The organism is Pseudomonas frederiksbergensis (assembly GCF_003732665.1).
Lineage (GTDB): Bacteria > Pseudomonadota > Gammaproteobacteria > Pseudomonadales > Pseudomonadaceae > Aquipseudomonas > Aquipseudomonas frederiksbergensis_G.
On record NZ_MOBP01000001.1, the window covers coordinates 1 to 43,236 of the forward strand.

37 protein-coding genes, 1 rRNA gene and 1 pseudogene are annotated in these 43,236 nt (G+C 61.2%); 24 read left to right on the forward strand and 15 right to left on the reverse strand.

Translation table 11 applies throughout. The annotated features are described in order from the left end of the window. The 3 genes from BK665_RS00005 to aptA form a co-directional block, all read right to left on the reverse strand. Positions 1-174, reverse strand: a 16S ribosomal RNA gene (locus BK665_RS00005); the annotation flags it as partial. 569 nt (positions 175-743) lie between these two features. Continuing rightward, positions 744-2,237, reverse strand: coding sequence for a CoA-acylating methylmalonate-semialdehyde dehydrogenase (locus BK665_RS00015; RefSeq protein WP_123402282.1), 1,494 nt, complete (start codon positions 2,235-2,237; stop codon positions 744-746). Between the two features lie 64 nt (positions 2,238-2,301). Then, positions 2,302-3,651 (reverse strand): omega-aminotransferase AptA, encoded by a 1,350-nt coding sequence (gene aptA, locus BK665_RS00020; protein WP_123402283.1) that lies wholly within the window; start codon positions 3,649-3,651, stop codon positions 2,302-2,304. Between the two features lie 125 nt (positions 3,652-3,776). Between aptA and BK665_RS00025 the strand changes: the two genes are divergently transcribed. The 3 genes from BK665_RS00025 (at position 3,777) to BK665_RS00035 (ending at position 6,134) form a co-directional block, all read left to right on the forward strand. After that, entirely contained in the window at positions 3,777-4,697 is a 921-nt protein-coding gene (locus tag BK665_RS00025; protein WP_054043958.1) for a LysR family transcriptional regulator, read from the forward strand. 197 nt (positions 4,698-4,894) lie between these two features. After that, positions 4,895-5,545 (forward strand): TetR/AcrR family transcriptional regulator, encoded by a 651-nt coding sequence (locus BK665_RS00030; RefSeq protein WP_123402284.1) that lies wholly within the window; start codon positions 4,895-4,897, stop codon positions 5,543-5,545. A gap of 7 nt (positions 5,546-5,552) precedes the next feature. Continuing rightward, positions 5,553-6,134: an IMPACT family protein gene (locus BK665_RS00035; protein WP_123402285.1), complete on the forward strand. Its 582-nt coding sequence runs from the start codon at positions 5,553-5,555 to the stop codon at positions 6,132-6,134. A gap of 346 nt (positions 6,135-6,480) precedes the next feature. Here the strand turns inward: BK665_RS00035 and BK665_RS34395 are convergent, their stop codons facing one another. Further along, entirely contained in the window at positions 6,481-6,639 is a 159-nt protein-coding gene (locus BK665_RS34395) for a hypothetical protein (RefSeq protein ID WP_185076394.1), read from the reverse strand. 29 nt (positions 6,640-6,668) lie between these two features. Here BK665_RS34395 and BK665_RS00040 point away from each other — a divergent pair, with 29 nt between their 5' ends. Genes BK665_RS00040 through BK665_RS00050 form a run of 3 tightly spaced genes read left to right on the forward strand, consistent with a single transcriptional unit; the run spans position 6,669 to position 10,266 of the window. Continuing rightward, on the forward strand, positions 6,669-8,222 hold the full coding sequence (locus BK665_RS00040; RefSeq protein WP_123402286.1) for an ABC transporter ATP-binding protein: 1,554 nt from the start codon (positions 6,669-6,671) through the stop codon (positions 8,220-8,222). 11 nt (positions 8,223-8,233) lie between these two features. Further along, positions 8,234-9,340, forward strand: a complete 1,107-nt coding sequence (locus BK665_RS00045) for an ABC transporter permease (protein ID WP_123402287.1) — start codon at positions 8,234-8,236, stop codon at positions 9,338-9,340. Then, complete coding sequence (locus tag BK665_RS00050; protein WP_123402288.1) at positions 9,340-10,266, forward strand: ABC transporter permease; 927 nt, start codon at positions 9,340-9,342, stop codon at positions 10,264-10,266. Before BK665_RS00045 ends, BK665_RS00050 begins: the two co-directional genes overlap by 1 nt. 54 nt (positions 10,267-10,320) lie before the next feature. Here BK665_RS00050 and BK665_RS00055 read toward each other — a convergent pair whose 3' ends face one another. Continuing rightward, complete coding sequence (locus BK665_RS00055; RefSeq protein WP_123402289.1) at positions 10,321-10,752, reverse strand: hypothetical protein; 432 nt, start codon at positions 10,750-10,752, stop codon at positions 10,321-10,323. An 82-nt stretch (positions 10,753-10,834) separates the two neighbouring features. Here BK665_RS00055 and BK665_RS00060 point away from each other — a divergent pair, with 82 nt between their 5' ends. The 3 genes from BK665_RS00060 (at position 10,835) to BK665_RS00070 (ending at position 13,497) form a co-directional block, all read left to right on the forward strand. Beyond that, on the forward strand, positions 10,835-11,185 hold the full coding sequence (locus tag BK665_RS00060) for a MerR family transcriptional regulator (protein ID WP_123402752.1): 351 nt from the start codon (positions 10,835-10,837) through the stop codon (positions 11,183-11,185). Positions 11,186-11,210: 25 nt separating this feature from the next. Then, positions 11,211-11,897, forward strand: coding sequence for an SDR family oxidoreductase (locus tag BK665_RS00065; protein WP_123402290.1), 687 nt, complete (start codon positions 11,211-11,213; stop codon positions 11,895-11,897). A gap of 241 nt (positions 11,898-12,138) precedes the next feature. Beyond that, positions 12,139-13,497, forward strand: a complete 1,359-nt coding sequence (locus BK665_RS00070; protein WP_123402291.1) for an 8-oxoguanine deaminase — start codon at positions 12,139-12,141, stop codon at positions 13,495-13,497. 144 nt (positions 13,498-13,641) lie between these two features. Here BK665_RS00070 and BK665_RS00075 read toward each other — a convergent pair whose 3' ends face one another. Beyond that, positions 13,642-14,730 carry a calcium:cation antiporter gene (locus BK665_RS00075; RefSeq protein ID WP_123402292.1) on the reverse strand — a complete coding sequence of 363 codons (1,089 nt, stop codon included), beginning with the start codon at positions 14,728-14,730 and terminating at the stop codon, positions 13,642-13,644. A gap of 315 nt (positions 14,731-15,045) precedes the next feature. Here BK665_RS00075 and BK665_RS00080 point away from each other — a divergent pair, with 315 nt between their 5' ends. The 3 genes from BK665_RS00080 to BK665_RS00090 all read left to right on the forward strand — a co-directional run bounded on the left by BK665_RS00080 (position 15,046) and on the right by BK665_RS00090 (position 18,273). Beyond that, positions 15,046-16,128 (forward strand): BMP family ABC transporter substrate-binding protein, encoded by a 1,083-nt coding sequence (locus tag BK665_RS00080; protein WP_123402293.1) that lies wholly within the window; start codon positions 15,046-15,048, stop codon positions 16,126-16,128. Between the two features lie 144 nt (positions 16,129-16,272). Next, positions 16,273-17,238 (forward strand): 2-oxoglutarate and iron-dependent oxygenase domain-containing protein, encoded by a 966-nt coding sequence (locus BK665_RS00085; protein ID WP_123402294.1) that lies wholly within the window; start codon positions 16,273-16,275, stop codon positions 17,236-17,238. Positions 17,239-17,319: 81 nt separating this feature from the next. Further along, entirely contained in the window at positions 17,320-18,273 is a 954-nt protein-coding gene (locus BK665_RS00090) for an adenosine deaminase (RefSeq protein WP_123402295.1), read from the forward strand. Between the two features lie 111 nt (positions 18,274-18,384). Here the strand turns inward: BK665_RS00090 and BK665_RS00095 are convergent, their stop codons facing one another. The 3 genes from BK665_RS00095 to vimR all read right to left on the reverse strand — a co-directional run bounded on the left by BK665_RS00095 (position 18,385) and on the right by vimR (position 21,850). Then, a complete protein-coding gene (locus BK665_RS00095) occupies positions 18,385-19,764 on the reverse strand; it encodes an MFS transporter (RefSeq protein ID WP_123402296.1) in 1,380 nt (459 codons plus the stop codon). A gap of 127 nt (positions 19,765-19,891) precedes the next feature. Beyond that, complete coding sequence (locus BK665_RS00100; protein WP_123402297.1) at positions 19,892-20,626, reverse strand: ArsR/SmtB family transcription factor; 735 nt, start codon at positions 20,624-20,626, stop codon at positions 19,892-19,894. 294 nt (positions 20,627-20,920) lie between these two features. Further along, the gene (gene vimR / locus BK665_RS00105; protein ID WP_123402298.1) at positions 20,921-21,850 is read right to left on the reverse strand and encodes a transcription regulator VimR; all 930 of its coding nucleotides are present in this window, start codon (positions 21,848-21,850) and stop codon (positions 20,921-20,923) included. A gap of 119 nt (positions 21,851-21,969) precedes the next feature. On the opposite strand from vimR, the gene BK665_RS00110 reads away from it, so the two are divergent. The 3 genes from BK665_RS00110 (at position 21,970) to BK665_RS34400 (ending at position 23,665) form a co-directional block, all read left to right on the forward strand. After that, positions 21,970-22,263 (forward strand): putative quinol monooxygenase, encoded by a 294-nt coding sequence (locus tag BK665_RS00110; protein WP_123402299.1) that lies wholly within the window; start codon positions 21,970-21,972, stop codon positions 22,261-22,263. Positions 22,264-22,293: 30 nt separating this feature from the next. Continuing rightward, the gene (locus BK665_RS00115; protein ID WP_123402300.1) at positions 22,294-23,307 is read left to right on the forward strand and encodes a zinc-binding alcohol dehydrogenase family protein; all 1,014 of its coding nucleotides are present in this window, start codon (positions 22,294-22,296) and stop codon (positions 23,305-23,307) included. A gap of 187 nt (positions 23,308-23,494) precedes the next feature. Beyond that, positions 23,495-23,665, forward strand: a complete 171-nt coding sequence (locus tag BK665_RS34400) for a hypothetical protein (RefSeq protein ID WP_177332684.1) — start codon at positions 23,495-23,497, stop codon at positions 23,663-23,665. An 8-nt stretch (positions 23,666-23,673) separates the two neighbouring features. Here BK665_RS34400 and BK665_RS00120 read toward each other — a convergent pair whose 3' ends face one another. Beyond that, positions 23,674-24,870, reverse strand: coding sequence for a multidrug effflux MFS transporter (locus BK665_RS00120; protein ID WP_123402301.1), 1,197 nt, complete (start codon positions 24,868-24,870; stop codon positions 23,674-23,676). A gap of 225 nt (positions 24,871-25,095) precedes the next feature. Next, entirely contained in the window at positions 25,096-25,293 is a 198-nt protein-coding gene (locus tag BK665_RS00125) for a cation transporter (protein ID WP_123402302.1), read from the reverse strand. Between the two features lie 159 nt (positions 25,294-25,452). On the opposite strand from BK665_RS00125, the gene BK665_RS00130 reads away from it, so the two are divergent. The 3 genes from BK665_RS00130 to cueR all read left to right on the forward strand — a co-directional run bounded on the left by BK665_RS00130 (position 25,453) and on the right by cueR (position 28,829). Next, complete coding sequence (locus BK665_RS00130; protein ID WP_123402303.1) at positions 25,453-25,836, forward strand: hypothetical protein; 384 nt, start codon at positions 25,453-25,455, stop codon at positions 25,834-25,836. 192 nt (positions 25,837-26,028) lie between these two features. Next, positions 26,029-28,419 carry a heavy metal translocating P-type ATPase gene (locus BK665_RS00135; protein ID WP_123402304.1) on the forward strand — a complete coding sequence of 797 codons (2,391 nt, stop codon included), beginning with the start codon at positions 26,029-26,031 and terminating at the stop codon, positions 28,417-28,419. Further along, positions 28,416-28,829, forward strand: a complete 414-nt coding sequence (gene cueR / locus BK665_RS00140) for a Cu(I)-responsive transcriptional regulator (RefSeq protein WP_123402305.1) — start codon at positions 28,416-28,418, stop codon at positions 28,827-28,829. Before BK665_RS00135 ends, cueR begins: the two co-directional genes overlap by 4 nt. Here cueR and BK665_RS00145 read toward each other — a convergent pair. Both BK665_RS00145 and BK665_RS00160 read right to left on the reverse strand, forming a co-directional pair. After that, entirely contained in the window at positions 28,783-29,997 is a 1,215-nt protein-coding gene (locus tag BK665_RS00145; RefSeq protein ID WP_123402306.1) for an MFS transporter, read from the reverse strand. The genes cueR and BK665_RS00145 overlap by 47 nt on opposite strands. Before the next feature lie 877 nt (positions 29,998-30,874). Then, complete coding sequence (locus BK665_RS00160) at positions 30,875-31,768, reverse strand: PA4780 family RIO1-like protein kinase (protein WP_123402307.1); 894 nt, start codon at positions 31,766-31,768, stop codon at positions 30,875-30,877. A 603-nt stretch (positions 31,769-32,371) separates the two neighbouring features. Here BK665_RS00160 and BK665_RS35260 point away from each other — a divergent pair. Further along, positions 32,372-33,304: pseudogene (locus BK665_RS35260) on the forward strand (cache domain-containing protein); the annotation flags it as partial. Between the two features lie 129 nt (positions 33,305-33,433). Next, complete coding sequence (locus BK665_RS35265; protein ID WP_375538918.1) at positions 33,434-34,162, forward strand: methyl-accepting chemotaxis protein; 729 nt, start codon at positions 33,434-33,436, stop codon at positions 34,160-34,162. A gap of 126 nt (positions 34,163-34,288) precedes the next feature. Here the strand turns inward: BK665_RS35265 and BK665_RS00170 are convergent, their stop codons facing one another. Further along, the gene (locus BK665_RS00170; RefSeq protein WP_123402309.1) at positions 34,289-35,080 is read right to left on the reverse strand and encodes an AraC family transcriptional regulator; all 792 of its coding nucleotides are present in this window, start codon (positions 35,078-35,080) and stop codon (positions 34,289-34,291) included. Between the two features lie 257 nt (positions 35,081-35,337). Further along, positions 35,338-36,615, reverse strand: coding sequence for an acetyl-CoA C-acetyltransferase (locus BK665_RS00175; RefSeq protein ID WP_123402310.1), 1,278 nt, complete (start codon positions 36,613-36,615; stop codon positions 35,338-35,340). Positions 36,616-36,869: 254 nt separating this feature from the next. Between BK665_RS00175 and BK665_RS00180 the strand changes: the two genes are divergently transcribed. The 4 genes from BK665_RS00180 (at position 36,870) to BK665_RS00195 (ending at position 42,973) form a co-directional block, all read left to right on the forward strand. Further along, complete coding sequence (locus BK665_RS00180) at positions 36,870-38,222, forward strand: 3-oxoacyl-ACP reductase (RefSeq protein ID WP_123402311.1); 1,353 nt, start codon at positions 36,870-36,872, stop codon at positions 38,220-38,222. Between the two features lie 2 nt (positions 38,223-38,224). After that, the gene (locus tag BK665_RS00185; RefSeq protein ID WP_123402312.1) at positions 38,225-39,079 is read left to right on the forward strand and encodes a MaoC family dehydratase; all 855 of its coding nucleotides are present in this window, start codon (positions 38,225-38,227) and stop codon (positions 39,077-39,079) included. A gap of 420 nt (positions 39,080-39,499) precedes the next feature. Beyond that, complete coding sequence (locus BK665_RS00190) at positions 39,500-41,137, forward strand: collagen-like triple helix repeat-containing protein (RefSeq protein WP_123402313.1); 1,638 nt, start codon at positions 39,500-39,502, stop codon at positions 41,135-41,137. 168 nt (positions 41,138-41,305) lie between these two features. Next, complete coding sequence (locus tag BK665_RS00195; protein ID WP_123402314.1) at positions 41,306-42,973, forward strand: ShlB/FhaC/HecB family hemolysin secretion/activation protein; 1,668 nt, start codon at positions 41,306-41,308, stop codon at positions 42,971-42,973. Positions 42,974-43,236 lie beyond the last annotated feature (263 nt).

Genomic DNA, 43,236 nt, shown 5'->3' on the forward strand with positions numbered 1-43,236 from the left:
GCGGTATTAGCGTCCGTTTCCGAGCGTTATCCCCCACTACCAGGCAGATTCCTAGGCATTACTCACCCGTCCGCCGCTCGCCACCAGGTACAAGTACCCGTGCTGCCGCTCGACTTGCATGTGTTAGGCCTGCCGCCAGCGTTCAATCTGAGCCATGATCAAACTCTTCAGTTCAAACATCTTTGGGTTTTTAAGAAACCCTAAACTTGGCTCAGCAATCGTTGGTTACATCTTTGATTTCTCGCGGAGTAACTTGTGATGCTGATAATCTTGTTGACTATCAGTCTGACTCCACAAGCACCCACACGAATTGCTTGATTCAGTTGTTAAAGAGCGGTTGGTTAAGACCTTTCGTCTCAACCGAGGCGCGCATTCTACAGCAGCACCGGTTACTGTCAAGCGGTTATTTTCAGAAGTTTTCAAAGTTTCCTTTGCAACTTCAACCACTTGCGCTTTCGATCTCTCGTTAGCGGGAGGCGAATTCTACAGCGTTACTCGCTGCTGTCAACACCTCTTTTTCAACCCCTTTCGCGCTTCGATGACCTGAAGCAACTCACTGCCGAAACCTACATAACTCTTTGTTTACCAAGGAGTTTTCCGTTTCGACTGCGCCGGAAGTGGGGCGAATTATAGACTTCCAGAATCTGCCGTCAACACCTAATTTCACAATTCTGTCATATCAGTCAGAAAAGCCCCGAAAACGCGAAGGCCGGCCCCAAGGGGACGGCCTTCTCCCCTTCTATTTACAAGCTAGGGAACGCGAACTGCGAAGCCTCATGGCTTGCCCGCTGCGGCCAGCGCTGAGTAATAGCCTTGCGGCGGGTGTAGAAACGCACACCGTCCGGACCATAAGCATGCAAGTCACCGAACAGCGAACGCTTCCAGCCACCAAAGCTGTGATACGCCACCGGCACCGGCAGCGGCACGTTCACACCAACCATCCCGACTTCAATCTCATCACAGAACAACCGCGCCGCTTCGCCATCACGGGTGAAGATGCAGGTGCCGTTGCCATATTCGTGATCATTGATCAGTTGCATCGCCTCTTCCAGGCTATTGACCCGGACGACGCACAACACCGGCCCGAAAATTTCTTCTTTATAGATGCGCATCTGCGGCGTGACGTTATCGAACAGGCAACCACCCAGGAAGAACCCCTCTTCATGACCGGCCACGCTCAGGCCACGACCATCCACTACCAGAGTCGCCCCCGAAGAAACGCCGTCTACTATATAGCCACTGACCTTGTCCCGAGCCTGACCGGAAACCAGCGGCCCCATGTCCAGACCACACGATGTACCGGCACCGATTTTCAGCGCCTTGATCTGCGGCACCAATTTGGCCACCAACGCATCCGCCACCTGGTCACCGACGCAAACCGCCACCGAGATCGCCATGCAACGCTCGCCGCAGGAACCATAGGCCGCGCCCATCAGTGCGCTGACCGCATTATCCAGATCTGCATCCGGCATCAGCACCGCATGGTTCTTCGCCCCGCCCAGTGCCTGCACACGTTTGCCGCGCTTGGTGCCTTCGGCGTAAATGTATTCGGCAATCGGTGTCGAGCCGACAAAACTCAGCGCTTTGACTTCAGGCGCTTCGATCAACGCATCCACCGCGGCCTTGTCGCCGTGCACCACGCTCAGTACACCTTTAGGCAAACCGGCCTCGATCAACAATTGAGCGATCAGCAGCGTGGAACTTGGATCACGCTCGGACGGCTTGAGGATGAAGCAGTTGCCGCAGACGATCGCCAGTGGGTACATCCACAACGGCACCATCGCCGGGAAGTTGAACGGGGTGATGCCCGCCACCACGCCCAGCGGCTGGAAGTCCGACCACGCATCGATGTTCGGGCCGACGTTACGGCTGTACTCGCCCTTGAGGATTTCCGGCGCTGCGCACGCGAACTCAACGTTCTCGATACCGCGCTTCAATTCACCCGCCGCATCTTCCAACGTTTTGCCGTGTTCTTCGCTGATCAACTGCGCGATGCGCGCTTCATTCTGTTCCAGCAATTGCTTGAAGCGGAACATCACCTGGGCGCGCTTGGCCGGCGGTGTATTGCGCCAGGCCGGGAATGCAGCCTTGGCCGCGTCGATGGCTTTCTGAATGGTTTCGCGGCTGGCCAATGGCAGCTTATGAATGGCTTTGCCAGTCGACGGGTTGAACACGTCAGCCGTGCGGCCGTCTTCGGTCACCAGTTCGCCATTGATCAAATGCGGGATGAGGCTCATGCGGTACTCCTGAAATTTTGTGCACCGACGCCCATCGAGGGGCGCCGGTTTGGCTTTTGTCGAATCAGTCGATCTTGTTCAGCACTTCGCCAACCGCGTCGAACAGACGATCGAGGTCCTGCGGCTTGCTGTTGAAGGTTGGGCCGAACTGCAGGGTGTCGCCGCCGAAGCGCACATAGAACCCGGCTTTCCACAGCGCCATGCCAGCTTCGAACGGACGCACAATTGCGTCGCCATCGCGCGGGGCAATCTGGATCGCGCCGGCCAGGCCGTAGTTACGAATATCGATAACGTTCTTCGAGCCTTTCAGACCGTGCAGCGCATTTTCGAAATGCGGTGCGACCTCGGCCACGCTCTGCACCAGGTTTTCCTTTTGCAGCAGGTCGAGTGCCGCCAGGCCAGCGGCGCACGCCACCGGGTGGGCCGAGTAGGTGTAGCCGTGGGGGAATTCCACCGCGTACTCCGGCGTCGCCTGGTTCATGAAGGTGTGATAGATCTCGGAGCTGGCAATCACCGCGCCCATCGGGATCGCGCCGTTGGTGACTTGTTTGGCGATGCACATCAGGTCCGGAGTCACGCCGAAGCTGTCGGCGCCGAACATCGAACCGGTACGGCCGAAACCGGTGATCACTTCGTCGAACACCAGCAGGATGTTGTGCTGATCGCAGATGTCGCGCAGACGCTTGAGGTAGCCCTCAGGCGGCACCAGTACGCCAGCGGAGCCGGCCATTGGCTCGACAAACACCGCGGCTATGTTCGAAGCGTCGTGCAATTCGATCAGCTTGAGCAACTCATCCGCCAGGGCGATACCGCCCTCTTTCGGCATGCCACGGGAGTAAGCATTGCTTGCCAGCAGGGTGTGCGGCAGATGATCGACATCCATCATCGCCTGACCGAACATTTTGCGGTTGCCGTTCACGCCGCCAAGGCTGGTGCCGGCGATGTTCACGCCATGGTAACCACGGGCACGACCGATCATTTTGGTCTTGGTTGCCTGGCCTTTCAGGCGCCAGTAGGCACGGACCATTTTCACCGCGGTGTCCGCACACTCGGAACCCGAGTCCGTGAAGAACACATGATTCAGATTGCCCGGGGTCAGGTCGGTGATCTTCTCGGCCAGTTGGAACGACAACGGATGGCCGTACTGGAAGCCCGGCGAGTAATCGAGGGTGCCCAATTGCTTGGCGACTGCCTCCTGGATTTCCTTGCGGGTGTGCCCGGCGCCGCAGGTCCACAGGCCCGAAAGCGAATCGTAGACCTTGCGACCCTTGTCGTCTGTCAGCCAACTGCCTTCGGCGGCGACGATCAGTCGCGGATCGCGCTGGAAATTTCGGTTGGCGGTGTAGGGCATCCAGTGCGCATCAAGCTTGAGCTGGCTGGCCAGGGAAGACGGGGCGTTTTCGGGCAAGTTCATGATTAAAACCTCGCAGGGCAATAAGCGGCGTAGAGATCAAAAGCGTTCTTGCAGCTAAATTGCCACGGGGATAAAGTCGGTGAAATCCAACTCTTCTAACGTTCAGTCAGGCCTTCACTAAACTTATGAGCACTCGACGCCCCGATCCGCTGGCACAAGTCAGCGACTTTGATATCCGCCTGTTGCGGATCTTCCGCAGCGTCGTGGAGTGCGGCGGCTTCTCCGCGGCGGAATCGGTGCTGGGCATCGGCCGCTCGGCCATCAGCCAGCAAATGAGCGATCTGGAACAACGCCTCGGCCTGCGCCTGTGCCAACGCGGTCGCGCCGGTTTTTCCCTGACTGAAGAGGGCCGCGAGGTCTACCACTCGGCATTGCAGCTATTAAGTGCGCTGGAAAGCTTCCGTACCGAGGTCAACGGTCTGCATCAACACCTGCGCGGCGAGTTGACCATCGGCCTGACCGACAACCTGGTCACCCTGCCCCACATGCGCATCACCCATGCCTTGGCGCAATTAAAGGAACGCGGGCCGGATGTGCAAATCCAGATCCGCATGATCGCGCCTAATGAAGTCGAACAAGGCGTGCTCGACGGACGCCTGCACGTTGGCGTGGTGCCACAGGCCAGTGCGTTGTCGGGGCTGGAATACCAACCGCTCTACAGCGAACGCTCGCTGCTGTATTGCGCGGTGGGCCATCCGCTGTTTTATGTCGATGACAAGCAACTGGACGACGAACGCCTGAACAGCCAGGACGCCATCGCCCCGACCTTCCGCCTGCCCGCCGAGATCCAGGCCCATTACCAGGCGCTCAATTGCACCGCCAGCGCCTCGGACCGCGAAGGCATGGCGTTCCTGATCCTGACTGGCCGCTACATCGGTTACCTGCCGGATCACTACGCCAGCCTTTGGGTCCAGCAGGGCCGATTGCGCGCACTCAAACCCACCGTGCGTTTTTATGACTTGAGCCTCGCTTCGGTCACACGCAAGGGCCGTCGCCCGCATTTGGTGCTGGAAAGCTTCCTCGAAAGCCTGGCCGCCACCCGCTGAAAACACAAAACCTGTAGGAGCGAAGCTTGCTCGCGAAGGCGTCTTGACATTCAACATTGATGTTGGCTGACCTGACGCCTTCGCGAGCAAGCTTCGCTCCTACAAGGGCAAGGTTTTATCGTGTCGGCACTTGTCTGAAACCTGTGGGTGCGCTATCAACGCATTGGTTGCACCCACAGACTATTTCGGAAGTGCCTATGACCTTTGAAGTCCCCGCCCACGGCGGCAAACCTGCCAGCCGCATTCGTCAGAAGAACGAAGAGACGATCCTCAAAGCCGCCGAAGATGAATTCGCCCGACACGGGTTCAAAGGCACCAGTATGAACACCATCGCTTTGAATGCCGGGTTGCCCAAGGCGAACCTGCATTACTACTTCACCAACAAGCTTGGGTTGTACGTGGCGGTGCTGAGCAACATCATCGAATTGTGGGACAGCACCTTCAACACGCTGACCGCCGAAGACGATCCCGCCGAAGCGCTGACCCGTTACATCCGCGCCAAAATGGAATTCTCCCGGCGCCAGCCGCAAGCTTCGCGAATCTTCGCCATGGAAGTGATCAGCGGCGGCGAGTGCCTGACCGAGTATTTCAACCAGGACTATCGCGCCTGGTTCCAGGGTCGGGCTGCGGTGTTCCAGGCGTGGATCGACGCCGGCAAAATGGACCCGGTCGACCCGGTCAACCTGATCTTCCTGTTGTGGGGCAGCACCCAGCATTACGCCGACTTCGCCACACAGATCTGCCGGGTCAGCGGCCGCACCAAGTTGACCAAGCAAGACATGGAAGACGCCGGCGATAACCTGATCCGCATCATCCTCAAGGGCTGCGGCCTGACACCCACTATTTAAGAAGCCTATGCCTTTTACCCTCAGTGGCTTTTGCGAATACCGCGAAGAGATTCGCAAAAGCCGCTTCATCACCCTCGCCGGGCCGATCAGCAGCCCGGCCGAAGCCCAGGCGTTCATCGAGCAGCACAGCGACTTGAACGCCACGCACAACTGCTGGGCCTGGAAGCTCGGCGACCAGTACCGCAGCAACGACGATGGCGAACCTGGCGGCACGGCGGGTCGGCCGATCCTGGCGGCGATCGAAGCGCAGGATTGCGATCAGGTCGCGGTGCTGGTAATTCGCTGGTACGGCGGCATTCAACTTGGCACCGGTGGTTTGGCCCGAGCCTACGGCGGCGGCGCGAACAAATGCCTGCAAGGGGCGCCCAAGGTTGAGTTGATCAGCCGTGTGCCGGTGAGTTGTGCCTGTGGGTTTGGCGAGCTGGTGCTGGTGAAGTTACGGGTGGCAGAACTGGGCGGGTTGGTGGTGGAGGAATCCTTTACCGCTAACGGTGTGGATTTGAAATTGGCGATTGGCGAGGCGCAAATCGAGACGCTGCAATTGCAACTGGCGGATTTGAGTCGCGGGCGGATTTTGTTGGAGCGATAGAGCCGCAATCTTTTGGGGCATTCATCTTTTCCACACCGCTCGACACTTGCCCACATCTGCTGTGCACCCGGCTGTGGATAACCTGAGTACATTCGGCTGTAACCCTTCTGTCATGCGGCTTTGCGGGCTTTGTTCATTTTTCGTCCAAAGTGCCACCAAATTTTCTAATTTCACGAAAAAACAAATAGTTAGCGCGGTTTATGTCCTTTAGAAGATAGCCGCTCAGTGCTTATGCCCGAGCGTTACGCTTGCGCACAAATACTGTGGAGCAACCTGTGGATAACCCGTTCATGAGTGGCTCAGCCCCATATCCGGCATAGCTTGCGGCCGACTGCTCGTTTTTTGATCAAAACCCCGCGAGCAAAACCGGAGCCTGATCAACGGTTTTGCCCTCATCTGGTGCTTGATTCAACGACGCAACACTTCCTCGATGACGCGCAAAGCCCTTGATCAGCATGGCTTTACGAAATTCCTGACTCAATGGCCAGAAAATTGCTTTATCCACAGGCATAACTTCAAGCGACCGAGCCAGTCATGCCCAACCCCGATCCCACCCCACGCCTGCAACTGCGCAACATCAGCAAACGCTACCCCGGTTGCCTGGCCAACGATGCCATCGACCTGAGCATTGCTCCCGGTGAAATCCATGCCCTGCTCGGCGAAAACGGTGCGGGCAAAAGCACACTGATGAAGATCATCTACGGCGTCACTCACGCCGACTCAGGCGAAGTCATCTGGCAAGGGCAACGCATTGCCATGCGCAATCCGGCCCAGGCCCGGGGCTTGGGGATCGGCATGGTGTTCCAGCACTTTTCGCTGTTCGAAACCCTGAGCGTGGCGCAGAACATTGCCCTGGCCATGGGTGCGGCGGCCGGCACGCCGAAACAGCTTGAGCCAAAGATTCGCGAAGTGTCCCAACGCTACGGCATGGCGCTGGAGCCGGAGCGACTGGTCCACAGCCTGTCCATCGGCGAACGCCAACGCGTGGAAATCATTCGTTGCCTGATGCAGGACATTCGCCTGCTGATCCTCGATGAACCGACTTCGGTACTGACGCCCCAAGAGGCCGACGAATTGTTCGTCACCCTGCGCCGACTCGCCTCCGAGGGCTGCAGCATTCTGTTTATCAGCCACAAGCTCGGCGAAGTCCGCGCCTTGTGCCACAGCGCCACGGTGTTGCGTGGCGGGCGGGTAGCCGGGCATTGCGTGCCGGCCGAATGCTCGGATCAACAACTGGCGCGGTTGATGGTCGGTGAAGCGGCAGAGTTGATTGCTGACTATCCGAAGGTGGTCGGTGGTGAGGCATTTTTAAACGTGACTGGGTTGTCCTGGCATAACCCGGACCCGTTTGGTTGCTCGTTGAAGGACATCAATCTGCAAGTGTGCAGCGGCGAAATTGTCGGCATCGCCGGAGTTGCCGGCAACGGTCAGGATGAGTTGCTGGCGTTGCTCAGCGGTGAACAACGGCTGAACCGCAATGACGCAGCCACCCTCCATTTCAAAGGACAAGCCGTTGCCCATCTGCGCCCCGATGCCCGACGCAAAATCGGCCTGGCCTTCGTGCCCGCCGAACGCCTGGGCCATGGCGCGGTGCCGGAATTGAGCCTGGCCGACAACGCCCTGCTCACGGCATTTCAACAAGGGTTGGTGAGCAACGGTTTGATCCGGCGCAGTAAAGTCAAAGCCCTGGCCGAAGAGATCATCCGCCGCTTCGGGGTGAAGACGCCCGACACCCAGACCCCGGCCAGCAGCCTGTCCGGCGGCAATTTGCAGAAATTCATTCTTGGCCGGGAAATCCTCCAGCAGCCGAAATTGCTGGTGGCCGCGCACCCGACCTGGGGCGTGGACGTCGGCGCCGCCGCAACCATCCACCGGGCACTGATTACCTTGCGCGATGCCGGCGCGGCGATCCTGGTGATTTCCGAAGACCTCGATGAACTGTTCCAGATTTGCGACCGGCTCGGCGCCTTGTGCAGCGGTCGATTGTCGCCGCTAAAGGCCACCGTCGACACCCGGCTGACCGACGTCGGCGGCTGGATGGCCGGCCAGTTCGACGCCCCTCACTCACCTGCATCCGCCACGGTTTAACGGAGATTCACATGCTGCTTTCACTCGAACCCCGTGGCCAGCAATCGCGCCTGATGTTGTGGTGCTCGCCGTTGCTGGCGGCGGTGCTGACGTTGGGCTGCGGCTCATTGCTGTTTATCGCCTTGGGCCACGACCCGTTGCTGACGTTGCACACCTTGCTGATTGCGCCGATCAGCGATTTGTATGGCGTATCGGAATTGCTGGTCAAAGCCCTGCCGATTTTGCTCTGCGCTCTGGGCCTGGCGGTGGCGTATCAGGCGCGAATCTGGAACATCGGCGCCGAGGGCCAACTGTTGCTGGGCGCCCTGGCCGGCAGTGCGTTGGCGGTGAACATCATCGACATGCAAAGCCGCTGGGCGCTGGTGTTCATTTTGCTGGTCGGCACGCTGGCCGGCGCGGCGTGGGCCGGGCTTACGGCGTGGTTGCGTACCCGTTTCAATGCCAACGAAATCCTCACCAGCATCATGCTCAATTACATCGCCCTCAACCTGCTGCTGTTTTGTGTGCACGGACCGTTGAAAGACCCGGCCGGGTTCAACTTTCCCGAGTCGGCGATGTTCGGCGATGCCAGCCGTTTGCCGTTGTTGATGGAGGACGGTCGGGTGCATGCCGGGGTGTATTTCGCCCTGCTCGCGTTGGTTGCGGTGTGGGTGTTGCTGCAGAAAAGCTTCGTCGGCTTTCAGATCAAAGTGCTCGGCCTGGACAAGCGTGCGGCAGGGTTTGTCGGCTTTCGCGAGAAGCGTTTGATCTGGCTGGCGCTGTTGATCAGCGGCGGTCTGGCGGGGCTGGCCGGGGTCTGCGAAGTGACTGGGCCGATCGGCCAATTGGTGCCGCAAGTCTCGCCGGGTTACGGCTATGCGGCGATCACCGTGGCGTTTCTCGGGCGGCTCAACCCCATCGGCATTCTGTTTTCCAGCCTGCTGATGGCGCTGCTGTACATCGGTGGCGAGAGCGCGCAGATGAGCATGAATCTGCCCCAAGCCATCACCCAATTGTTCCAAGGGATGATGCTGTTCTTCCTGCTGGCCAGTGATGTGCTGATTCTCTACCGACCCCGTTTGAATGTGCGCTGGGCGCGCCGCGCACCCGCCACCGCCGTAACCGCAGGAGCGCTGTGATGGATATCGATCTGCTGAGCAATATTTTCTACGCCATGGTCCGTTGCGGCACGCCGTTGCTGCTGGTGGCGCTGGGCGAACTCATCTGCGAGAAAAGCGGCGTCCTCAACCTGGGCCAGGAAGGCATGATGCTGTTTGGCGCGGTGATCGGTTTTATCGTCGCCCTGAACAGCGACAACCTGTGGCTCGGCGTGTTGCTGGCGATGCTGGCCGGGATGCTGTTGTCGTCGCTGTTCGCGTTGGTGGCGCTGGTGTTCAACGCCAATCAGGTGGCCACCGGGTTGGCGCTGACGATTTTTGGTGTGGGCCTGTCGACCTTTGTCGGCGCGGCGTGGGTCGGTAAACCGCTGGCGGGTTTTGAGCCGCTGGCGATTCCGTATTTGAGTGAGATTCCGCTGATCGGGCGGATGCTGTTTGCCCAGGATTTGTTGGTGTACCTGTCGTTCGCGCTGTTTGCGCTGGTGGCCTGGGTGATCCTGAAAAGTCGTGTCGGGCTGATCATTCAAGCGGTCGGGGAAAACCCGGATGCGGCCAGTGCCATGGGGTTGCCGGTGCTCGGAGTGCGCACTTTGGCCGTGTTGTTTGGCGGGGCGATGGCCGGGTTGGCCGGGGCTTATTTGTCCCTGGCCTATACGCCGATGTGGGCCGAAAACATGAGCGCCGGGCGCGGCTGGATTGCCCTGGCGCTGGTGGTGTTCGCCAGTTGGCGGGTGTGGCGGTTGTTGCTTGGGGCGTACCTGTTCGGGCTCGCCAGCATCCTGCATCTGGTGGCGCAGGGGTTGGGGCTGGCGATTCCTTCCAGTTTGTTGGCGATGCTGCCGTATGTCGCGACCATTGTGGTGTTGGTGCTGTTGTCCCGGGATGCGGTGCGCACGCGGTTGTATGCGCCGGTGTCGTTGGGGCAGCCGTGGCAGGCGGGGCATTAGCAGCGACCGTGCGGGCCTCTTCGCGAGCAAGCCCGCTCCCACAATGGATCGGGTTTACACAGTTCCCTGTGGGAGCGGGCTTGCTCGCGAAGGCATCCGAACCGGCAACACCTGAACCACGCTCCACGCCAATTCAAAGATCAAAAAAACCACCAATAACGAACTCGCACCATGAAGCAAGGCGTACAACTGCCAGGTAGCAAACAGAAATCTCCCAACCGCGTCATACCGCCCAAACACCTGCTGCGGATCCCGAATCCGCAACACCGCCCACACACAAACAATCGACCCCAACAGATTCGCCATCAACATGTGCATCGGCTCGAACACCGGCAACTCACCCGGCAAATCCAACGCCTGGCTCAACCCCGACAGCGCGCCATGCAGCAAAGCAAAACTCCACGGCGTGGCAAACGCCGCCGTCACGATCAAGTCATACCAGGCGCTGCCTTTCACCACTCGGCGATATTGCGTTGACGTCCACATCGGCGTTGCTCCATAAATTCAGGGAGCAACCAGGCTAAAGCCTGGAGTATGCTCCAGGGTCAAGCCCTTCTGAGACGTCATGATGCGCATCGGTGAATTAGCCCAGGCCAGCGCCGTCAGCCGCGACACGTTGCGCTTCTACGAGCAGCGCGGATTGATCGCGGCGCAACGCAGCGCCAACGGTTATCGCGACTATCCGGCGGACATGGTGCAACTGGTGCTGTACATCAAGACCGCTCAACGGCTGGGCTTTACCCTCGGCGAGATCGGCAACAGCGTCGCCGCGTTGTGGCAGTCGCCTGACCCCGACAGCGCCGTCACGCAACTGCTGCAAGACAAGCTCAAGCTGATCGAAACCCGAATGGACGAACTCGGCGCATTGCGCAACGAGTTGCAGCAACGGCTCGGTCAACGTTGTCCATTAAATCCGTGATTCTCATTTATCAAGGAAGCCACTCATGTCCACGGCAAAAACCGCACTCATCATCGGCGCCTCCCGGGGCCTGGGCCTCGGCCTGGTAAAAACCCTGCTGGCCGACGGCTGGCAAGTCACCGCCACCGTGCGCAACCCGCAAAAGGCTGAGGCGCTGCAAGCGCTGGGCAAGGTACGGATTGAAAAACTCGACATGGATGATCAGCAGGCCGTCATCGCGCTGAGCCAGCAACTCAAGGGCGAAGTGTTTGATCTGTTGTTCGTGAATGCCGGGGTCAAAGGACCTGATGTTCAAACGCCGGGTGGCGCGACACTGGCCGAAGTCGGGCAACTGTTTTTCACCAACGCCGTGGCGCCGATCAACCTGGCCCAGCGTTTCGCCGGGCAGATTCGCGATGGCAGCGGCGTGCTGGCGTTCATGAGTTCGGTGCTCGGCAGCGTGACCATGCCCGACGCGCCGGAACTGGCGTTGTACAAGGCCAGCAAAGCAGCGCTGAATTCCATGACCAACAGCTTTGTGACGCAGTTGGGCGAGCAGAAACTCACCGTGCTGTCGTTGCATCCGGGTTGGGTGAAGACGGATATGGGCGGCGAAGGGGCTGACATCGACGTGGAAACCAGCACCCGTGGACTGGTGGACCAGGTGAACGCATACACCGGCAAGGGCGGTCATCACTTCGTGAACTACAAGGGTGAAACCATTCCCTGGTAACCCGCACAGCTTCAATGTGGGAGCGGGCTTGCTCGCGAAGGCGGTGTGTCATCAAACATTAATGGCGACTGACACACCGTATTCGCGAGCAAGCCCGCTCCCACAGGTCGGGCCGGGCTTGCCCATAACGCACTTTTGTTTGAAACTCCGCACCTCGTCCCCCGCGGCGACCCTGGATCAGCAGACAGGGTAATCACTGAGCTGGCTAACCTGAACCCAACTTTCAGAGGAGCCGGCCAACATGCCTGCGACCCGTACCTGGTTAAAAAATCCCCTCGCGATCTTCACTGCCAATGGCCTCGATGCCCGTGGCGGTCTGGTGCTGCAAGACGGTGTGATCGTTGAACTGCTCGCCGCCGGCCAGCAACCCTCCGCGCCCTGTGCACAGGTCTTCGATGCCCGCGAGCATGTGATCCTGCCCGGCCTGATCAACACCCATCACCATTTCTATCAGACCCTGACCCGAGCCTGGGCGCCGGTGGTTAACCAGCCGTTGTTCCCGTGGCTGAAAACCCTGTACCCGGTCTGGGCGCGCCTGACCCCGGAAAAACTCGCCCTCGCCAGCAAAGTCGCGTTGGCCGAGTTGCTGCTGTCCGGTTGCACCACGGCGGCCGATCACCATTACCTGTTTCCCGAAGGCCTGGAAAATGCGATCGACGTGCAAGTCGAAAGCGTTCGCGAATTGGGCATGCGCGCCATGCTGACTCGCGGTTCCATGAGCCTCGGCGAAAAGGACGGAGGCCTGCCGCCGCAGCAAACCGTGCAGGAAGGCGAAGTGATTCTCGCCGACAGTCAGCGCTTGATCGCTGAGTACCACGAGCGCGGTGACGGCGCTCAAATCCAGATCGCTCTGGCGCCATGCTCGCCGTTCTCGGTGACCCCGGAAATCATGTCCGCCAGCGCCGAGTTGGCGAACAAACTCGACGTGCGCCTGCACACGCACCTGGCGGAAACCCTCGACGAAGAAGATTTCTGCCTGCAGCGCTTCGGCCTGCGCACCGTGGATTACCTGGACAGCGTCGGCTGGCTCGGCCCGCGTACGTGGCTGGCCCACGGCATCCATTTCAACCCCGACGAAATCGCCCGCCTCGGCGCGGCGGGCACCGGGATTTGCCATTGCCCGAGCTCGAACATGCGCCTGGCGTCTGGCATCTGCCCTACCCTGGACCTGACCGCTGCCGGTGCGTTGCTGGGCCTGGGGGTGGACGGTTCGGCGTCCAACGATGCGTCGAACATGATGCTCGAAACCCGTCAGGCGCTGTACATCCAGCGCCTGCGCTATGGCGCCCAGAAGATCACCCCGGAATTGGTTCTGGGCTGGGCGACCAAGGGCTCGGCGAGTTTGCTCGGGCGTACCGATATTGGTGAACTGGCGGTGGGCAAGCAGGCGGACCTGGCGCTGTTCAAGCTCGATGAACTGCGCTTCTCCGGCAGCCATGATCCGGTGTCGGCGCTGCTGTTGTGCGGCGCGGATCGGGCGGATCGAGTGATGATCGGCGGCAAGTGGCGGGTGATTGATGGACAGGTTGAGGGGTTGGATCTGAAGGGGTTGATTGCGGATCACAGCCAGGCGGCTCGGCAACTGATCGCCGGCACCTAAGTCGATCGCGGTCCAATGTGGGAGCGGGCTTGCTCGCGAAGGCGGGGTGTCAGGCAATGATGATGATGTGACTGACACGCCCTCTTCGCGAGCAAGCCCGCTCCCACATTTTGATTCGGTTCCCACAGCGGTTTTGTGGTGATTTTAGAGACCGAGCAGCGACAACATGATGAACGTCGCAAACAACACAAAATGCGTCATACCCTCAATGGCATTGGTTTCCCCGTCATTGAGGTTGATCGCGCTGACGATCAGCGTCAGGAAAATCATTACCGTCTGCACCGGGGTCATCGCCATTTGAAACGGTTGGCCGGTGTAGAGCGCCATCGCTTCCATCACCGGCACGGTCAGGATCACCGTCGACAGCGACGCGCCCATGGCGATGTTGACCACTGACTGCATGCGGTTGGCCAACGCCGCGCGCAACGCGGTCAAGATCTCGGGTGCCGCAGAAATCGCCGCCACCAGGATCGCCGTGATCACCGGCGGCGCGCCCGTGCCTTCCAGGCCCAGGTCGAGGGTCTTGGACATCACCTCGGCCAAGGCGCCGATCACCACCACACCAAACACCAGCGTCGCGATACTCAGCGGCACATTGACCGGTTCAGATTCTTCCTCCGGGACTTTCTTGCGGCGTTTTTCCGGGTAGCTGTAGCTGAAGAAATAACTGTGCGGCCCGACCTGCATGCGCAGGAACAAGGTGTAGAGCACGATCATCGCGCCGATGGTGAACGCCGAATAAACCTTCCAATTGGCCTCGGGAATGAACTCCGGCACCACCATGGAAACGCCCATGGCGGTGAGGATCATCACGCTGTAGCTGCGCGCCGAGTCGTCGTTGTAGGACTGTTCGCCATGCTTGATCCCACCCATCAACGCGGCCAGACCGAGGATGCCGTTGATATCGAGCATCACCGCCGAGTAAATCGTGTCACGCACCAGGGTCGGCGAGGCTTCGTTGCTCATCATGATCGCTAGGATCACCACTTCCACCAGCACGGCGGCCAGGGTCAGGATCATCGTGCCGTAGGGGTCACCGACTTTTTCCGCCAGCAGCTCGGCGTGATGAGCCACGCGCATGGACGCCGCGACGATGAAGGCGATCAGCACCAGCCCGGCGGCCAGCGCAACGGGTTGGCCGTTGTGCAGCATCCACGGCTCCAGCGGGTACGCGACGACGGCGGCGATAACGGCCAGCAACAGAAATTTTTCTTGCTTGAGGAGTGTGAGCATTGCGGGCCTTTTGCACAGTGGAGCGAAACCAGGGTGATGAGCTACTGACTGCGGGGCGGCGCTAACGTTTCGTTACACCTTAGCGCACCAGTGGATGGCGTGGATTGGCAAGCGTGCACCGGGATAGTTCTGCGCTAGCCGTCAGGGCCTCTTCGCGGGCAAGCCTCGCTCCTACAGGAGCGGTGTTCGCGTCGCTTTTGTAGGAGCGAGGCTTGCCCGCGAAGGCCGTAACGCGGTTTCGAATGTTTTGTTGTCCTGTTGGTCAGCAATTTGCATTGACCTCGCCATCCTCAAAACAAAATGGAGTTCGAGTTCATGCATAAACGTCCGTTGAAGAAGCTGTTGTGCGCCGTTGCCGTGGCGATGGGGCTGAGCGCCAGCCTGACCGCCAGTGCCGCCGACCCGCTGAAAGTCGGCTTCGTCTATATCGGCCCGATCGGTGACCACGGCTGGACGTATCAGCATGAACAGGGGCGCAAGGCGCTGGCGGAGAAGTTCGGTTCGCAGATCACCACCAACTACGTGGAAAACGTCGCCGAAGGCGCCGACGCCGAGCGGGTGATCCGCAACATGGCCAAGGACAATTACGACCTGATCTTCACCACCTCTTTCGGCTACATGAACCCGACCCTGAAAGTCGCCAAGCAATTCCCCAAGGTGACCTTCGAACACGCCACCGGCTATAAGCAGGACAAGAACCTCGGCACTTACCTGGCGCGCACCTATGAGGGGCGCTATGTCGGCGGCTTCCTCGCGGCGAAGATGACCAAGACCAAGAAGATCGGCTACATCGCCTCGTTCCCGATCCCGGAAGTGATCCGCGACATCAACGCCATTCAACTGGCCCTGAACAAATACAACCCCGGCACCGAGATCAAAGTGGTGTGGGTCAACTCGTGGTTCGATCCGGGCAAAGAGGCCGATGCCGCCAACGCCCTGATCGACCAGGGCGTGGACGTGGTGTTCCAGCACACTGACAGCCCGGCGCCGATTCAGGCGGCCGAACGGCGTGGCGTGTATGCCGTGGGCTACGCTTCGGACATGCAGCACTTCGGGCCCAAAGCGGTTCTGACCTCCATCGTCAACGACTGGGGCCCGCACTATATTCAGGCGACCCAAAGCGTGCTCGACCACACCTGGAAATCCCAGGATTACTGGGGCGGTTTGAAGGAAGGCACGGTCGAATTGCCGATCAGCGATTTGGTGCCTGCACCGGTGAAAGCCGAAGCCGAGCAGATCATTGCCGACATCAAGAGCGGTGCGCTGCATCCGTTCACCGGGCCGATCAAGGATCAGGCCGGGGTCGAGAAAATCCCGGCGGGGGTGACGGCCACCAATGCGGAACTGGCGTCGATGAACTACTACGTTGAAGGCATGAAGGCCGAAATCCCGAAGTAGTCCTTCACTCCATACACAATCCCCCTGTGGGAGCGGGCTTGCTCGCGAAGGCGTCGTGTCAGTCAACATCAATACTGCTGATACACCGCTTTCGCGAGCAAGCCCGCTCCCACATTGGACTTTCAGCGTTTTTAAGGACTGCGCATGAATCAGCTCCCCATCATCGACATCGCACCGCTCTACACCGACGACGCACACGCCTGGCAATCCATCGCCACGCAAATCGACCGCGCCTGCCGCGACTGGGGTTTTTTCTATATCAAGGGCCACCCCATCAGCGCCGCCCGCATCGACACCGTGCTCGACCACGCCCACCGCTTCTTCGCCCTGCCCGCCGCTGAAAAGCTCAAGATCGACATCACCCAAACCACCCACCATCGCGGCTACGGCGCCATCGCCACCGAGCAACTGGACCCGAGCAAACCCAGCGACCTGAAAGAAACCTTCGACATGGGCCTGCACCTGCCGGCGGATCACCCTGACGTGCTGGCGAACAAGCCATTGCGCGGCCCCAATCGTCATCCGTTGCTGCCCGGTTGGGAAACGCTGATGGAGCAGCATTACCTCGACATGCAGGCCCTCGCCCAAACCCTGCTGCGGGCGATGACGATGGCGCTTGGCATCGAGCGCGACTTTTTCGACTCACGCTTCAACGAGCCGGTCAGCGTACTGCGGATGATTCACTACCCGCCGTGCCACACCGCCAGTTCCGCAGACCAGCAAGGCGCCGGCGCCCACACCGATTACGGTTGCATCACCCTGCTCTACCAGGACGCCGCCGGGGGCTTGCAAGTGCGCAACGTAAACGGCGAATGGATCGACGCGCCGCCTATCGAAGGCACGTTCGTGGTCAACCTCGGCGACATGATGGCGCGCTGGAGTAACGACCGTTACCTGTCGACCCCGCACCGGGTGATCAGCCCATTGGGCGTGGACCGTTACTCGATGCCGTTCTTCGCCGAGCCGCACCCGGACACGCTCATCGAATGCCTGCCCGGTTGCCAGGATGCCGTGGGCTCGGCGAAATATCCCACAACCACCTGCGCCGAATTCCTGCTGTCACGCTTCGCCGATACCTACGCCTATCGCCGTGAACCCCAAGCGGTTTGATCAACCGTCTGGTCAGGTTTTACCAATTATTGCAGCGAGCATCTGTAGAATGCCGTTATTGCACCTGATGAGAATTCGAACATGTACGACTGGCTGAACGCCCTGCCCAAGGCAGAACTGCACTTGCACCTGGAAGGCTCGCTGGAGCCTGAGTTGCTGTTCGCCCTGGCCGAACGCAACAAGATCGCCCTGCCGTGGGACGACGTCGAAACCCTGCGCAAGGCCTACGCCTTCAACAACCTGCAGGAATTTCTCGACCTGTACTACAAGGGCGCCGACGTGTTGCGCACCTCCCAGGATTTCTACGACCTGACCTGGGCCTATCTGTTGCGCTGCAAGGCGCAGAACGTGATTCACACCGAACCGTTCTTCGACCCGCAGACCCACACCGACCGTGGCGTGCCCTTCGAAGTGGTGCTCAACGGCATCGCGGCTGCGCTGAAGGATGGCGAGCAGCAACTGGGCATCACCAGCGGTTTGATCCTGAGCTTCCTGCGCCACTTGAGCGAAGACGAAGCGCAGAAAACCCTCGACCAGGCGCTGCCGTTCCGCGACGCGTTTGTGGCCGTGGGCCTGGACAGTTCGGAGATGGGTCACCCTCCGAGCAAGTTCCAGCGCGTGTTTGATCGTGCCCGCCACGAAGGCTTCCTGACCGTCGCCCACGCGGGCGAAGAAGGCCCGCCGGAGTACATCTGGGAAGCCCTCGACCTGCTGAAAATCCAGCGCATCGACCATGGCGTGCGCGCCATCGAAGACGAGCGCTTGATGCAACGGATCATAGACGAGCAAATCCCGCTGACCGTGTGCCCGCTGTCGAACACCAAGCTCTGCGTGTTCGACCACATGTCCCAGCACAACATCCTCGACATGCTGGAGCGTGGGGTGAACGTGACGGTGAACTCCGATGACCCGGCGTACTTCGGCGGTTATGTCACCGAGAACTTCCATGCGCTGTACACCGACCTGGGCATGACCCAGGATCAGGCCAAGCGCCTGGCGCAGAACAGCCTGGATGCGCGGTTGGTAAAACCATAAGCCTCACCGCATAAACCCATGTGGGAGCGGGCTTGCTCGCGAAGAGGGAGTGTCAGTCAACATTTATGTCGCTGACACACCGCCTTCGCGAGCAAGCCCGCTCCCACATGTTCAGATCGGTGTTGCTTCAGTTAACTCCTCCAACGTCTTGCCCCGCGTCTCCATCCCGAACACCCACACCACCCCCGCCGCAATCGCAAAGCACATCGCCCCCAAGGCAAAGACCCCGCCCTGCCCGGTAATCGGGAACACCAGCCCGGTCACCAATGGCCCGAGCAACGAACCCACGCGACCAATCGCCGAGGCAAATCCGGAGCCCGTGGCCCGTGCCGAGGTCGGGTACAACTCCGGCGTGTAGGTGTAGAGCACCGCCCACATGCCGAACAGGAAGAATTGCATCAGCAGGCCCGAGGTGATCAACAGCCCGACGTTGCCGCCAAACACCGCGCTCTGGCCATACAGAAACGCCATCACCCCGCCACCCAGCAGCGTCACGATGCACACCGGTTTGCGTCCCCAGCGTTCAACCAGCCACGCGGCCATGAGGAAACCGGGAATCCCGCCGAGGGAAATCAGCACCGTGTAATACACCGATTGGGTCACGGCAAAACCCGACTGCTGCAGCAAGGCGCTGAGCCACGAGGTCAAGCCGTAGAAGCCGAGCAACGCGAAGAACCACACACTCCAGATCATCATCGTGCGCTGGCGGTACAGCGGCGACCAGATTTGCTGCAACGCGGAAAAGAACGTGCCCGGCGTACTCGCCACCCGAGGCAAACGAATCGGCTCGGGAAGATCCGAACGGCCCAAGGATCGACGGACCCGCTCTTCAATGCCCAGCAACACCTTGTCCGCCGCCGCATGGCGCCCGGCCTGTTCCAGCCAGCGCGGTGATTCGGGAATGAAGAGACGAATCGCCAACACAAACACCGCCGGCACTGCCAACACCAGGAAGATGTCACGCCAGCCGATCACCGGCAGCAGGAAGTACGACAGCACGCCGGCTGCGACAAAACCCAAGGGCCAGAAGCCGTCCATCAACGCGATATAACGCCCGCGTTTTCTCGCCGGAATCAGTTCCGAAAGCATTGACTGCGCAATGGGAAACTCCATGCCCATGCCGATTCCCAGCAGCACCCGGAACAGCGTCAGGGTTTCCACGTTCTGCGCCGTGGAGCACAGGTAACTGGCGATGCCCCACAACACGATGCTCCACTGGAACACCGGTTTGCGCCCAAAGCGATCGGCCAACATCCCGGACAACGACGCCCCGACCACCATGCCGAAGAAGCTCGAACTGGCCAGCAACCCGGCCTGGGCGCTGCTCAGGCCGAACTCGGTTTTGATCGAACCGAGCAGGAACGTCATCATCGCCAGGTCCATGGAGTCGAAGAAAAACGCCAGGGCGATGATGATGAAAATGATGCGGTGATAGCCGCTGATGGGCAGCCGTTCCAAGCGTTCTGCCGCGCTGAAGCCTCGTGTTTCCATGCCCTGTTCCCCCGTCCGAAAGTCCCCGGATCGAGTGTGCGCGATAGCGGCTGGGGGTTATTGCTGGATGCGACCTGCCCGCAACCCTGAACGACGCCCGAGGCCTCAGACGTCGGTCTCGATGCGTCTACAACGCCATTTCCAGCTCGGTTTCCTTGGCGAAGCGGTGGACTTCACGCTGCCCGGTCGCGGTGATTTGAAGGGCACGGGAATCATTGGGCAGGGTCAACCAGCCAGACTGCATGAACAACTGCAGCAACGCCGCGCCCAACGAACCACCCAGGTGCGGACGGCGTTCACTCCAGTCGGGGCAGGCGCAGGCAATTTGCGCATTGCGGTGGGCCAGGGCCTGGATGAACACCCCGCGACTGGCCAGTTGCGTAGAGCCCTTGAGGGTGACGACGACCCGCTGATCGAACTGCTCAATCCAGCCGGCATCCAGCAAGCGCTGGTACAGGTCCGCCGCCAGGGTGCCGCCCAGATGGTCATCGCACAGCCGCGCTTGCAACAGCGACGATGGCGCCGACTGGCGTTTGACCATGGGGTTGCCGCGTTTGAGCGTCTCCGGAATCTCCCGTGGCTTGCTCGCCAGGGTGGCGCTGGCCAGCGCTTCCACGGCAGCGCCGATTTCGGGCGCGGCCAGGCGGAAGAACCTTTTGCGTCCACGCTCTTCGACTTTCAACAGACCTCCGGCGGACAAACGCCCCAGGTGTGCACTGGCCGAAGACGGCGACAGCCCGGCCGCCAGGGCCAGCTCTTCGGTATGCCGCGCCGAGCCATCCATCAAGGCCCACATCATTGCGCTGCGCTTGGGGTCAGCCAGCAGCGTGGCGATCTGGCTGATGCAAGGTGCATGTTCCATGTATTCACTCCCTGTTGAATCGTTTCGTCTACTGCTCACAGACATCTTGACCAGTAATGTGTCGTCGGCCAAGACGTGAAAACCGCCATAAACCGGGTCAGGCAAGCCACCCCCGTGGCGTGATCCGTCAAGCAACCCGGACCGACTCGCGGGCGAGCGTAAATGCGTCCGGGCCAGTGCGCCGGTGCAGGCATGGGGCGGGCGCTAGTATAAGCGGGTTGACCGTCGGTTCCTGCCCTTGAGAGGCCGTGGGTGGTGATAGTTCCTGACAGAAATTTCGCTATTTGCCTGCGACTATTGATCAGTGGCCGCCAACGACGGAAATTGACTACTCAACTTCGCGCATCGGCTGGCGAGCATTTCCCGCAAAAGGTTCACCGGCTTACTCAATTGTGCGCGATGGGCGCACAGCAAATTCAGCGGTGCGCGCTCGCACAGCAACTCCGGCAACAGCACTTTCAAGCGACCGGCCAGCACATCGGCGCCCACATCCAGCCAGGACTTGTAGGCGATCCCGGCGCCCGCTATTGCCCACAGGCGCACCACATCGGCGTCATCGCTGAAACGGTCACCGCTGACCGTCAAACTGACTTCGCGCTTGCCGTCGTGAAAACTCCAGTGATCGTGAACCCGGCTGCCGAGCATAAACAGCAGGCAATTGTGCTGCGCCAGTTGTTCCAGTTGCCGGGGTTCGCCGTGTCGGGCCAGATACGCCGGCGATGCGCAGAGCACGCGACGGTTTTGCGGGGCGATGGGCAGCGCCACCAGGCTTGAATCTTCCGGCTCGCCATAGCGCAGGGCGATGTCCACCGGTTGGCGGAACAGGTCGGCGATGCGATCGCCCAACAGCAGACGCACGGTGAGTTTGGGGTGTTCGCGCTGGAATTCATCTAGCCACGGCAACAGCAGGTTGCGCCCGAAATCCGAAGGCGCCGAGAGCTGCAAGATCCCGCTGACCTGATCCTGACCGCTGGCCAACAAGCGCCGGCCCTCGTCCAGATTACTCAGGGCCGCCCGGGCATATTCCAGGAAGCCCTCGCCTTCGGCGGTCAGGCGCAGGCTGCGGGTGGAACGGGCCAGCAGCCGTGCGCCGAGTTGCTGTTCGATGCGCTTGAGTGCCGCGCTGGCCACCGCCGCCGACATGTCCATCACCCGTGCCGCCGCCGACAGGCTACCCAGGTCCGCCGCCCGGACAAACAACTGCAAGTCATCGAAACGCAGCATCGTCAGCCTCGATTATCAAAAAAATATTGAAAGAGACTGCTCTTTTAGCGGGTTTTATCTTGCCGGGAAATAGCCAATCATCTGTCCCATCGAAAATCACTCAGCGTCAGGAGTCGAACATGTCCCAGCCGTTTACCGCCATCGCCACCCTTATCGCCAAACCCGGCCAGCAAGACGCTCTCGAACAGCACCTGCGGGCACTCATCGAGCCGACCCGCGCCGAGGCCGGTTGCGGTCAATACGATTTGCACCAGGACCTGGCCAACCCGCTGGCGTTCTACATGATCGAACAATGGGCCAGCGACGAAGCCCTGCAAGCCCACGACGCCAGCGCCCATATCCAGAACTTCCGCACCAAGGCCGGCGACTTTCTTGAACACTTCGACCTCAAGCGCCTGCGCACCCTGGTCTGATTCCTTCCTTTATTACCTCCGGAGCCCTTTATGAAAGCCATTGCCTACTACGCCTCCCTGCCGATCAGCGACGCCAACTCCCTGCAAGACATCGAACTGCCAGAACCGGTCGCCGGTCCTCGCGACCTGCTGGTGGAAGTCAAAGCCATCTCGGTCAACCCGGTGGACACCAAGGTCCGGCAGAACGTCCAGCCGGAAGAAGGCGCCGCCAAAGTGCTGGGCTGGGACGTGGCCGGTGTGGTCAAGGCAGTGGGCAGCGAGGTGACCCTGTTCAAGGCTGGCGACAACGTGTTTTACGCCGGCTCCATCGCCCGCGCCGGTGGCAACAGCGAGTTGCATGTGGTGGATGAACGCATCGTCGGCCATATGCCCAAATCCCTCGGTTTCGCCGAAGCCGCCGCGCTGCCGCTGACCGCGATCACCGCGTGGGAATTGTTGTTCGAGCGCCTGCAAGTGCGCGAAGGCAAAACCGATGAAGACCAGAGTTTGCTGATCGTCGGTGCGGCCGGTGGCGTCGGCTCGATCCTGACCCAACTGGCCAACCAGCTCACCGGGCTCAAGGTGATCGGCACCGCGTCTCGTCCACAAACCCAGAGCTGGGTGCGCGAGTTGGGCGCCGACCTGGTGATCGATCACAGCCAGCCGCTGAGCGAAGAACTCAAACGTGCCGGCGTCGAGCACGTGACCCACGTCGCCAGCCTGACCCAGACCGATGAGCATCTGGATCAACTGGTCGAGGCTTTGGCACCCCAGGGCAAACTGGCGTTGATCGATGATCCGAAGGCGCTGGACATTACCAAGCTCAAGCGCAAGAGCCTGTCGCTGCACTGGGAATTCATGTACACCCGCTCGCTGTTCGAGACGGCCGACATGATCGAGCAGCACAACTTGCTCAACCGTATCGCCGAGCTGATCGACGCCGGGACATTGAAAACCACGGTGGGCGAACACTTCGGCACCATCAACGCGGCCAACCTGCGTCGTGCTCATGAACTGCTGGAGAGTGGCAAGGCCAAGGGCAAAATTGTATTAGAAGGTTTCTAAACGTTTCCGTAGGAGCATGGCTTGCCCGCGATGGAGCCCTCAAGATCGCCATCGCGGGCAAGCCTCGCTCCTACAAAAGCAATTTTGCACCGTCAGTCTGAAGGTTGACCGTTGTCACAAATGCGATCGTATTCGGGTCTACAATCGAAACCTCTGCGACACAATCTTTTACTTAAGGAGGTCAGCAATGAAGATCCTGATAAAAGAAGTGGCAACATCCCAGTGGCAAGTTCGTCTCGACCAACACGCTGTCACGTTCCGCAGCGAAGCTGAAGCGCGCGCCTTCACCCGTACCCTGGAAGCGCGACTTCTCGCCCCCCATCAGATTCCCGACCGCCAGCAGCGTGCCGCTGGCTAATCCCGCCTTCAAACTTCGGCTTGGGCCAACGCCCGGGCATTTTGCAAACGCCGGGTGAGCATCGCCACGCTCACCACCAGAACTCCACACAGGCTGATGACCATGGCCATCGGCATGGCGCTGCCATCGTGCAACAAACCCACCAGCGATGCCGCCCCGGCGGCGATGCTGAATTGCAGGCAGCCGAGCAGTGCCGACGCACTGCCGGCGCGTGCGCCCTGCCCGTTCATGGCGCAGGCCGAGGCGTTGGGCAGGATGCAACCGAGGCTGGCGATGCAGACAAACAATGGAATTAGCAGCGGCCATAGTTGTTCGGTGTGCAGCGAGCTGACCGCGAGCAACGTCAGGCCTGCGCCCAGGTAAATCCACACCGTACGTGCCAGCAGGAACGCCGGGCCACGCTTGGCCAGCAGTCGCGCGTTGACCTGCGCCACTAGAATGAAGCCCGCTGCGTTGGTGCCGAACAGCCAGCCGAAGTGCTCGGCCGGCACGCCATACAGTTTGATGAAGACAAACGGCGAGCCGGAGATGTAGGCGAACATGCCAGCGACGGCCAGACCGCCAGTCAGGGCATGGCCGAGGTAGACCGGATCGGCCAGCAACCGGCCGTACTGACGCAATGCGCCTTTCAATGGTTGGCGCGGCACGTAGTCCGGCAGGCTTTCCGGCAGACCGAGGGCCACGGCCAGTGCGGCCAGGGCGCTGAACCCGGTCAGCACCAAGAAGATCGACTGCCAACCGGTGGTGTTGACCAACAGCCCGCCGAGCATCGGTGCCAGGATCGGCGCCAGGCCCATCACCAGCATCAGTTGCGAAAAGACCTTCGCCGAGCCCACCGCGTCGCATTTATCACTGACCACCGCCCGTGAGATCACCATCCCCGCGCAACCACCCAGCGCCTGGATGAAGCGCGCACCCATCAACCATTCCAGGTTCGGCGCAAACGCACAGGCCAGTGAAGCGGCGGTGAACAGACCAACGCCGGTCAACAACGGAATCCGCCGCCCGAACCGATCCGCCACAGGGCCGTACAGCAACTGACCAATGGACAGGCCGAGGAAATACGCGGCGAGGGTCATTTGCACGTGTTTTTCGTCTGTGCCGAATGACTGTGCGATGGCCGGGAACGCCGGCAAGTAGAAATCGATCGCCAGCGGACCGAAAGCGGTCAGGGCGCCAAGAATCAGAATGGTACGGAAGTTCATCAGGCATCCATTGGGGCGTGGGTCGGCAGGCTCGACAGTCTAGCTGCGCGGGGACGCCTTGGACAATCCGATAGGTCGCTAACTATTAAAAACCCTCAAGATGAATGCAAAACCAAAGTGGGAGCGGGCTTGCTCGCGAATGCGGTGGATCAGTCAATGATGATGGCGATTGATACGCCGCTTTCGCGAGCAAGCCCGCTCCCACAGGGGGATTTGTGATCGGCTTCAGGCGACTTTGGCGTCGTAGCCTTCTTCGGTGATGGCGGCGATCACCTGCTCGGCCGTCAACGCGCTATCGACGCCGACTTCTTTCGCCGCCAGATCCACCCGCACACTGGCGGCCGGGTCTTTTGCCTGGACGGCTTGGGTGATGGCCTTAACGCAGTGACCACAGGACATGCCTTGAACGTTGAACACTTGCATGGGATGACTCCTTGAGTGAGGCTTTTTAATGACACGGCCGGCAGTCTCGAGCTTGCCACCATGGCAAGGTCAAGTTCTGGAATAAACTGCCGGGCTGGCATTCGGCGTCGCGCTCGGCCAAGCTGCGGCATCAATGACTCGACCTCAGGAGATTCAGCCATGCGCTGGTCAGCTCTCAGCCTGTTCGGCTTCCTCAGCCTTTTCGCCACCCTGCCTTCGGCCAATGCCGCCGGGGAAGACTACGGCGTCCTGATCATTTCCCGCGAGCGCCTGGAAGTCGCGACCTCCTGCGAGATCGGCGTGTACATCCAGGATCAACTGTCGGCGCGGCTGTTCCAGGAGCAAAGCACTTCGTTCAACCTGCCGCCGGGCAATGTGTCCCTGCGCCTTAAACTGCTGCCGGGCCAGGCGCCGGGCTGCAATGCCGGCATACTCGCGCCGGGCTCGCAGAACATCACCCTCAAGGCCGGGGATGTGTTGAAGTTCCGGATTGCGATGACGCAGGAAGGGATGTACCTAAAACCCGCCGCTCTCGAATATTGACCTCCACCCCCATGTGGGAGCGGGCTTGCTCGCGAAAGCGGTGTGTCAGTCAACGTTGATGTCGACTATCACACCACTTTTCGCGAGCAAGCCCGCTCCCACATTTGGCATGCAGCGATTGTAGATTGGCGCTTGACCTTGCCCGCATGGCAAGGTTGATCCTGTAGGCACTTTCTACAGGGAGCCTGACCGATGTCCGAATCCACCACTTTCGATCTGCCGATTGCCGGCATGACCTGCGCCAGTTGCGCCGGGCGTGTCGAGCGTGCCTTGAGCAAAGTCATCGGCGCCACCGCCGTCAGCGTCAACCTCGCCACCGAGCAGGCACGCATCCAGGCCCCCAGTGACAGCTTGCCGGCGTTGATGGACGCGGTGCAGCAGGCCGGTTACAGCGTGCCGCAGCAAAGCCTGGAATTGAGCATCGACGGCATGACCTGCGCCTCCTGCGTCGGTCGGGTCGAACGGGCGCTGAACAAGGTGCCGGGGGTGAAAAGCGTCAGCGTCAATCTGGCCAACGAACGCGCCCACCTCGAATTGCTCGGCCACATCGATCCGCAGACCCTGATCGCCGCCGTGACCAAGGCTGGCTACAGCGCCAGCGTCTTTGAAATCGAACACCCCACCGACAACCAACAAATCCGGCTCAAACGCGAGCGCTGGATTCTGCTCGCGGCCATCGCCCTGGCCTTGCCGCTGGTGTTGCCGATGCTGCTGCAACCCTTCGGCGTGCACTGGATGCTCCCGGCCTGGGTGCAATTCGCGTTGGCCACGCCGGTGCAATTCATCTTCGGCGCACGCTTCTACGTCGCGGCGTGGAAAGCCGTGCGCGTCGGGGCTGGCAATATGGATTTGCTCGTCGCTCTGGGCACCAGCGCCGGTTATGGCTTGAGTCTTTATGAATGGGCCACCGCCGCCGGTCCCATGCCGCATCTGTATTTCGAAGCGTCGGCAGTGGTGATTGCGCTGGTGCTGCTGGGCAAATACCTGGAAAGCCGCGCCAAACGCCAGACCGCCAGCGCCATCCGCGCACTGGAAGCGTTGCGTCCAGAGCGGGCGATTCAAGTGATCGATGGCCGCGAACAAGACGTCGCCATCAGCGCCCTGCGCCTGAATGATCTGGTCATGGTCAAACCCGGCGAACGTTTCCCGGTGGACGGCGAAGTGGTGGAAGGCCAGAGCCACGCCGACGAAGCGCTGATCAGCGGCGAAAGCCTGCCGGTGCCGAAACAACCCGGCGACAAAGTGACTGGCGGCGCAATCAATGGCGAAGGCCGGTTGCTGGTGCGCACCTTGGCCCTCGGCGCGGAAACCGTTTTGGCGCGCATCATTCGTCTGGTGGAAGACGCTCAGGCCGCGAAGGCGCCCATCCAGAAACTGGTGGATAAAGTCAGCCAGGTGTTTGTGCCGACGGTGTTGGTCTTGGCCCTGGCGACGTTAATTGGTTGGTGGTTGTACGGCGCGCCGATTGAAACGGCGCTGATCAACGCCGTCGCGGTGCTGGTGATTGCCTGCCCTTGCGCCCTTGGCCTGGCCACCCCGACGGCCATCATGGCCGGCACCGGCGTGGCGGCGCGCTACGGGATTCTGATCAAGGACGCCGAAGCGCTGGAACGCGCCCATGAAGTCAGCGCGGTGGTGTTCGACAAGACCGGCACGCTGACCTCCGGTGCGCCGCGTATCGCCCATTTGAGTGCACTTGATGGCGACGAAGCCACCCTGCTGCAAAGGGCCGGCGCGCTGCAACGGGGCAGCGAACACCCGTTGGCCAAGGCAGTACTGGATGCCTGCGCCGAACGCGGATTGGACGTGGCGGATGTCACTGACAGCCAATCGCTGACTGGACGCGGCATCGCCGGTACGCTCGACGGTCGTCGGTTGGCGCTGGGCAATCGACGTCTATTGGAAGAAAGCGCTTTGAGCGCCGGTTCCTTGGCCGACTCCGCAAAAGCCTGGGAAACCGAAGGCCGGACCCTGTCCTGGCTGATCGAGCAAAGCCCCGAACCCCGCGTCCTCGGCCTCTTCGCTTTCGGCGACACCCTCAAACCCGGCGCCCTGCAAGCGGTGCAGCAACTCAACGCCCGCAACATCAGCAGCCATTTGCTGACCGGCGACAACCGGGGCAGCGCCAAAGTCGTCGCCGAGGCACTGGGCATCACCGACGTTCACGCCGAAGTCCTCCCGGCGGACAAAGCCGCCACCGTCGCCGAACTGAAGAAAACCGGCGTGGTGGCGATGGTCGGCGACGGCATCAACGACGCCCCGGCGCTGGCGGCGGCGGACATCGGCATCGCCATGGGCGGTGGCACCGATGTGGCGATGCACGCCGCCGGGATCACCCTGATGCGCGGCGATCCACGATTGGTGCCGGCGGCGCTGGAGATCAGCCGCAAGACCTACGCGAAGATCCGCCAGAACCTGTTCTGGGCCTTCGTCTACAACCTGATCGGCATTCCGCTGGCAGCGTTCGGCTTCCTCAACCCGGTGCTGGCCGGCGCGGCGATGGCACTGTCGAGCGTCAGCGTGGTGAGCAATGCGCTACTGTTGAAAACCTGGAAACCCAAGGATCTGGAGGACAACCGATGAACATCGGCCAAGCGGCCCGCCACAGCGGCCTGAGCGCGAAGATGATCCGTTATTACGAGTCCATCAGCCTGCTCAAAGCAGCCCATCGCACCGACAGCGGCTACCGGGTGTATGGCGATGACGACCTGCACACATTGGCGTTTATCAAGCGCTCGCGGGACTTGGGTTTTTCCCTGGAAGAGGTCGGCAAGTTGCTGACCCTGTGGCAGGACCGCCAACGGGCCAGCGCCGATGTGAAGGCCTTGGCCCGTCAGCACATCGACGAGCTGAACCAGAAGATCCGCGAACTCGGCCAGTTGCGCGACACCTTGCAGGATCTGGTCGAGCACTGCCACGGCGACCACCGCCCCGACTGCCCGATCCTCAAGGAGCTGGCGTCGGGTTGCTGCGCCGAACCTGGCCGCGCCTGAGGGACAAGCCTTTCACCACCAACAACGTGGTGAGGGGAATGCCGTGGAACAACGCCACCACCGCGCCGGGGGTCCACCAGGCGTAGAACGGCGCGGCGATCAGCATGCCGATGCCGAACCCGGTCATTTGCAGCAACGTCAGAAAGCTGAAGATCGGCAGGCGCAGGTGATCCGGCTCCCGTTGCAGGCGCGACATCAGGCCGACTTCGGAAAACCCGTCACCCAACCCGGCGGGCAACGAGAACAGCAGCAAACCGTAGAGGGTCTGCTGCTGGAACATCAGGATGAAGCCGCAGGACATCAGCAGCACGCCATAGAAAAAGCGCCGCTCCAGGTTGATGTTGTCCGAGCCCTTGAGGCGACTGGCGATTCGCGCACCGATCAGTTTGCCGCTGGCCCAGACCGCCAGCATCAGCCCCAGGGTGGTGCTGGCCGATTCCGGCGTCAGCAGTCGCGAGATGATCGGGAAACCGACGTTGTGTGCCGCGCTGCCCAAGGTGTCTGCCATGGCCACTGCGAGCATCGCCGCCAATACCGGGGCGCTGCGCAAGCCTTGCAGCAGCGCCGACCATTCTCCTCGCTCGTTTTTTACTTCAGCGTTCGTTGCTGCTGCGCGGAAACGCAACGGCACGATCAACAGCGCAGCCAGCAGGTACGTGACCACGTTCAGTGCGAACACCACTTCAAAACCGAAAGCGGCGACGACCAGACCCGCCACCAGACTGCCACCGACCATGGCCATGGACGCCGCCGAGGTGATCCAGGCGTTGGTCTTGAGCAGGTGCTCGCGGTCGATCAGGTTCGGTAATTGGCTGTTGAGGCCGATGGCAAACATCGAATTGCCGAAGCCCAGGCCGAAGGCAATCACCGGCAGCAACAACGCTTGTTGGGCGACCGGCACAATCAGCAACAAGCCGAGCACCCCGGCGCGCAGCAGGTCAAAGGCAATCAACGGCAAACGCCCGGCCACGCGACGGTAGAACGGCGTGCCGATCAGACTGGCAACAATCCCCCCAGTGACGCGACTGGCAAGGAAAATCGCCACGCTCATGGCGCTGTTGCTCAGCACATAGACGTAAGTGGCCAGGGCGACCATGTTGAGGAACGCGCCGAAGTCGGAGATCAGGCGGGCGGTGATGATCAGATGGGCGTTGCGGGTGGAGTTCACATTCAGTCCTTGAGTGTGGGGCATTACAAAGGGCCTGAGTATGTGCGAGCGAGCCTGCTCGCGAAAGCGCTCAGTCTGCCAACAGAGATGTTGAATGTGCCGGCCCCTTCGCGAGCAAGCCCGCTCCCACACTGGATGGGCGGCGACCACTATTACCGTGAGCACCATCGATCAACTGTGGGAGCGGGCTTGCTCGCGAAAGCGGTGTGTCAGGCAACGGTGATGTGGGATGTGCCGGCCTCTTCGCGAGCAAGCTCGCTCCCACACTGGTTGGTGGCGAACACTATTACCGTGAGCACCATCGATCAACTGTGGGAGCGGGCTTGCTCGCGATAGCGGTGTGTCAGTCAGCGGAGATGTGGGATGTGCCGGCCTCTTCGCGAGCAAGCCCGCTCCCACACTGGTTTGGCGGTGGACACAATTATTGTGAACACCATTGATCCCCTGTGGGAGCGGGCTTGCTCGCGAAAGCGGTGTGTCAGGCAACGGTGATGTGGGATGTGCCGCCCTCTTCGCGAGCAAGCTCGCTCCCACACTGGTTTGGCGGTGGGCACAATGGCTGTGAACACCATTGATCCCCTGTGGGAGCGGGCTTGCTCGCGAAAGCGTTGTGTCAGGCAACGGGGATGTTGGATGTGCCGGCCCCTTCGCGAGCAAGCCCGCTCCCACACTGGTTTGGCGGTGGACACAATTATTGTGGACACCATTGATCCCCTGTGGGAGCGGGCTTGCTCGCGAAAGCGGTGTGTCAGTCAACGGTGATGTTGGATGTGCCGGCCCTTTCGCGAGCAAGCCCGCTCCCACAGTTGGATCTTTGGTGCATGGGAGTTGGGCGGCCACAAAAAACCCGGCCTGGGCCGGGTTTTTCGTTAACCGATCACTGCATCCAGGGCGGAGGCGGTTCTTCGGTTTTGCTCGGTGGCGCATCGTCGGCTGCGCGCACCGCTTGTTTACGCTCTTCATCCAGGCGTGCCGCTTCGATTTCGCGGATGACGCCACCTACGTCCGCCAGCTCTTCCGGCTCGTCGAACTCGCCGGTCAATACGCTGGCCGGGTGCAAGGTGCCGGCTTCGTACAAGGCCCACATTTCCTTGGCGTACTTGGTCTTTTTCAACTCCGGCGCAAACCGCCCGAAGTAAGAGGCCATGTTGCCCACGTCCCGCTCCAGCATGTTGAACGCGTGGTTGTTGCCCGCCGCATCCACCGCTTGCGGCAAGTCGATGATCACCGGGCCGGTCGGGGTCAACAGCACGTTGAACTCCGACAGGTCACCGTGCACCAGACCGGTACACAACATCAGCACGATCTGGGAAATCAGGAACGCGTGGTACTCGCGGGCCTGGTCCGGCTCCAACACCACGTCGTTCAGACGCGGCGCGGCATCGCCGTATTCGTCGGCCACCAGCTCCATCAGCAGTACGCCTTCAAGGAAGTCATACGGCTTGGGCACCCGCACACCGGCGCCGGCCAGACGAAACAGGGCCGCCACTTCGGCGTTCTGCCAGGCGTCCTCGGTTTCTTTCTTGCCGAACTTGGAACCCTTGGCCATTGCCCGGGCCTGTCGGCTGTTGCGTACCTTGCGGCCTTCCTGATACTCGGCCGCCTGGCGGAAACTGCGTTTATTCGCCTCCTTGTAGACCTTCGCGCAACGTAGCTCGTTACCGCAGCGCACCACATAAACAGCTGCTTCTTTACCACTCATGAGTGGGCGCAGCACCTCGTCGACCAGACCGTCCTCGATCAGGGGTTCAATGCGTTTTGGAGTCTTCATCAGCTTTTATTGTGGGTCCTTTATTACCAAACACGCGAAAGTCATTCGTTATACGGCAATCCTCGCGCCTCGGGGAGGGGTTGCCGACCTATGAACATTGCAGATGCACACAATGTGCCGAATTTACCCGGCAAATCCGCTGCCGATCAATGACCGTTGGAGATCATAGCCGAGCCGCCGACACGCGTCGGCGAAGGGATGCGCGGGCATTTGCGACAGAAGCTGACATCCGGATTCCATCTATTTGTCGGATTTTTCTCAACGAGCCTCAATTTCCCACTTTTTCAGCCGAAGTCCTCATAGAGAAAAGGATTTGTCTGACAATCGTCCCCGACTAAAACAACGATGTCGCACTCAAGGAGCCGAGTGGATCAACAACGTTTTCGGCTGCCAATAATCCGCGAGTCATCTGCACTGCGTGGGCCAACAAGAAAATCTGGAGCGCGGATGAACATCAAACAGAAGTTGACCTGGGCGTTTGCAATCATCGCCTCTTTACCGGTGGTGTTGGTCGCCACCCTGGTCGTGCTGAACTTGCGCAGCGACGCCAAGGACGATTTCGTCGACGGCAGCGGCCGCGAAATTCGCCAGGTCAGCAATGCCATGCAGCTATTTTTCGACGGCATCAGCCAGAACGTCGATTACCTGGCATCCCAGCCGCTGATCAAGGGCACCGACGACAGCCTCAAGACCTACATGGCCGCCAACGCCGAAAGCATTCCCCAAGGCGAGATGGACAAAAAAGTCTTCGCGCTGCTCCAAGACCTGGGCAACAGTCACCCGTCCTACGCCTACGCCATCGTAGGCACCGCGGCGGGTGGTTATGTGTCCTGGCCGGACGATGCAAAGCTCAATAATTACGACCCACGCCAGCGTCCCTGGTACAAAGCCGCCCAGGCCAAGCCGGGCAAGCCGTTCCGCACCGAGGCCTATTACTGGGCCCAGGACGACGCGTCCTACGTCAGCACCGTGCGCACCATCGATAACAAGTTGGGCAGCAACGGCGGCGTGGTCAGCATCGACGTGACGCTCAAGCAGCTCACCGAAATCGTCAAACAGATCAAACTCGGCGAAACCGGTTACCTGATGCTGCTGGAAAACAGCGGCACCGTGCTGGTCGATCCGAAACAACCCGAACACAACTTCAAGGCCCTGAGCAGCCTCGGCGAAGGCTACGCACAATTGGCCAAGGCCGGCAAAGGCCTGGTGGAAGTGGAGCTCAACGGCGAACGCTACATGGCCAACGTCTGGCCGTCGGAGCAACTGGGCTGGACCTTTATCGGTCTGATCAAGCAAACCGATGTGATGAGCTCGGCCACCCAGTTGACCTGGTTGATCGCGATCATCGCTGCCGTGTTGGCTGTGTTCTTCGCCATCGTCGGCGCCAGTTTCGCCCGCGTTATCGTGCGCCCGATCAGCAGCGTGGCCAGCGGTCTGGAAGGCATCGCCCAAGGTGAAGGCGACCTGACCAAGAACCTGGAAATCCGTGGCAGTGACGAAACCGCGCAACTGGCCAGTTGGTTCAACCAGTTCCTGGCGGCGATTCGCAACCTGATCCAGAGCATCGGCGGCGCCGCGAATAAAATCCTCGCCACCTCCCAGAGCTCGACCCGAGTCTCCAGTGACATGGCCGAAGCCGCCGGGCGCCAGCGTGAAGCGGTGGACATGGTGTCCACGGCGTTCCACGAAATGGTCGCCACTGCCAACGAAGTCGCCCGGTCATGCAGCCAGGCCGCCGAATCGGCCGACAGTGGCCAACGCCAGGCCCGCGAAGGTCAGCAGCAAATTGATGCCGCGGTATCCAGCGTGGATCGCTTGAGCCAGGAAATCGAATCCTCGGCGCAGTCGATGCAGCAACTGGAACGCGACAGCAATGACATTCAGTCGATCCTGGGGACCATTCGCTCGATTGCTGAACAGACCAACCTGCTGGCGCTGAACGCTGCAATTGAAGCGGCACGGGCCGGTGAGCAAGGTCGCGGGTTTGCGGTGGTGGCGGATGAAGTTCGCGCCCTGGCCAAACGCACGGCCGACTCCACGGCGGAGATTGACGGCTTGCTCGGCAACCTCGCCAAGCGCACCAGCCAGGTGACCCAGCAAATGCATGCGAGCCTGGAGGTGTCGCAGCAGTCGGTGAGTCGCATCGGTGAGGCGCGCAACAGCTTCGGGCAGATCCGCGAATCGGTGGACGTGATCCGCGACATGAACACGCAGATCGCGACGGCGGCGGAAGAACAGCATTCGGTGGCAGAAGAGATCAATCGGCACATCAGCCAGATTCATGGCGATGCGCAGTTGGTGGCGGAACTGGCGAACTCGGCGCGTCTGGATTCCCAGAGCCTGGCCGGGTTGTCGAATGAACTGGATGGGTTGGTTCGGCGCTTTAGAACCTGATCTCGACAACACCGAAAATCCCCTGTGGGAGCGGGCTTGCTCGCGAAGAGGGAGTGTCAGCCGACATCAATGGCGCTGACAGACCGCTTTCGCGAACAAGCCCGCTCCCACATTGGTTCTGCGGTGTTACTGCCGGAACAATTCCCCCGGGGTAAACCCGAACAACCCCCTGAACGCCGCAATAAACGCCGACGTCGAGTCATACCCACACCCCAGCGCCGCATTGGTCACGCTGTCGCCCTCCTCCAGCAAACTCAATGACGACAGCAGCCGCATGCGCTGACGCCAGCCGCGAAAGCTCAGTCCGGTTTCACGCTGAAACAGGCGCATCAGGGTTTTCTCCGAGGTGCCCAAGCGTCCCGCCCATTCCTGCAATGTCACGTGCTGCTCAGGGTTTTCGATCAGCTCATTGCACAACCCGAGCAAACGCTCATGCCGGGGCAACGGCAGCGAAAACTCCACCTCCGGCAAACCGGCCAACTGATCCAGCAACACATTCACCAGCCGCGCTTGCGGGCTGTCGCCCTGGGGATATTCCACGGGCAGCAGGCAGAAACTCTTGATCAGTTCCCGGGCCAGGGGCGTCACTTCCAGCACCCGGCAACGGCTGTCCGCCCACTCACAATCCTCGCGGCGCACATAGAGGCTGCGCATCTCGGCGCGCATTGAGGTCACGACTTGATGTTCAAGATCGGCGGGAATCCAGATGCCCCACTGCGGCGGCGCAAAGAAACTGCCCTCGGCAGTGTGCACCCCGAGCACGCCGCTGATGGCGTAGGAAAACTGCACCCAATCGTGACGGTGGGGTGGTGTCCAGGAGCCGGCGTTGAGGCTTTCGACCCGGGCGAACAATGGGCGCGGTAAGGCGGTTAGCGCCGGGATTGAGCGTTCGAGGGAAAGTTGTCCGTTGGACGTCATTGCGGGGCCTTGTGTCGCGGGGCGGCAGATAACGCGACGTTAGGCCAACTTGCCCGCCCTGACAAACACAATCCACTGTGGGAGCGAGCTTGCTCGCGATAGCGGTGAATCAGTCAACATTAATGTCACTGACCTACCGCTATCGCGAGCAAGCTCGCTCCCACAGGTTTGCGTGTGTCATTCAACATAGAGGTCGACTGATACGCCCTATTCGCGAGCAGGCTCGCTCCCACATTTTTTCAGCTTTGCGGTGAGGCTTAGCGTTCGATAATGGCGGTGACGCCCTGGCCGCCCGCCGCGCAGATAGAGATCAAGCCCCGGCCCTTGCCCGCCGCGTCCAGCAACTTCGCCAGGTTGGCGACGATGCGCCCGCCGGTGGCGGCAAACGGGTGGCCGGCGGCCAATGAGCTGCCCTTGACGTTGAGCCGACTGCGGTCGATGGAGCCCAGGGGCGCGTCGAGGCCGAGGCGGGTTTTGCAGTAGTCGGGGTCTTCCCAGGCTTTCAACGTGCACAACACCTGGGCGGCGAAGGCTTCGTGGATTTCGTAGTAGTCGAATTCCTGCAAGGTCAGGCCATTGCGCGCCAGCAAGCGCGGCACGGCGTAGACCGGCGCCATCAGCAGGCCTTCGGCACCGTTGACGAAATCCACCGCCGCCGCTTCGCCATCGCGCAAATACGCGAGGATCGGCAAGCCGCGTTCTTTCGCCCATTCCTCACTGCCAAGCAACACCAGCGACGCACCGTCGGTAAGCGGCGTGGAGTTGCCCGCGGTCATCGTGCCTTTGGCGCTTTTCTCGAACGCGGGTTTGAGCGAGGCGAGTTTTTCCAGGGTCAGGTCCGGGCGCAGGTTGTTGTCCCGGGTCAGGCCGAGGAACGGCGTCATCAAGTCGTTGTGCCAGCCTTCGGTGTAGGACGCGGCGAGTTTCTGGTGGCTTTCGAGGGCCAGTTGGTCCTGCTCGGCCCGGGGGATGTTCCAGGTCTGGGCCATCAGCTCGCAGTGTTGACCCATGGACAGACCGGTGCGCGGTTCGCCGTTGCGCGGGAACTCGGGGATCAAGTGACCGGGACGCAGTTGCAGGAAGGTTTTCAGTTTGTCGCCGGTGGTCTTGGCGCGGTTGGCTTGCAGGAGGATTCTGCGCAGGCCTTCGTTGATGCCGATCGGCGCGTCGGACGTGGTGTCGACGCCGCCCGCAATGCCGCAGTCGATCTGGCCCAGCGCGATTTTATTCGCCACCAGCAGCGCCGCTTCCAGGCCGGTGCCGCAGGCTTGCTGGATGTCGTAGGCGGGGGTGGTCGGCGACAGCCGCGAGCCGAGCACACATTCGCGGGTCAGGTTGAAATCCCGGGAATGCTTGAGCACCGCGCCCGCCGCCACTTCGCCCATGCGCAAACCGTGCAGGTTGAAACGTTCGATCAAGCCTTCGAGCGCTGCGGTGAGCATCGCCTGGTTACTGGCGGTGGCGTACGGCCCGTTGGAACGGGCGAAAGGAATACGGTTACCGCCAATGATCGCGACGCGGCGCAGCTGAGTCATGAAAAGCTCCTTGAAAAGATCCGATTGAACCACCGAACCCTGTGGGAGCGAGCTTGCTCGCGATAGCGGAGTTTCAGTCGACATAAATGCAGCTGACCGACCGCTATCGCGAGCGAGCTCGCTCCCACAAGGGGAATGTGTTGCCCTTAATGTCCTACTCTGCTGTGTTCAAGCGTAGGCCTTATCTCGTGGATCGAACGACTGATCGCCATTCGTGGTCCACACTTTGAACCCCAGCTGCCGGAGAGCGTTCCATGTCAGACCGTTATATCGACTTCGCCAATTCGTCCATCGGCCACCGTCTGGTCGGGGCCTTGGGCCTGCCGTCGCCGGTGCGTCTGGAACGCTGGCAGGCCGGGCGCCTGCGGCCTGTCGAGGGGGCGCTGCTGATTGGCGGCGGCCCATTGGCAGAAAATATCGGCGTGTTTGCCAATCGCCTGACCGACGCGATCTACAGCTACGGCACCGAACCGTCCCTGGCCACTGCGTGGATTCCCGGCCACGGCCCAAAACTCAAAGCCGTGGTGTTCGATGCCAGTCACCTGGTGCAAACCGATCAGCTCAAGCAACTGCGCGAGTTCTTTCAGCCACTGATGAAAAACCTCGATCACAGCGCGCACGTAGTGATTCTTGGCCGGGCGCCGGAAAGCCTGAGCGACCCGATCGCTTCCAGCGTCCAGCGTGCCCTGGAAGGGTTCAGCCGTTCCCTGGCCAAAGAGTTGCGCAGCGGCGGCACCCTGCAACTGATCTATGTCGGTGCAGGCGCCGAGGATCAACTGGAGGGGCCGCTGCGGTTTTTCCTCTCGCCCAAAAGCGCTTTCGTGTCCGGGCAAGTCATTCGTTTGCAGGCGTGCGACACGCCGGTGCAGGACTGGACCCGGCCTCTGTCCGGGCGCAAGGCACTGGTCACGGGCGCCGCACGCGGCATCGGCGCTTCAATTGCCGAAACCCTGGCCCGGGATGGCGCCGAAGTGATCCTGCTCGATGTGCCACCGGCCAAGGCTGACCTCGAAGCCCTCGCCGCACGCCTCGGCGGGCAAAGCATCACCCTGGATATTTGCGCCGAGGACGCCGCCGCGCAGTTGATCGAGCACTTGCCCGATGGCATCGACATCGTGGTGCACAACGCCGGCATCACCCGCGACAAAACCCTGGCCAACATGACCCCGGAATTCTGGGACGCAGTGCTCGCGGTCAACCTCAATGCCCCCCAAGTGCTGACCAAGGCCCTGCTCGACGCCGGCACCCTGCGCGACAACGGCCGGGTGATTCTGCTGGCCTCCATCAGCGGCATCGCCGGCAATCGCGGGCAAACCAATTACGCCGCGAGCAAGGCTGGATTGATGGGTCTGGCCCAGGCTTGGGCGCCGTTGCTGCTTGAGCGCGGCATCAGCATCAACGCGGTGGCACCGGGGTTTATCGAAACCCAGATGACCGCGCACATTCCATTCGGCCTGCGTGAAGCGGGGCGGCGCATGAGCTCCTTGGGCCAGGGCGGTTTGCCGCAAGACGTCGCCGAAGCCGTCGCGTGGCTCGCGCAACCGGGCACCGGCGCCTTCACCGGGCAAGCGTTGCGGGTCTGTGGGCAAAGTGTCTTGGGGGCGTAGCGATGATTACCGACTGGCACACACTCAACCGCGAACCGAGCCTGCCCGAGTTGTACGTGCGGGCGGCGGTGCGGCGAAAAATCACTGGCACCGCGCTGCCCGATACCGGTTTGCGTTGCTGGCTGGATGTCGACCCCAAGCGCCTGGCGGCCTATCGCCAAGTCTGCGGATTCGTCGACAACGGCTTGCTGCCGCCGACTTATCCCCATGTGCTGGCGTTTGCCTTGCAGATGCAATTGCTCACCTCGAAGGAATTTCCGTTCCCGTTGCTGGGGCTGATTCATTTGAGCAATCGCATTCGGGTGCTGCGCCCCATGGGCGGCGTGCATCGTGCCCGGGTCAGCGTGCAGGTGCAGAACCTGCAACCCCACGCCAAAGGTGCGACCTTCGATCTGGTGACGACCCTGGATGATCAGTTGGGCACGCTCTGGGAAGCTGAGAGCCAGATGTTGTGTCGCGGGGTCAAACTCGACGGCGAGCCGGTGGAGGACGAGTTGGCGCTGACGCTCCCGTTGACCGAAGTGGCGCGCTGGAAAGCCCCGGCGGACATTGGCCGGCAGTACGCCAAAGTGTCCGGGGATTACAACCCGATCCACCTCAGTGCAGTCAGCGCCAAGTTGTTCGGTTTTCCTACGGCGATTGCCCACGGACTGTGGAACAAGGCCCGCACCCTGGCGGCGCTGGCGGATCATCTGCCGACGGCGAATGTCGAGATCGCGGTGCAATTTCGCAAACCGGTGCGCCTGCCCAGTGAAGTGACATTGCTGGCCAGTGCGGCGGCGTCCAGCGGGGATCTGCAATTGCTCGGTGCCGGTGACTTGGAACATATGGTCGGGCATTGGCGGCCGGTGGCTTAAGCTAATGATCGTTCCCACGCTCTGCGTGGGAATGCATCCCGTGACGCTCCGCGTCACATCCGGAAGCGGAACGCGGAGCGTCCCTGGCGGCATTCCCACGCAGAGCGTGGGAACGATCAGGTGACGGAAAGACATGGTTAATTGTGTATATAACTTAAGTGTTCTCCCCCGCCATCGCCCGCCTGCGTCAAAAACCTCCCCCTTGATTTAAAACGAATTCCCCTCACGCCCTACACCCAAGGTATTAGCCCTTAGGCAGCATCTCTGCGCCTCTATATAAAGGCGTTAATACCAACTTGAGAATGGCCCGAAACCGCCCCTGGGATTTTGATGTGCACAACGGACGAAGGCATTGCCGGCACCAGATCGGCAAGCCATCGAAGACAACGGTCGTTGTAACAGGTGCAAGGAATCACTCTCATGAAAACTCAAGTGTGGTGCAAATCGGCAACAGCATTGGCATTGATCCTCTCCCTCGGCCTGGCCGGTTGCAGCAGCGGCGGTGGCGGTCATCACAGCACGTCCGGCGGTTCCTCCGACGGTGCGGCGGGTGCGGCGGGCACCGGTAGCGGCGGCGCCGGCAGCGGTGGTACTGACGGCACCGGTGGCGGAACTGCCGGGACGGGTGGCACCGACGGTACAGGTGGGACTGGCGGGACCGGTAGCACTGGCGGGACTGGCGGCACCGGTAGCACTGGCGGGACTGCCGGAACCGGTGGTACGGGCGGAACGGGCGGCGGAACGGGCGGCACCGGTGGCACCGGCGGTGGAACCGGAGGCACTGGCGGCACAGGTGGAACGGGCGGCACAACCGTCCCGCCACTGGTCACCAGTACTGTGGTGTCTGACCTGGGCAAAACCGTCAGCGGCGTGGGCAATGGCGTCAGCGCTATCGGCGATGCCGCCTCCAGCGTGCCCGTCGTGGGCGGCGTGGTGCAAAGCGCCGTCAACACCACCGGCAATGTCGTCGACAGCATCGGCGGCGGCCTGGACACGGGCCTGGGCAAACTCGGCAGCGACCCGCAAGCCGTGACCAAAACCACCGCTATCGTCGGCAACGTCGTGTCTGATGTCGGCACCGGCGTGACCGATATCAGCGGCAAACTGGCCACGGCCACCAGTACGGTGCCACTGGTTGGCGGCATCGTCAGCAAGGTCACCCCGGTACTCGGCGGTGTCGGTGAAAAAGTCACCATGCTCGGCGATACCCTGAACGTCGCCACCGGCAGCGGACCTTTGGGCACCCTCAGCAACGGCGTCGGCAATAAGGTCCTGGTGCCGGTAGTGACATTAGCCGAAGGCTTGACCGGCAAAGTCGGCAGTGCAACCGGCCTGGGCGCACCACTCAATGGCTTGGTCAACAACGTCGCCAATGCCGTCGGTGGGCTGGGCGGTAAAGTCACGGCGGCAGGCGATGGCAACCCGGTGACCAACCTCGCCGGTACTGCGCTGACCAACGTTGGCACCACGGCGGGCGCTGCCGGTGGCCTGGTGACAACGTCCAGCACCGGAGCAGGCGGCACCGGTGGCTTGGGCGGGCTGGGCAACTCGGGACTGCTGCAAACCGTTGGCGGTGCCGTGGCGAATGTGGGGGCTGGTTTGAATGCCGGCAATACCAACCCGGTCGTCAGCGCCGGCGGCGTCAACCTCGGCGCAGTCGGCGGCACCGTCGCTTCGATTGGCGGCGCATTGGGTGGCTCCAGCGCACCGAATCTCACCCCCACCGCGCCGCTCGCCAGCGTCGGTGCCGTGGTGGGCACGGCACTGAATCCCGTCACCAGCAGCGTCACCACGCTGACTCAACAAGTGGGCGCCACCACTGGCCTCGGCGCACCGGTCAACGGCTTGCTCACCCAGGTGGGTGGCGCCGTCGGTAACGTCGGCAGTACCGTCGCCGCCGCAGCGCCCAACCCGGTGGTGGCCGCTGTCGGCAACACGGTCACAACCGTTGGTGCCACGGTCGGCGCGGTTGGCGGGCTGGTCACTGGCGGCACCGGCACCGGCACAAGCGGTGGAATTGGCGGCCTGCTGGGTGGCCTGACCGGCAACAAACGCTGAAATTGCACCTGGCCGATTCGACGGCCTAACCTGCAACGCCTACGCTTGGTTGGAAGCGGAAGATTCAAAGGAGTCTTCCGCTTTTTCTATTGGAGCAAGACACCTCGCGGTTCTGGTTCAGTCAGCTGACGACCCACGGGATGTTGCGATATGACCATGGAGTGTCCTATGCGCGTTATGGCTTCCCTGCTGTGCCTGAGCATCAGTTCTTTCGCCCTCGCCGATACCCTTCCGAGCTTTCTCAACAGTAACGAAACCATCCGCAACCTCCCCGTGCCGAACCTGCCCGCCGATGCTTACCGCCCGACAGCGGCACCCTTGCAAGTGCCGGAACCCGGCGCGACCGCGGCCCAGCCGTTGATGATGGACACGAAAGTCACCATCAAAACCGTGCAGATCGAAGGCGGAACGATTTACCCGCTCAACGAACTGGCGACGCTGTATCAACCGTTGCTCGGCCATGAAACCAGCCTCGCCGATTTGATCGAAGCCACCCGAGGCATCACCCGTCGTTATCAACAGGACGGTTACTTGCTGTCCTACGCCTTCCTGCCGCAACAGGATTTCAGCCAGGGCGTGGTGCGGGTGGTGCTGGTCGAGGGCTACATCAAGGATTACCAGGTGCAGGGCGACGTCGGGCGGGTAAAAGGCCTGCTGGACAAACTGGTGGCCAAGCTCCAGGCCGAACGGCCGCTGACGCGCAAGACGTTCGAGCGCTACACCACGTTGATGAGCCGCATCCCTGGCGTCACCTTGCAAGCGCAAGTGCCGCCGCCGGGCACCACCGATGGCGCGGCGTACCTGGCGGTGCAAGCCAGTCGCAAACCGTTCACCAGCAGCCTGAGCACCACCGAAGACAACCGCAACGGCACCCAGGCCTTGCTTGGGGTCAGCAGCAATTCCCAGACGGCGATGGGCGAACAACTGACCCTCAGCGGCCTGTTTCCCCCAGGGCATGACGATGAACATTACTACCGCCTGGACTATGCCCAATTCCTCAATGCCGAGGGCACGCAACTGAGCCTGTCCGCCTCGCGTTATCGCGCCGATCCCGGCACCAATGTGCTGCTCGACAATGGCCTGCAACTCAAGCCGCACCGGGAAAACGATCGCTACTCCATCGGTTTCAGTCACCCGTTGATTGCCTCGCCGACGGAACAATTGAGCGCCGGTGCGCGGCTGTATGCGGTCAACGACAAAACCCGTTACGACGTGGTCGATGATCCGCGCAGCGTCGAAGTGCGCACCGACATCCGCGCCCTCGCCTTCGAGAGCGACTGGCGCCAGGCCGATGCCCGGCAACTGCGGATTCTCAGTGGTGGCGTTTATCAAGGCCTCGACAGCATGGGGGCGAAAACCAATGCCGACGTGGACCTGAATTTCCTGCGTGTGCGGTTATCGGGGGTGCAGAGCGACAAGTTCTTCGACAACTGGCAAGGCGTGCTCTCGGGCGCGTTGTACTGGAGCGACGACACCCTGCCCGACAGTGAGCGCGCAGTGTTCGGCGGGCAGAATTTCGGCCGTGGCTACCCGGACGACCAAGCGTCCGGCGACAAGGGTTGGGGGGTGGCGTACGAGGTGAACTACAGCTTCAACCGTGACGGCAACTGGGTGCGAGTGCTGCAACCCTATGTGGTGCTGGACCGCTCCAAGACCTGGTTCAACCAGTTGGCGGTGCAGGGCAACAACCTGTCTTCAGCGGCAGTGGGGCTGCGGTTTGGCGATGCGAAGTACTACAACATCGCGCTGGAAGCGGCCAAGCCGATGTCGGATGAGGCGCTGGATACGTTCAACCGACGACCGCGCTATAGCGTGAGTTTCAGTTATCAGTTGTAGGGATGTGGTGGCTGGCAGGCCGCCTTCGCGAGCAAGCCCGCTCCCACAGGGGGGGGCCGTGGCGGTCATAGGATTAAGGTTCACTGGAGATCAACTGTGGGAGCGAGCTTGCTCGCGAAAGCGGTGGGTCAGGCAATGGGATGTTGAATGGGCCGGCCTCTTCGCGAGCAAGCCCGCTCCCACAGGGGGGCTGCGGCGGCCATAGGATTAAGGTTCACTGGAGATCAACTGTGGGAGCGGGCTTGCTCGCGAAAGCGGTGGGT

Coding starts and splice junctions, on each gene's coding strand:
- BK665_RS35265 (WP_375538918.1), top strand. CDS start 33,434: ATGGTGTCCACGGCGTTCCACGAAATGGTCGCCACTGCCAACGAAGTC.
- BK665_RS00070 (WP_123402291.1), top strand. CDS start 12,139: ATGCCTGCGACCCGTACCTGGTTAAAAAATCCCCTCGCGATCTTCACT.
- BK665_RS00045 (WP_123402287.1), top strand. CDS start 8,234: ATGCTGCTTTCACTCGAACCCCGTGGCCAGCAATCGCGCCTGATGTTG.
- BK665_RS00170 (WP_123402309.1), bottom strand. CDS start 35,080: ATGACGTCCAACGGACAACTTTCCCTCGAACGCTCAATCCCGGCGCTA.
- BK665_RS00130 (WP_123402303.1), top strand. CDS start 25,453: ATGCGCTGGTCAGCTCTCAGCCTGTTCGGCTTCCTCAGCCTTTTCGCC.
- BK665_RS00035 (WP_123402285.1), top strand. CDS start 5,553: ATGCCTTTTACCCTCAGTGGCTTTTGCGAATACCGCGAAGAGATTCGC.
- BK665_RS00060 (WP_123402752.1), top strand. CDS start 10,835: ATGCGCATCGGTGAATTAGCCCAGGCCAGCGCCGTCAGCCGCGACACG.
- BK665_RS00120 (WP_123402301.1), bottom strand. CDS start 24,870: ATGAACTTCCGTACCATTCTGATTCTTGGCGCCCTGACCGCTTTCGGT.
- BK665_RS00025 (WP_054043958.1), top strand. CDS start 3,777: ATGAGCACTCGACGCCCCGATCCGCTGGCACAAGTCAGCGACTTTGAT.
- BK665_RS00055 (WP_123402289.1), bottom strand. CDS start 10,752: ATGTGGACGTCAACGCAATATCGCCGAGTGGTGAAAGGCAGCGCCTGG.
- BK665_RS00100 (WP_123402297.1), bottom strand. CDS start 20,626: ATGGAACATGCACCTTGCATCAGCCAGATCGCCACGCTGCTGGCTGAC.
- BK665_RS00175 (WP_123402310.1), bottom strand. CDS start 36,615: ATGACTCAGCTGCGCCGCGTCGCGATCATTGGCGGTAACCGTATTCCT.
- BK665_RS00115 (WP_123402300.1), top strand. CDS start 22,294: ATGAAAGCCATTGCCTACTACGCCTCCCTGCCGATCAGCGACGCCAAC.
- BK665_RS00030 (WP_123402284.1), top strand. CDS start 4,895: ATGACCTTTGAAGTCCCCGCCCACGGCGGCAAACCTGCCAGCCGCATT.
- BK665_RS00125 (WP_123402302.1), bottom strand. CDS start 25,293: ATGCAAGTGTTCAACGTTCAAGGCATGTCCTGTGGTCACTGCGTTAAG.
- BK665_RS00180 (WP_123402311.1), top strand. CDS start 36,870: ATGTCAGACCGTTATATCGACTTCGCCAATTCGTCCATCGGCCACCGT.
- BK665_RS00065 (WP_123402290.1), top strand. CDS start 11,211: ATGTCCACGGCAAAAACCGCACTCATCATCGGCGCCTCCCGGGGCCTG.
- BK665_RS00085 (WP_123402294.1), top strand. CDS start 16,273: ATGAATCAGCTCCCCATCATCGACATCGCACCGCTCTACACCGACGAC.
- aptA (WP_123402283.1), bottom strand. CDS start 3,651: ATGAACTTGCCCGAAAACGCCCCGTCTTCCCTGGCCAGCCAGCTCAAG.
- cueR (WP_123402305.1), top strand. CDS start 28,416: ATGAACATCGGCCAAGCGGCCCGCCACAGCGGCCTGAGCGCGAAGATG.
- BK665_RS00190 (WP_123402313.1), top strand. CDS start 39,500: ATGAAAACTCAAGTGTGGTGCAAATCGGCAACAGCATTGGCATTGATC.
- BK665_RS00040 (WP_123402286.1), top strand. CDS start 6,669: ATGCCCAACCCCGATCCCACCCCACGCCTGCAACTGCGCAACATCAGC.
- BK665_RS00185 (WP_123402312.1), top strand. CDS start 38,225: ATGATTACCGACTGGCACACACTCAACCGCGAACCGAGCCTGCCCGAG.
- BK665_RS00160 (WP_123402307.1), bottom strand. CDS start 31,768: ATGAAGACTCCAAAACGCATTGAACCCCTGATCGAGGACGGTCTGGTC.
- BK665_RS00050 (WP_123402288.1), top strand. CDS start 9,340: ATGGATATCGATCTGCTGAGCAATATTTTCTACGCCATGGTCCGTTGC.
- BK665_RS00110 (WP_123402299.1), top strand. CDS start 21,970: ATGTCCCAGCCGTTTACCGCCATCGCCACCCTTATCGCCAAACCCGGC.
- BK665_RS00095 (WP_123402296.1), bottom strand. CDS start 19,764: ATGGAAACACGAGGCTTCAGCGCGGCAGAACGCTTGGAACGGCTGCCC.
- BK665_RS00075 (WP_123402292.1), bottom strand. CDS start 14,730: ATGCTCACACTCCTCAAGCAAGAAAAATTTCTGTTGCTGGCCGTTATC.
- BK665_RS34400 (WP_177332684.1), top strand. CDS start 23,495: ATGAAGATCCTGATAAAAGAAGTGGCAACATCCCAGTGGCAAGTTCGT.
- vimR (WP_123402298.1), bottom strand. CDS start 21,850: ATGCTGCGTTTCGATGACTTGCAGTTGTTTGTCCGGGCGGCGGACCTG.
- BK665_RS00195 (WP_123402314.1), top strand. CDS start 41,306: ATGCGCGTTATGGCTTCCCTGCTGTGCCTGAGCATCAGTTCTTTCGCC.
- BK665_RS00015 (WP_123402282.1), bottom strand. CDS start 2,237: ATGAGCCTCATCCCGCATTTGATCAATGGCGAACTGGTGACCGAAGAC.
- BK665_RS00080 (WP_123402293.1), top strand. CDS start 15,046: ATGCATAAACGTCCGTTGAAGAAGCTGTTGTGCGCCGTTGCCGTGGCG.
- BK665_RS00090 (WP_123402295.1), top strand. CDS start 17,320: ATGTACGACTGGCTGAACGCCCTGCCCAAGGCAGAACTGCACTTGCAC.
- BK665_RS00135 (WP_123402304.1), top strand. CDS start 26,029: ATGTCCGAATCCACCACTTTCGATCTGCCGATTGCCGGCATGACCTGC.